Origin of the sequence: Nonomuraea jiangxiensis (genome assembly GCF_900099965.1) — a bacterium.
GTDB lineage: Bacteria > Actinomycetota > Actinomycetes > Streptosporangiales > Streptosporangiaceae > Nonomuraea > Nonomuraea jiangxiensis.
The window spans coordinates 230,687-287,958 of the sequence record NZ_FNDJ01000008.1 but is presented as its reverse complement, the minus strand read 5'-3'; the positions used below and the strand labels follow the sequence as shown (position 1 = coordinate 287,958).

Below are 57,272 nucleotides of genomic sequence, written 5' to 3'. Positions count from 1 at the left end.
GCGAAACGCTCGTACTGGTGGTTGTGGCCGGTCAGGATCAGGTCGGCGTTGGCGTCGTACAGGGCCTGGACGAACGGCGCGACCGACGTGGTGGGCGCGTGGTTGGCGCCCGAGGTGTAGCGCGGGTGGTGCCACATGGCGACCGTGCACGGCCTGGGGTTGGCGGCCAGGTCGGAGCGCAGCCAGTTGACCTGCGCCGAGCCGCTGGCGCAGCTCACGGCCGAGCAGTTGGAGTTGAGCACGATGACGTGCCAGTTGGCGCCGATGTTGTAGGAGTAGTAGCCCTTGGCTGGGTCACCGGCGGACGAGCCGAAGTAGCCGTAGTAGCCGCTCGCGCCCGAGGTGTTGTAGTCGTGGTTGCCGGGCACCGGCCGGGTGCGCGACTTGTGGCGGCCCCAGGTCGGGGCGTAGTAGTTCGCGAACTCCGAGGCGGTGCCGTTGGTGTAGACGTTGTCGCCCAGGGTGAACACGGTGCCGGGGATGTCGTCGAGCAGCGCGGCGGTGGCGCTGTCGCCGGAGCCTGAGTCGGCGATGTCGCCCGCGCCCACCAGCACGTCGCCGGTCGGCGGCGGGGTGGTGGTACCGGTCGTGACCACGAGCTGGGGCGCGGTCGAGCCGCCGCTCTCGCGGGAGTCGAAGTCGGCGCCGTCGGTGCTGGCGGAGGTGACGCCGATGCTGTACGTGCCGTTGCCCTTGACGTAGGAGGTCACGTCGATCTCGTACCAGGCGTTGGCGGTCACGGCGCCGATCGAGCCGAGCGTCGCGCCGTCGATGGCCGGCTGGTTGTTCCAGGTGGTCCCGGTCTCGGACCACGTGGTGTTGCTCATGGCGCGGAAGCTGCCACCGCTGCCGCTCTCGGCGCCGCTGACGTTGTCGGTGTGCACGCGGAGCTTGACCGAGCTGACCGTGCCGGAGACCCCGGACACGGTGAAGCGCAGGAACATGCGCTTCACAGGTGAGTTGTCGATGCCGAGCTGCGCGGAGGTGCCGTAGTTGGTGCCTGTCGCGCTGTTGTCCACATAGGTGTCGGCTACAGGGGTGAACGTGGTGGTGGCGGCGTTGGCCGTCACCTCCGGTACCGACAGGGCCGCGAGGATGATCGCGGCCGCTGAGAGGGTGGTGACGGTTCTACGTCGGAACATGCGTTTTTCCTCATTTGCCGGTTCAGGGGGCATCCGGAACGTAGATCACCGGTATGAGCAATGGGCGTCGTGAGGGTGAATGTTGATCGCAGCCGGCCGGTCGGCGGGGAACGGCTCAGCCGACGAGCTACGGCCGGAGCACGATCGCCCGGCGAGCCGGGCCGGCTTGGCCACGGGGCGCGAGTGTGACCCTGCGAACGTGGTGGCCTCGCCAGGTGTCACCCTTCGCTGTCATCCTGGTCCGCATATGAAGCGAGTCCTGATCCTGGCTCTGCTGGTCGCGAGTTGTGGTGCGAACCCGCCACCACCTGTGCGGTCCACCGCCACGCCGACCCTGCCGGCCACCGCCACGCTGGAAACGGCGGGCTCCTGCCCCAGCCCGCCCCGGCGGGTGAACCAGTTCCCCCCGCGGGAGGCGGCTTCCGGCTGGGAACTGGTGTGGAGTGCCCCCGGCGGGGGCCTGAACGCCGGCACGGCCGCCGACGGCTTCCTGTGGGCCATGCACATACCCGCGGCCGAGGGCTCCAAGATCGCCCTCATGCGGTGGGACGGCCGGACGTGGACCGAACTGCCGGCCATGCCGGGAGACAGCGCTCTGTGGCCGTACTCGGTCGCCGACGCCCGGCATGTGTGGGTCTTCGCCCAGCCCGCGCGGTTCTGGGACGGTACGGCATGGCGGCAGCAACCACCCCCGCTCGACCAGGCGGGCGGCTCCGTGCGGGCCACCCGTGGCCGCTGGGCGGTCAACGGCACCACCTCGGCCTACTGGAACGGCACGGCCTGGCAGCTCGCCCCGCTACCCGTCAGGAGCGGTGGCAGGATGAGCGGGACCGATCAGGCGCCCTGGCTCCTCGGCGGATTCTTCGCCGAGGGAGAGAACGAACCGGTCGCGGAGCTGGCCAGATGGACCGGTACGGCATGGCAGCCGGTCCGGCTCCCCGCCATGCCGCTGCCCCGCGACGCCAAGCCGGTGCCCTCGGACAAGGGCCGGCTGCTGCTGGGAGGCGTCGTGCCGATGGGCGACGGCGAGTTCTGGGTACTGGGCGACTACCGCTGGGACGAGTACCCGCCCGACGGCGATGAGCCGGTGAGCAGGCCCAGGCCCGTCGCGCTCCGCCACACCAACGGCGGATGGACCTGCATGTGGGGACCGGCCGCGGGGGAGAACCAGGGCTTCTCCGATGCCGAGCCCGACGGCGCCGGCGGCCTGTGGACGATCCTCCACACGAAACATGTCTTCGACGGGAAGGGGGAGGTGTGGCATCTGGCCGAGGGCCGCTGGACCAGGGAATTCCTCCCGGTCGCCGGCGGCCTGCCGTACGAGATCAGCGACCTTGCCGTCCTCGGCACCACCGTCTACGCGCTGGGCGTCATCAGGGACCCGCGCGGGGCCCAGTTCTCGGCCCTGTGGCGGCTCAGCCGGTGAGGCCGGCGTATCGACCTCGTCTCAGTCGTCGTGGGCGATGTGCATGAGCTGCCGCCACAGCAGCACGACGAACACCGCGGAACCGGCGAAGGCGAACCAGAAGGGCGCCGCGACACCGAAGCGGGTGGCCAGGAGACCGCCGATGAGCGAGCCGACCACCAGGCCGGCGTAGACGCAGATGGTGTTGACGCTGCCCACCCGGCCCTGGAGCTCGCGGGGGACCGCGCGCTGGCGGACCGTGACCGAGGTCGTGCCCCAGATGAACGCGTGCGCGCCGAAAACCAGGAAGATGCCCCCGGCGACCCACGGCGAATGGGTCAGGGCCAGGCCCAGGTGGGTGAACGTCTCGATGATGAGCCCGATCCGCATCAGGGCGCCGAGGCTCACTCTGCGGGTGATCGCCCCGTACAGGCCGGTGCCGATCAAGCCGCCGATCCCGCCGATGGTGGTCATCAGGCCGAACCCTATGGCGCCGAGGCCGAGCTGCTCCTGGGTGTAGAGGACCAGAACCGACCAGGCCGCGCCGAACGTGAAGTTGAAGATCAGGATGGTGAGCGCCAGCGTGCGGACCGCCGCGTGCTGGATGGTCCAGCTGAACCCGGCGATCAGTTCCCGTACGGTGTCAGGCTTGGGGTCGTCGGCCTGCTGGCCGTGCGGCGGCAGGGTGATCCGGGAGACCAGGACGACCCCCGCCACCACCAGGAGCAGCTGGCTCGCGAATGGCCAGGTCACGCCCAGGCCGAACAGTGCCGCGCCGATCGGCGGACCGGCGAGCTGATTGAGCGTGATGAAACCCGTGCCCAGGCGGGCGTTGGCGATGACGAGATCGTCCTTGCCGACCATCATGGGTGTCAGCGTGGCCGTCGCGTTGTCGGCGAACACCTCGGCGATGGATCGGAGCGTGAGGGCCACCAGCGCGATCGCCACGGTCACGGTGCCGGTCACCATGAGTGCGACGAGCGCCGCCAGCACCAGGGCCCGTACCGCGTTCGCGACCAGCACGATCTTGCGCCGGTTGTACCGGTCCGACAGCACGCCCGCGTACAGGCTGAACAGCAGCGGCGGCGCCCAGCTCACCAGGGCCGCCAGCGAGATCATCAGCGGGTCGCGGGTCAACGTCGCGATCAGCAGCGGGCCCGCGGCGGCCGCGACCCCGTCACCGAGGTTCGTCAGCCAGCTCGATGCCAGCAACCACCGAAAACCTGTCCCCAGCCGGGCAGGCAGAACCCGTTCCACCACTGTGATCACGAGCGCATAACCTTACGTTTCGCGGGGATTTACGGCAACGCGTTTTCGCGTCACCGCAGCGGCGGCGACAGCCCACGGGCACCGTCCGCCCGGATGGCGCGATCCGCGCCGAGCAGGTGGCGGAGTGCTTCCACCCGTCAGCCGAGCCAGCCGGCGCACCGCGCGACGGCCCGCGCGGCCTCCTCCCGCGCCCCGGCCTTTCCCTCGATCGCCCGAAGCCCGCTCTCCAGCACCTCGTACGGCTCCGCCCCGCCCGAGAGTGCCTCGGCCTCGCGGTCGAACCACAGGTCCTCCACCCCGCGCAAGGTGGTCGTGAGCCGCCTCAACGGGGTCGTCGTGAAGCCGCCGGCCGCGTGCACGAGGTCGTCACAGCAGTCCCAGAAGTTCCCGATGACGGCGTTGATCCTGGCGAAGCGCTCGCGCGGGTCCATGGCGTCCGGCGCGGCGACGAGGAGGCCCACTCCCGCCGCGGTGGACTGGTAGTAGCCGGGCCGCGCGATGTCGTGGCCGTGAAGTCGTTCGCGCCAGTGGCGCAGTGAGGCGACGGCCTCGTCGAAGGCGGCGTCGGGTGGGGCGTCGCAGCCGGAGACGACCGAGCGCAACTCGCGTATCAGAACTCACTCATGTCTGGTTTGCTGTCGAGGACGAGTTCGCGGTGCCGTTCGTCCGGTAGACCCGGCACGTTCTCCTTTATGTCCCATTTATGGCGTACCGTCCCAGCCGCATCTTCACCATACGTACCTACCTATGCTGGGAGCATCGTCCCGTGGGTCTTTCCACCTGGCATCGCCGGCTCATGGCTGTCACGGCCACAGCCTTGACCGTAGCCGTGGCCGCAACGGCCGGCCCCGTCCTGTCCGCCGAGGCGGCGACCGCCACGAGTGGGAAGGCTCAGGTCGCCACGACGCCCCACCCCGGGGCGCCCCGCGAGCTCATCGGCGCGCTGCACGAGCACAGCGGCTACTCCGACGGATGGCCCGGCTCACGGCCCGCCGACTACTTCGCCTCCGGGCGCGACAAGCACGACCTGAACTTCGTCGGTTCGAGTGAGCACACCTCGAACGTCAACGCGCCGTACGTCTTCAACGAGGAGTGCCTGGACCCGCGGGTCGCGCCGAGCTGCCAGAACGCCGATCCGGTCAACCCGCTCGACGCGCTGCGCAAATGGGACGCGGAGCTTGAGCAGGCCCGCGCCGCGACCGACCCCGCGAAGGACTTTGTCGGCTTCCGCGGGTTCGAGTGGACCTCGGACCGCATGGGCCACATCAACGTCTACTTCTCACGCGAGAACTCGCTGCCCGAGACCGACGGCGGCACCATCGCGATGGATCGCTTCTACGACTGGCTGACCACCACCGGCAAGGACGGCCTGGCGGTGTTCAACCACCCCGGCGACAAGACGCTGTGCGGCCCGCTGCGCTGCGACGTCCGCAGCGACCTCGGGTTCGGCTGGGAGGACTTCAAGTATTTCCCGGAGGCCGACGACCAGATGGCCGGCATCGAGGTCTTCAACGGCGGCGGCGACTTCGGCACGCCGCCCGGGCACAACGCTCCGCCCGAGGGCTGGTACGCCCGCGCGCTCGACAAGGGCTGGCACGTCGGCGCGATCGGCGCCGAGGACAACGGGCACGACCGCACGGACGACTGGGGCGGCTCGCAGTACGCCAAGACCGTCGTCCTGGCCAGGGCCAACACCGAGAAGGACATCAAGCGCGCGATGGCCGACCGCCGCTTCTACGCGGTGCTCGACAACGCGCTGCGACTGGACTTCACGATCGACGGGCACGGCATGGGCGAGCGGGTCCGCACCAACGGCAAGAGCCCGCTGGCCATCGACGCGCACGTCCGCGGCTCCAGCACGCCGTTGCAGCTGGAGCTGGTCAGCAACGGCGGCCAGGTGGTCGCCGGCGCGACCGGTGACCGGCTCAACGTCTCGCTGAAGGCGGCCGACGACACCTGGTACTTCCTCCGGGTCCGCCGCGACGGGCGTCCGGTCGCGTACTCCAGCCCGATCTGGGTCAACGACCGCCAGCAGGCGAGTGCCCCGAACGCGCCCAAGAGCGACCTGAGCACCACGGGCGGCCGCTGGCTGGCGGGCGACCTGAACGTCCACAGCTGCTTCTCCAGCGACGTCTACTGCGCCGGGACCGACGACGCGGGCGAGGCCGACCCGTTCCGCGCGGGCGTCGACGTCCGTTCGCGTTTCGCCGAGGCGGGCGGCCGCGGGCTCGACTACCTCGCGATCAGCGATGACGACGACGTCCGCTCGGCGAGCGCGCGGGGCTCCGGCGGCCACGGCGTGCTCGCGATCCCCGGCTACGAGGACCACGTCAACGGCGTCGCCCACGTACTCGGCGTGAAGGAGCTGCTCGACAACGGCGACGGTTCCGCCGCCGCGATCAACGCGCTCGCTGCCGACGCCCGTGCGAAGGGCGGCGTCTTCCAGATCGACCACCCCGGCTCCAAGATCACCAAGCCGTTCGCCGGCTGCGACGCTTCGACGCTCACCTGGGGCTACGGGTTCGACGTGCGGCCGGACACGATCGAGGTCTGGAACCCGGCCTCCAGCATCCGCGCCGCCGAGGACTACCTCGACTGCTGGCTGCAGCGCGGCGCGCGCGTCGCGCTGACCGGCGGCAGCGACGCCCGGACGCAGTACGGGCAGCCGCAGGGCGCCGGCTATCCCACCACCTGGGTGCTCGCGCGCGACCGCTCGGCGGGCGCCGTCCTGGAGGCGCTGCGCGCCGGCCGCACCAGCGTGTCCGCGCTGCCGCCGTCCGTCGGCGGTCGCCCGCTCGTGATCGAGGCCAAGCGCGGCGGCCGCTTCGTGCCCGTCATCGGCGACGACGTCCGCCCGGGCGAGAAGCTGCGCGTACGCTCGCTCGACCCGCTCACCGACGGCTCACTGCGCGTCCTCGCCAACGGCCGGACCCTGCTCGACCAGCACCTCACGCGCGACGGGGCGATCGAGTTCACCGCCCCGGCCGAGCAGGGCTGGCTCCGCGCCGAACTGCGTCTCGGCAACGACCTGCTGGAGCAGACCCCGCTGTGCGGCCCGATCGACGCCGCCGTGAACCTGTGCCCGTACGACGCGGCGATGGTCGCGATGACCTCGCCCGTCTACGTCCGCTGACGGGAGTCACCGGGTCGGTTGACCGGACAGACCCGGTGTCCTGGTAGCCGCCGGTGGGTGAGCACTCACGTCCACTGGACCGCTGGAGCCCTGCGACCGAAGTCGACCGTCGTTGGATCGGAGGTCAGGCGGTGGAACGCTCGGTGATGGGTCGGCGGCGCAGGCCCACGCTCGTGATGGCCGGGGGCGTGTAGGCCACGTCGTTGGGGCCCGCGTCGGTACCCGGTGGAGCGATCTCGTCGATCCGGTCGAGGATGTCGTCGTCCAGGGTGACGTGGGCGCCCGCCAGCAGGTCGTCGAGCTGTTCCATGGTGCGTGGCCCGATGATCGCCGAGGTGACTCCCGGGTGGGCGATCGCGAACGCCATCGCGAGGTGGGCCAGCGGCAGGCCGGCCTTGTCCGCGAGCGGGATAAGGCGTTCCACCACGTCGAGTTTGCGCTCGTCGCTGAAGTGCTGGGGCATGCCGCTGGACCGGTGGGTGTCGGTCGGTTGTCCCTTGCGGTAGCGGCCGGTGAGCAGGCCTTGGCCGAGCGGGCTCCAGACCAGCGTGCCCATCCCGTAGCGCTGGCAGACCGGCAGCACTTCGCGTTCGATACCCCGATTGAGGATCGAATACGGGGGCTGCTCGGTCCGGAAGCGCTCGAGGCCGCGCTGCTCGGCGACCCACTGGGCCTCGACGATCTCCGAAGCCGGAAAGCACGATGCCCCGATCGCGCGCACCTTGCCGCTGTGGATCAGTTCGGACAGGGCCGACAGGGTCTCTTCCACGTCCACCGTCGGGTCGGGGCGGTGGACCTGGTAGAGGTCGAGGTGATCTGTCTGCAGGCGGCGCAGGGAGTTCTCGACCGCGGTGATGATCCAGCGCCGGGAATTTCCCCGCTGGTTCGGGTCGTCGCCCATCGGATAATGCACCTTGCTGGCGAGCACGACGTCGTCGCGGCGGCCCTTGAGTGCCTTGCCGACAATCACTTCGGATTCACCTTGGGAATATACGTCGGCGGTGTCGATGAAGTTGATCCCCGCGTCCAGGGCTCTGTGGATGATCCGGATCGAGTCGTCGTGGTCGGGGTTTCCCATGGCCCCGAACATCATGGCGCCCAGGCAATAGGGGCTGACCTCGATCCCGGTCCGGCCCAGCGTGCGGTACTTCATAGTTCTCTCCTTGGCGGTTTCCGATGAGAGGTTCTCATCGCCGCCTCATGCTTCGTGGTGACTGTCCCGGAATTCACGGCATATTCCGGTAACCCCAGGAAAGCAGCGCCGCATACGCTCGAGTAGCAGGATCGTCTCGTGTGCTTGCACAATTCTCTTCCTTATCTGAAATGAGTTGATCGCGACGAACTCGGCCTTCGCAACCCGTCGGCGCGCCTCGCCAGGCTTGACATGAAACCATTTGGTTTCCTATGGTCGAGGGCGTGGAAGAGGTGTTCAGGGCGCTGGCGGATCCGACGCGCCGGCAGCTGCTCGACGAGCTGTTCCGGCAGGACGGGCAGTCGCTGAACGCGCTGGCGAGCAGGTTCGCGATGACAAGGGTCGCCGTGGCGAAGCACCTTCGTCTGCTCGAGCAGGCCGGTGTGGTCGTCTCGGACCGGCGGGGCAGGGAGAAGCTGCACTTCCTGAACCCCGTGCCGATCCGTCTCATCCACGATCGGTGGGTCAGCAAATACACCGAGACGTGGGCCGCCGGCCTCGTCGATCTGAAACGAGATCTGGAGACAAGCGTGGAGAAGGTGTTCGAGATCTACATCCGCACCACACCGCAGCGGCTGTGGCAGGCGATCACCGATCCCGAGACCCGGGCGCGGTTCCAGTTCGGTGCCCGTGTGGAATCCGACTGGGCCACGGGATCCGCCTACAGGGTCACGCACGACGGCGTGCCCAGCGGATTGATCGAAGGGGAGAATCTCGAGGTCGACCCGCCCCGGCGGCTCGTGCAGACATACCACGCTGTCTGGGACGACGACATAGCCCGCCAGGGCACCAGCCGGGTGACCTGGGAGATCGAGCAGGTCGGCGACAGCTGCAGGCTCGTGGTCCGACACGACCAACTCGCCGCCGACGCCGACGCGCATCTCTACGGCGGCTGGCCGATGATCCTCTCCGGGCTCAAGACCTGGCTCGAAACGGGTCAGGAACTCACCACGCCAGGCTCGCTCATGTACGGAGGCCAAACATCATGACCGCACACCAAGCCAAGTCCGATACGAAGCTTGACAAGACGTTCACCGCGGAGCTGCGCAAGAGCCCCAGCAAGGGCGGCTGGACCTACGTCGTGATGCCGGGCTCGGCCGAGTTCTTCGGCACCCGTGGCCTGGTGAAGGTGCGCGGCCACGTCGACGGCGAGCCGTTCCAGGGCTCGTTCATGGCGCTCGGCGACGGCACGCACAAGCTCGCGTTCACCGCCGACATCCGCGCCCGCATCGGCAAGCAGGCCGGCGACACCGTCACCGTCACCCTCGACGAGCGGATCGCACGATGACCGCGCCGAAGCCGGTCGTCACGGGTGTCCGAACCGTCAGCGTGCCGGTCGACGACCAGGAACAAGCGCTGCGGTTCTACGTCGACACGCTCGGCTTCACCGTACTGCGCGACGAGTCGATCCCGACCGGACGGTGGATCGAGCTCGCACCCGGCGGCGACAACGTCGTCGTCACGCTGGAGCAGGCCACCGAAGTCGTCACCCGCGGCCCCATCACCATCCGGTTCACCACCGACGACGCAGCGGCCGCGCACGCGGCCCTCAACGCCGCCGGCGTTGATACCGATGAGATCCTTCAATGGCCCGGCGTACCACCGATGTTCGCCTTCCGCGACCCCGACGGCAACGCCTTCTCCATCACCGAGACGTGACAGCCGCCGACATACGGGCGCAGGTCTCGCAACATCGGGCTCCAGCCGTGCTTGGTCGCCTCGACGAGCTTGAACCATGGCGAGGGCCGCGGCGCGGGAGCCCGCGCCCCGGGTGACCTTGGCGCGGAGGCGAACGGTGGCGAAGGCCGACTCGATGGGGTGGGTGGTCCGCAGGTGGATCCGGTGCTCGGCCGGGTGGTCGTAGAACTCCGGTAGCACGTCTTGGTCGTCGGTGATCTTCGTGACGGCCTTGGGAAACTTGGCACCGTAGATCTTGGCGAAGGTTGTGATGGCCTGCTCGGCGTGGTCGCGGCCCTCGGCGTTGTAGATGTCCTGCAGAGCCTTCTTCGCCGCCGGCTGGCGGGCGTCCAGGACATAGGCGGTTTTGTTAACTTAGCACCTCTGCTCGCGGGTATCGGGGAAGACCTCGCGCAGGGCCTTCCAGAACCCGAGCGCGCCGACCGCGCGCATGCCCCGGCGCGCGCAGTCCCGCAGCAGAGAGGCCCACGACTCGGACGACTCCCGGTAACCGTCGGCCATCGCGACGAGCTCCTTGGTGCCGTCCGCGCGGACCCCGATCATCGACCCGCTTGTCGTTCACTCGCGGGGCCCTGACCTCGATCACTCCCATGCCGCTTGAACGGCGTGCGGATCGTGCCGCCCGCGAACTGCTCGTCCTCGAACACGATCTCGACCAGCGGGCTTCGCGCGAGCCAGTCATCGAGGTTCTGGCGTCGGCTGACCCGCGCCGCGATCTCAGGCCGGTTCTGCAGGTCGAGCACAGCGGTGATCACCCGCCGGCGTGTCGGTTCGTCGACCGGCCTCGCGGTCGCCGGCAGGTCGGCCGTGACCCCGTGCTTGAGATGCACGATGAGCCGCGGATCGGCGCGCAAGTTCGCGTACCAGCTGCGAGGAACGGGCATGCCGGTCAGGTACCAGCGGCCGTCGACGCGGTGGAACCAGATCTCTATGCGGCGAGGAACGCCAGTGCGCCTGCCCACTGTTGTGATGTCGATTCGGAGCAGAGCGGAACGCAACCGCCTTCGATACCGGTCCGGCCCAGCGTGCGGTCCTTCGTCGGCACTCTCATCGCCCGCCTCCTGATTTGTGGTGTCTGTCCCGGGATCCATGGCACGTTCCGGTATCTCCAGGGAATCAGCGCCGTGAACGCAGGGGTAGCAGGATCGTCGCGTGTGGATGCACAATCCTCTTCACTCGGGCGTCTGTCAGGGCAGCGCGGCGGTGGCGGGACCGGCTTCACCACGCATGCGTACGGCATCATGGCTCGGCGGAGCACCGAACATGCGTCGATACTCCCGGCTGAACTGGGACGGATTGTCGTACCCCACGCGATGGCCGACGGCGGTGATGTCGTTGGGGTTGTTCGCCAGTAGCAATCGCGCGGCCTGCAGCCGGATGTGCTTCTGGAACTGGATCGGGCTCATCGCCGTCACCGCCTGGAAGTTCCGGTAAACGCGGAAACGCTCATCCCCGAGAGCTGGGCCACTTCCTCGACGCGGAACGGCCGCTCGTAGTTTTCCCGGATCCACCGCACGGCCCGCGTGATGTGGCTCAGGTTGCTGTCGGCGAAGCCGAGCTGACGTACGGTGTCACCCTGTTCCCCGGTCATCAACCGCCAGAGGATCTCGCGCTTGAACAGCGGGGTCAGTGCCTTCCGGTCCTGGGGCCGGTCGAGCAGGCGCAGCAGTCGCACGATGGCGTCGAGCAGGTCGTCCGGAGCGTCACTGACCGCGATTCCCGGCCGTACGGTGCCGCGGGCCTGCGGCAGAGTCTCTGGCCCGACCTGCAGCAGCAACTCCGCGATGGCTGCAGGTTCCAGCGTCATACCGAAACCGAGCGCGGGACGGCCGGGGGAGACGTTGATGGCGTGGCCTGTGACCGGGAGGTCGACCGAAGCGACGAGATACTGGCCGGGCCCGTAGTCGTAGACATGGTCTCCCAGCGCGAGACGCTTGCCGCCCCTGGCGACGACCGCCAGCACCGTGCCGGACATCGAGGAAACCGGCGAAGCGGCATGGTCGACTTTGCACACCCGGACGCCATCGATCGCAGTCGCCAAATCGGGACGCACATGCCGTTCCAGCAGGTCACGAAGCTCGTCCAAAGACATGTCGCTATTGCAGCACACCGCGGAGCCCGCCCGGCGCGAGGATCCGCCCACCGCAGAGCGCCAGGATGGGGTGCCGGCGGACCAACCCTTCGGGGAAGACGCGGGCGTAGCGGGCCAGCGAGGTGTGTCCGGAGTAGGCCACCAGGGTGCCGTGTTCGGCGGCGTGGGTCAGGGCGGAGCGGCGGAGTCGGTGCAGGGCCCACGGTCCGCCTGGTAGGTCGGTGATGGCGGCCCTCCAGCAGACGCGGCAGCAGTCGCGCGGTGAGGGTGCGCCGGACGATGACGTCGACCACGCCACCCTTGCGCCTGTCGCGGGAACGGCGGCCTCCCTCGGCGAAGACGCGGTCGGGCAGAGCAGGGTGACCGGCACGGGTTCCGGGGACGAGGCGACGGTGGTCGTGTCCGGCCTCTGCCGAACCCCCGTGGCCGGAGCCTCCTCGCCGCCGAACCCGCATCCCGCCGTGACCGGCGCCGCCGCCGTCAACGTGATGGCCACCGGTAAATGTCACCGAACATACTGGATATCCATTTATAATCAGACATAATTCTCCATTTCATGGACATGATCGACAAGCCGTCATATACGACGCGCTGCCCGTACCGAAAGTATGCGAATGGCGGGCGCTCGGCGGACCCAGAACCCCCGCGCCCTTGGAGTTGCCGCGGTTGTCGCAGCCGCTGACCGGTGGGTTCTCTGCTTCTGACGCGAGGCCGTAGTTCGTGGGAGTAGGCGCAACAGCCTTCCCGCGTACGACGCCGAACAGGGACGCCGAGGACCGCGATGTGGGCCCGGAAGTAGAGCCCGCGGACACGTGCCCGCCTGGAGATAGTGGAAGCGATTATGTAACTTTTTTGGCACGACAGTTGCTGACGCGTCAGGATCGTCCGGCGACTGCTGGAAATGCGTCGGACGCAAGTTGCCGACAGCGCGACTACCTGCGGGAATGATGCTCGACCGTCGATCGACGGGCTGCGGTCGGATGCCCTCGGTGCTCCCCGATCGCTCCGCCTGCTGCTTACCCCCAACGAGCGATGACGCCGGGCATCCAGAACCCCCCAAAGCGGGAAACTGCGTTACATAAGCGTCCGAAAAGGTATCTATGTGTACACGCTCCCACGAAAGCCAGGAGTCCTTCTGACCAGCGAATACGGATATGTACGGCGACCGACCCAAGACATACGGCCAACCCGGGAACTTCTTTCGCCCGAAAATCGTCTCGGGCGAACGCGCCGACGCTCATAGCCGCCGATACAGCATCAATGGCGCGATTCCCCATCCCAGCCGGGTAAGTTACGTGATCGTCCCCACCGGCTTACCGCACACGAAGGGTCTGTATGGAGTCTGGAATTGGTCGTATCAACAGGTTGCACAGAATGCTCAACACGAGCACCCCTTTCGCCCCCGACAGCGCGGAGGAGGCCCGCGAACGGCTGACAGCGAAAAAGTCACGCACCGAAGAATTCCCTGGGGTGGCTCAATCGGCGGAACGGCCCGCCGCCGAGCCGAAGCCGGCCCCGACTTCCTCCGCGGAGGCCGAAGGCGGGCGACGTCCGCTGTTCGGCGGGTCGGTCACATCGCCAACGCCGCCACCACCGCCCATCGATCCCCTCGACCTGCTCGGCGGCACACGGGAGCTTCTCGCCGAGATAGGTGGACTGACAGAGGCTCTGCGGGCGGCTCAGCGGGAGGCCGAACCGGCGACCGGTGAGGACGGGTCCGGCACGATCGCGGTCACCCTCGCCCCGGACGGGATGTTCGACCGCCTCTCCTTCCGGGGGTCATGGCGGAAGGCGCTCCTGCTGGAGGCGTTCGACCAGGCAGTCCTGGAGGCGATCTCCAACGCGGCGTTGGCACGGTTCACCGCCATGCTCCCCGCGGAAGGGACCATCCGGCCCGCCACCGACCTCCCGCCGGTCCCGCAGTTCCGCACCGCGGCCCCGCCCGACTTCGACGCGGAAGCCGTACTACGTCAGGCCAACCTGCTGTTCGCGCAGTTCGCGACCGCGCTGACCACCGCCCGGCGGAACGCCGCGCAGGCCACGCCGACCGCCGTGGAGATCAAGAGCGACACCAGCAGGGTCACGTTGACCTTGACCGGCGGCTCCGTCACCAAGGTGGCCACTCATCCCGCCTGGCTGCGTAAGGCCGTAGACACTCGCCTCGCCGAGGAGTTCGGGACCGCCTTCGAGAAGGCCAACCAGGTCATCCGCGACACTCCGGCCCGGCCCGCGGCGGAGACCGTTCCCGGCCTTCAGGACGTGACCAAGGTGACGCGCGAACTCCAGGCGCTGACCCGCAGCCTGGGCCTTCCCTTCTGACAAGGACGACATGAGCGAACTGGAAACCCGCCTCAACGAGATGCGCGCGGACGTCGAGACGTGGCAGCAGGTCGCCGCGGAGATGCACACCGCGGCGCAGACCGTCGCCGGGCTCAAGGGCGTGCAGAGCGCGTTCGGCTATCTCGGCAGACAGGCCGAAGCGGACACCACCTACGCGACCCTGAACGACACCCTGCACAGCCTCGCCCAGCAGGCAAACACGATCTTCAAGGACGTCGAAGGCAAGCTCAACAGGGTGATCCGCGTGTACGAGGGCAAGGAAGCCCAGAACCGGCAACTGGTATCCGACGTCAAGGAAGGATGGAACTTCTGACATGACCGAGTTCGCCCTGCTGATGAGAAACATCGACGGTCAGCTGGACCAGCTCGACGCGACATGCGAGGACATGCGCGAACAGGTCAACAGGTTGCTCGACGCTGTTCCCGAGTTCCTGGCCTGGGCCGTGCAGCCCCTCAAAGACGCCTGGGACAAGTTCTGCGAGGCCTGCCGGAAGCTGTGGAACGAGTACGTGGACTTCTTCACCCACCCCGGCGACCCGGGGCGGCTGAACGACGCCGCCACCACGTTCAGCGACAAGGTCCAGGCCGGTGTCAGTGCCCAGGCAGGCAAGCTCACCGAGACCTATATGCAGGTGGACAACAAGTGGAAGGGCGATGCCGCCGAGCAGTACAAGAAGGTCCTGGAGCCGGCCGCCCCGCAGAGCTCGGCGCTCCGCCAGTACGCGAGCACGGTGATGGAGGTCTCCAAGGCGCTGAACAGCTGCCGGTGGGCGCTGATCATCTTCTGGATCGCGTTCGGCACCGCCGTGGCGGTCGCCATCGGCGAGCTGGTCGCCGCGATCGCCGGCTTCGTCACCATCGTCGGAGCGGTGCCCGCCATCCTCTACTCCGTCGGCGTCATCGGGCAGCTCCTGCTCACGGTCGGCCTCGCCGCCGCGTACGCGATCAGCGAGATGTCCGACGCGGCGAGCACCTTCCGTACGCAGAACAACGGCAACGACCATCTGGCGGGCGGCAAGTGGCCGCCGTCCGGGGTGGTCGCCTCGTGATCAGGCCGTGCCCCCACCAGCCACGCCCGCCGTCTGGAGCAGTGGTCAAGTGACCGGTCCGCGCCCACACCAGCCGCACGGGCCGTCCGGAGCGGTAGCCCGGTGACCAGGCCGCCCCCACACCACCCGCGGTCGCCCTGGGCCCGCCCGCGGCGGCACCCGCCGGACCCGGCGATCACCCGCAGGTACCTGTGGTTCTGCCTGATCCGGTTCCTGGTGCTGGGCGCGATCGCCGCCACGGTCTTCCTCTTCACGACCGCCGGCGTGCCCGACCCGGCGAAGCCCTTCGTCGCGGCCTGCGCGACAGCCACGGCCAGTTGCCTGGCGCTGTCGCTGGCCGCGGCCACGGGCCTGGCACGCCGCCCGCTACCGGCCCTCGTCCCGCTCGCACTGGCCCTGTGGGGCCTCGGCGTGCTCACGACCATCGTCATCACGGTCGACGAGGGCGGTCGCGCATGGGGAACGTTGCTGATCGGCTGCCTGATCCTCCTGGCGTCCCGCCCGCCGCTGGCGTTGCGTACCCACCTCGCCAACAACAAAGGACCTTGAGCAAGCGCTTCCCGGTCGTACAGCGGCGCTCGCTGGGTCATCGGCCACGGTTGGTGTCGAATGCCAGGTACAGCGCGCCGGCGATCACCGCCCAGATCACGGTCGCGAGCCCGAGAACGAGGGGAGCGGGCAGCCGGACGGCCAGTAGCCAGACGCACGCGGCGAAGGCGATCATGCCCGTCGCACCGAGCACCGCGCCGCGGGCGTCCTGGGCGGCTGGACCACGCTGGTGCTCCTCCTCCTCGATCAGGGTGAGCGTGGCGGCCAGGATGGCCGGGAAGGCGAGGAAGACCCCTCCAGCGACAGGCCCCCAGTGCTGCCCCACCAAGCCGGCGATCACCGACACGAGCGCGCCGAAGGCGAAGCGCGCCGCCAGTCCTCGCACCGGGGTATCCCGGAGTTTGGAAGGCCGCAGCCGGATCCGGCTCTCTTCGCTCATGTGATCATCGCCCAGATCGTCCCGGCGACGGCCGCCCACGCCACGAGCGCCGTCAGCGAACCCAGGAACGCTCCCAGACGCCGTACGAGGAGGACGGCCGAGGCACAGTAGACCACCATCCCCGCCGCGCCGGCCATCATGCCGAACGCGGACGCCTCCAGCGCGTGGCTGCCTGCGTGCAGCGCCGTGATCGTCATCCCGGCGATCGCGACCGCCGGGGCGGCGGCGAAAATGCCGGCGAACCGCTTGGGCGTCGTCATCTCCCCGATCACGGCGAACACCATCACGAGCACGCCTCCGAGCAGTCCACGCCCCGCGAGCAACCACACCTGGCTCATATGGCAAGCCCCCTCACGGTCTGGCGGGCCGCGGGCTCAGGCTGATTCGGCAGCCTCCCCGGCCTGCTGCAAGCTGGGGGAACGGCTCTGGCCGCCAGCAGGGGACCGACGCTGACCATGCCCCAAAGGGGCTACTCCACGATCTCCAGCGCGCCCAGCGCGACCAGGTTCGACTGCCCCGCTGCTGATCCGGTAACTCTCGGTCAGGTAAAGGACTGTGTACGTGACCGAGAAGGGCACGCACCTTGCGGATCGGCTGATTCCGGGCCGCCACCGATCAGGGTCCGCTTCCGCTGAGCCGGCGGAATCGGGAGATCCGACCGTGGAGCGCTCCAGGTCGAACCGGCCGCAACACGATGCAGCCGCCCATCCCAACAGACCTATCTTCTGGTAGTCGGGGGTTTTGACACAGCATTGTCACGATCGCGGTAACAATTGGTTGCCACGTACTCATGCTCTGTTATGGTCCCGTCTCGTCCCCAATTGGGGCAACCTTTACTCCTTGAGGAGGAACATGAGGAACGCGAAGAAGGTGGCCGTCCTCACCGCGGCCGTGGCGACCGCAACGGCGCCCCTGCTGGCCCTCGCCACCCCGGCGATGGCGGCGCAGCCTGCCACGACCGCTCAGACCGTGCAGAACCAGCCGCTGGAATGGCTCTCCCTCGACGCGCTCAGCGGATCGGCGCTGATCCAGCGCGTCAAGGAGCTGGCGGGCAAGGGCTACGTTCCCACGGCACTGAACGTGTCGAACGCGGCCAACCCGCAGTACACGACCCTGTGGATCAAGGACGCCACCCGCAAGGTGAACGTCCTGCAGGGCCTGTCGGCCACGGACCTGCCCAAGCGCATCCAGGAGCAGGTGGCGGGGGGCTTCCAGCCCAAGCTGATCAGCGGCACGGGTTCCGGCCCGGGCGCGGTCTTCGGGGTGGTCTTCGAGAAGACCACGCAGCTGGCCAAGTCCCAGCTGAGCATGAGCAAGGAGACCTTCACGAAGGTCAACACCGAGTTCACCGCCGCGGGTTACAGCCTCGCGTCGCTGGACGTGTACGGCACGGTCGAGAAGCCCCTGTACGCGGCCGTCTGGGTGGCCGGCGGCGCCACGGGCACCGTCCAGGTGACGCTCGGACAGACCGTGGAGCAGCGCGGCAAGGAACTGCTGGACAAGGCGAAGCAGGGCCTGCGCCCCGTCCTCATGGCCGTCGAGCCCGGCAAGCTGTACACCACCGTGTGGAGCAAGGGCAGCTCGACCGGCCTGAAGGAGTACCTGAACCTGTCCAAGGTGACGTACACGCTCAAGTCGGCCCAGCTGAAGGCACTCGGTTACCAGCCGCAGATCCTGAGCTCCGAGGACGGCGTCATCGCGTCGATCTGGAGCAAGAGCTAGAAACCGGCCGAACTCCGTGAGGCCGCGGCCCGCGCTCTTGGGCTGAGTCCGGCACAGGAACAGTGTGCCGGACTCGTTCCAAGGATAATGCAGGTCAGCGGCTGCTGAATGAGCGTGCCACGAGGGCCTGCCGGATCCGCGACCTGATGGACCCGGTAGGCCCGACTCATGTGACTGGCGGTTGCGCGTTCCCCATGGGTACCGCTCCGAGCACGGCATCCCTGGGGCGGTCGAGGAGGGCGCGGGCCTCGTCGGGGCTGAGCAGGCGGCCTTGGGCGAACGCCGCGGCGTATCGCTCCTGGCCGAGTGCCTGACGGGTCGCGAGGACGATCCTGTCCAGGTCACCCTGCTCGGCGGGCGTGACCGCCTTCGGGATCGACTCGCGGGCCGCCGCGGCTGCCCCGAGTAGTTGGGCGGCCTCGTAGGGGCGGCCGTCGAGTGCGCAGGCGCCGGCGAGACCGGACAGCGCGTGTGCGATGTCCGCGGCCGCGCTCAGGTCACGCGCGATGGCGAAGGCTTCCATGCGCCGGGCCATGGCCGCTTCGGGGTTGCCGCGCAGTTCTTCGACCTGGCCGAGTTCGGCGAGAACGCTGGGAGCGTACAGGGGGCGGCCTGGTCCGGTGTGGTGCCGGGCGGCGTCCATGAGGTGCAGCAGGTGGGCCTCGGCCACGTCCAGGTCGCCCTCCCGGCGGGCGGCGAAGGCGAGCCCCATCTCCGCGAACACGGCCCCGAGGGGCGAGCCCTGCTCCGTGGCGAGCCGGAGTGCTCGCTCGCAGTGCTCACGCGCCGACGGGTAGTCGCCGCATTCCATGGAGATCCACCCCAGCCAGGACAGGCGCCCGGAGAGCTCGGGCCAGAGCCCGAGTTCCTCGGCCATGCGCAGCCCGTCGCGGTGCAGGCGGGTCGCCTGCGCGTAGTCGCCGATCAGGACGGCGTGGGCGCCGAGCCACTCGGTGGCCTGAAGCAGCCCCCACCGGTCACCCAGCCCGCGGAACAGCGCCGCGCTCTGCGCGCCGTCACGCTCCAGCGCGACGGAATCGCTCCTCACGTGCGCGTGTTTGGCCCGCAGGCTGAGCGCGGCCGCCACTCCCCACTGATCGCCGACGGCTTGGAACGTGGTGAGGGCCCGGTCGATCAACTCCCCGGTGGCGGCCACATCGCCGAGGTCGATCTCGGCGAACGCGAGGAACCACTCGGCCCTGGCCCGTCCCGGCTCGTCCGGCACCCCTGCGTAGGCGTCCAGCACCGCCTCGTGACGGGCCGGCCAGTCCGTGATGTCGCCCGACAGGAACGACATGCCGGTGTGCCAGGCCATGGCCCTGGCACGAGCGGCCGGAGGAGCCTCACCCCTGGCGTTCAGCGCCGTCCCGAGCGACCGCCGCGCCTCGACCAGCCGGCCGCGGAGGAACCAGTACCAGGCCAGCGCGTTGGCCAGGCGCAGCGCGAGGCCGGCTTCGCCCTCCCGGGCAGCGTCGTTGAGCGCGTCGAGAAGGTTGGCCGCCTCGGCGTCCAGCCGCTGCAGCCAGCGCCGCTGGTCGGGACCGTAGAGCCGGGGCTCGGCCTGCTCGGCCAGGAGAGCGTAGTGGGAGCGGTGCCGCCGCCTGATCCGCTGGAGCTCCCCGGCCTCGTGCATGCGTTCGGTGCAGTAGACGGCCACCGACTCCAGCAGCCGGTAGCGGGGATCGTCGTCGCGGCGCTCGGACATGACGACGAGGGACCGGTCCACCAGGCGCGCCAGGATGTCGAGGACCTCGTCGGGGTCTACGTCGTCGCCCGCGCAGACCGCCTGGGCGGCCTCCAGGGTGCAGCCGTCGGCGTGGACGGCCAGGCGGCGCAGCACCGTACGCTCGGGCTCGGTCAGCAGCTGCCAGCTCCAGTCGATCATCGCCATGAGCGTCTGCTGTCGTGGCGGAGCACCCCGGTGTCCTGTCGTCAGCAGCCGGAACCGGTCGTCGAGCCTGGCGAGCAGGCCGTGCACCCCCAGCGTGCGCACGCGGGTGGCGGCCAGCTCCAGCGCCAGGGGGATGCCGTCCAGCCTGCGGCACAGCACCGCGACGGCCTCCGCGTTGTCCGGGGTGAGGGCGAACCCGCGCGCCGCGGCGGTCGTACGGGTGACGAACAGCCGCACCGCGCTGAACCCGGCCACCGTCGCCGGGTCGGTGCCGTCGCCGGGGCCGGGCGCCTCCAGCGCCGGCACGGGCCACACCACCTCACCCGGCAGACCGAGCGGCTCCCGGCTGGTCGCCAGGACGCGCAGCCCCGGCACGGCGCGCAGCAGGAGGCCGGTGAGCTCCGCGACCGGCTCGATCACGTGCTCGCAGTTGTCCAGCACCAGCAGCAGCCGCCTGGCGCGCAGGGCCCGGACGAGCCGGTCGGCCGGAGCCTGTCGTGCCCCGGCGCCGCCGTCGTGGATGTCCAGGGCGGCCATCACCAGGTCGGTGAGTGCTCCCATCTCGTCGGGCGTGCCGGGCCGCAACGCGCCCAGCTCGACGAACCACGCGCCGTCGGCCGGCGTCTCGTCCATCGGGGCCGCGACATCGATGGAGAGCCGGGTCTTGCCCACCCCGCCGGAGCCGGTGAGCGTCACCAGCCGGTGTTGTCGCAGCAGCCCACGCACCTCGGCGACCGCGTCGTCGCGGCCGATCAGGCCGGTGATGGGATGGGGCAGGTTGGTCGCCGGTGAGGGACCGGGCGGCGCGCCGAGCCCCGGGTCATGGGCCAGGATCGACCGGTGCAGCCCGGCCAGGGCGGGACCCGGGTCCAGGCCGAGCTCCTCGGCCAGATGGGTGCGCGACTCCTCGTAGCTGCTCAGGGCCTCGCCCTGGCGCCCGGCCCGGTAGAGGGCGAGCATGTGGAGGGCGCGCGGTCGCTCCCGCAGCGGGTGGCGAGCCAGCAACTCGCCGAGCTCGCCCGCGACCTCGGCGTGCAGGCCGAGGGCGAGCCGGGCTTCGGCCAAATCCTCCAAGGCGGTCAGGCGCTGCTCCTCCAGGCGCGCGATCGTGGTGCGCGCGAACGCCTCGTCGGCGAAGTCGATGTAGGCCGGGCCGCGCCAGAGGGCCAACGCTCCGGACAGCAGCTCGGCCCTGGCCTGGGGGTCGTCCGTCTCGCGGGCCTCGGCGGTGAGGCTCTCGAACCGGTGGGCGTCCACCGTGTCGGCGTCGACGCGGAGCAGGTAGCCCGGCGGCGGGGACACGAGGAGTGCCCGCCCGCCCGGCTCGGCCTCCTCCAGCGCCCGGCGCAGGTAGGAGACCTTCGCCGACAGCGCGCCCGGCGCGTTGCCCGGCGGGTCGTCGCCCCACAGGTGGTCGATGAGCAGGTCGGCGGGCACCGGCCGGCCGTGGTGCACCAGCAGGGCCGCCAGCAGGGCCCGGACCTTGAGACCGGGCACCGCGACGGAGCCGCCGTCGTCGCGCCACACCGTGAGTGGCCCCAGCACCCCGAAACGCATGACCGCCACGATAACGGGGCCCGGCGACAATATGGGCGGCGCCCGGGCGCCGCGGCCCTGCTCGGGAGTGGTGGGGCCGCACGCCGGTCAGCGCGGGCCGAGGGCCTTGGCGACGAGTGCGCCGACGTGGTGGAACGTACTGTAGTCGCCGGCGGTCACGCGGTTCTTGGCCACGGCGACGACGGTGCCGGTGGCGGTGTCGGCGTACGCGGCGGTTCCTCCGCTTCCTGCCATGCCGAACAGGGTGGGGCTGTCGAGCGGTCCGGGGAAGCCGATGTCGTAGCCCAGTCCCCGGGTGGCCGGAGCGCCGGTGACCTCGTCGACCTCGCTGATCGTCGCCGTGGTGACCTCCCGGAGCCGCTCGGGGGAGATGAGCCGCACGCCGTCGACCTCGTCCATCAGGGCGGCGTACATGCGGGCCACGGCTCGGGCGGTCATGACGCCACCGGCGGGGATGTCGGCGGCGAGCACGTCCTCGCGGTTGCAGTAGGCCGCGGTCGGCAGGGCCGCCGGCGGCGCCGCCGTCCATCCGTCCACGACCCTGAAGAACGGCACCTGCTCGGCCATCGCGGCGATCATGTCGGGGGTCAGCTCCATGCCGCCCGCCGCCTCCTCCATGCGGGCCGGCCGGCCGAGCTCGGAGGCGGGTACGCCGAAGAACAGCTCGTCCTGGACCCCCAGCGGCCCGGCCACCTCGTCGCGGAGCACCTGCGAGATCGGCCGGCCGGTGGCCCGGCGCACGATCTCGCCGGCGAGGTAGCCGAACGACTGCGCGTGGTACCCGGTCCTGGTGCCGGGTTCCCACCACGGTGTCGCGCCGGCGAGCGCCGCGCACATCTTGTTCCAGTCGGTCAGATCCTCCGGGGTCGTGTCCTGGGGGAGGCCGGGCACGCCTGCTGAGTGGTTGAGCACGTGGCGTACGGTGACGCGCTCCTTGCCGTGCGCGCCGAACTCCGGCCACAGCTCGGCGACGGGGGTGTCGTACGTGAGGACGCCCCGCTCCACGAGGACGTGGACGACGGTGGAGGTCACCCCCTTGCCGGTCGAGGTGACGTGGAACGGCGTGTCCGGGGTGACCGGCCGGCCGGTCACCGGGTCGGCCTGGCCCGCGACGGCGTCGACCACCAGCTCTCCGCGGTGGTAGACGGCGACCTGCAGGCCCCGTTCGGCGTCGGACTCGACCAGCAGGTCGATGGCGTCCTGCGTCTGCCGCTGAATGTCGGTCATGGCGATGCTTCCTCTTTCGTGCCGTTTGTTGTGATGGGGAACAGGCTCCGCGCCCAGGACGACGGGTCCTGGGCGCCTTGATCATCAGGAGGTGTACGACCGGGTGGCACGCGCCTCGCGCAGCGCGTACGCCCACCACGTCAGCTCGTCCAGCACCGCCTTGGCCGCGCTGTCGCACGTCGCGGTGGGTTTGGGCCAGCTGCCGTCGGCGGCGAACAGCTCCCAGTAGCAAGGCAGGCTGACGAGGGCGCTGATGGCGACCGCGTGCAGCTCTCCGAACACCTCACGCAACTGGGCCGCGGCGTGCCGGCCGCCCGATTCCCTGCCGTAGCAGACGAAGGCCACGGGCTTGGCCCGCCACTCCTCGTAGAACCAGTCGATGGCGGTCTTGAGCGGAGCGGGGAAGCTCCGGTTGTACTCCGGTGTGACCACCACGAACGCGTCGGCGGCGGCCAGCCTCGGGGCCAGTGTCCGTACCGGCTCAGGGAGGGGCTCGTCCTGGTCGGTGAGGATGTCGGGCAGCCGGGCCGTGGCCAGGTCGACCAGATCGATGTTCAGCTCCCGGCGCCTGCCGGCCTGGGCGACGAACCAGGAGGCCACGGTGGGGCCGAACCGCCCGCGGCGGGTGCTGCCGATGATGATCACCAGTCGCAGTGGCGTGCTGTCCGGCATCGCTGGCCTCCCTCGGGTTCGTGTCGTGCTCAACCCTGTGTGAAGGCGTCTACCGTTTGTTTACGCTTCTCGCCCGCCGGTGGACCCGGACGCATGGGTGAGCGTAAACAAACCGTAAGGACCACCTCGCATCATGGGTCGCGCGCCTTGAAGCACTCGCAACCGAGGAGGGGACTGCCCCATGACCAGTGCCGACGTGGACGAGTTCGTCCAGACCAGGCTCGCGCCACCGCACCAGACCATCGTCCGCGTCCTGCGCGAGCTCATGGCCGAGGGCGCGCCGGACGCGTCCGAGGTGATCAGCCGCGGATCCCCCGCGTGGAAGGGCCGTGCCATCCTCGCGATCATCAGCCACAGCAAGACGCACGTCACGTTCGCGTTCGCCCGTGGCGCGGAGTTCGATGACGACCATGGCCTGCTGGAGGGCGTGGGGAAGACCACCAGGCACGTCAAGCTCAAGAACCCGGACGCCCTCGACCATGACGCGTTGCGTGACTACATCCGGCAGGCGGTCGCACTCGATCAGGAGTAGCTCGTCGCCCAGGTGGAGTGCTCCCCCGTGGCACGCCGACCCTGACGGCATGAGCCTCCCGGGGACCGGGAACCTATGCGGCGCGAGGCAGCCGGGCTGTCAGATAGCGGCGCCTGGCGAGGTACCGGGCTGCGACGTCCCGCCTGCCACGTTGAAATGGCTGGAAGTGCCGGTCGGGGCCGGGGCGAACCCTACCTTTGACCGATCCGGGCCCCGGGCGCGCCCCGCAGGATAAGGCCCCATGACACACGAGACGCTTCCCCCGGAGGCGCAGGCCGCGGGGCCGGGGCAGCCGGCGACCTTCTCCGGCCGGGCGCGGATCTCCGCGCTCGACGTGCTGCGCGGGTTCGCGCTGTGCGGAATCCTGCTGGCCAACGTCAAGCCGATCGCTCACATGGTCGAGGTCACCGGCGTGTTCGGCACGGAGCCCCTGGCGCCGCCCGCCGTGGCGCCGGAGAGCCGGGACGGCGCCTGGCTGGGGCTGTTCGTCGACCAGCGTTTCTTCCCGATCTTCTCGCTGCTGTTCGGCGTCGGGTTCTCGCTGCTGCTGGACTCCGCGGCGGGCCGTACCGCGCGCCCGCGGGTGCTCCTGCTGCGCCGGCTCCTGGTGCTGCTCGCCCTGGGCCTGGCCCACATGTTCCTGCTGTGGCGGGGCGACATCCTGACCTTCTACGCCGTCTTCGGCCTGCTGGTGCTGCTGCCCTCCACCTGGCTGCCGCGCTGGGCCGTCGCGGGGCTGGCCGCCGTCCTGATCGTGGTGCCGCCGATCTTCGGCCTCAACCACTCGGCGCTGATCCCCGGCCTGTTCCTGCTGGGCTCGGTGCTGACCCGGTACGGCGTCGTCGACCGGTTCGAGCGTTCCACCCGCGTACCGGCCGTGCTTTTCCTGGTCTTCGTGGCGGGGGCGGTGTCCGTCACCCGGCTGCAGATCGAGTCCGGGGTCGAGGGCGAGCACTTCAGCACCTGGTTCGGCATAGGCGGGTTGCTGACCGCGGGCGCGTACGTGTGCGCCCTGCTGCTCCTGCTCAGAACGCCGCTCCGGCCGGTGCTGCAACGGCTCTTCGCGCCGCTGGGCCGGATGGCGCTGACCAACTACCTGTCCGCCACGGTCCTCGTCCTGCTGGCCACCCACCTCATCGGCGGCTCGCCGGACGGCTGGTCCGAGACGACGGTGCTGCTGATCGCCGGAGCCATCCTGGTACCCCAGTGGCTGGCGTCGACGCTCTGGTTGCGCCGCCGGCGCCAGGGGCCGCTGGAATGGCTCTGGCGCTGGGCCACCTGGGGCCACCGCCCACCCCTACGCCGCACCCCGTAACCGCCGCTACGCATCCTTCCTCGACCGCGGCGCCGGTGCGCTGACCGTCCATAATGGCGAACGGCCATGCGGGGACAAGAGCAGGTGGGGGCGCCTCCTGGACCGCGGGCGGCCTTCACATCCGCCGCGCGATCACCCCTGAGCTTGGAGTGCCCCGCCGGAGGCGCTACCTGCGGCGTAGCAGGACCACGGCAAGCCAGATGACGGTTGGCATGAGGATCAGCAGCAACACGAGGCCGGCCGCGACACAGAGTTCGGCGTCACTCCATAGCCGGAGTGCGGGATCATCGTTGTTCACTCTGGGACGCTATCCGTCGTCTTGCCGCCCGGGATCATCCCGGCGCCCAGGCCCGGGATTTGAGGCATTCCACTGCCGGGTGTCGGCGTACGGGCGGATGTGCGCACCTGGAGCGGGCGTGCCATGGTTCGGTGGGCCGGCCGTTAGAGTTCATGGATGCTGCTGACGATCCTGGGCGGATGCGGCGCGTGGCCGGGGGCGGGCCAGGCCTGTAGTGGTTACCTCGTGGAGCACGATGGGTTCAGGTTGCTCGTCGACCCTGGATATGCGACGGTGCCGCGGCTGCTGGAACTGGTCACCGCCGATCAGGTCGACGCGGTGTTCGTGAGTCACGGACACCCGGATCACTGCGCCGACCTGAACCCGCTGTTGCGGGCGCGTGCCCTGCGTGATGATCCGGCGGCGCCGCTGCCGGTGTACTCGCTGCCCAGGGCCCTGGACGCGGTGCTCGCGCTGGACCGTCCGGGGATGCTGGCCGATGCCTTGGTCCTGCACGAGTTCGCCGCCGGCGACCGGTTCGACGTCGGGCCGTTCCGCGCGCAGACCCGGCTGCTGCCGCACTCGCTGCCCAATGCCGGCATACGGTTGACGGCGGGTGAGCGGGTGCTCGCGTACACCGGTGACACCGGCCCGAGCCCAGATGTGGTGGACCTGGCGTACGGCGCTGACCTCCTGCTGGCCGAGGCCACCTATGCGGACCAGATTCCGGAGGATTCGCGGCACCACCTGTCGAGCGCCCGCCAGGCAGGCCGGCAAGCCAAGCAAGCAGCTGTCCGGCACCTGCTACTGACTCACCTGCAGCCCGGCACAGACCCCACAGCCGCGCAAGCCGCTGCCCGAGCCGAATACGACGGCGAGATCGGCATCGCCACCTCCGGCCTTACCGTCCATCTTCCCTGAGCCACGCCTTCCTGGACCATGTTCACGCCAATGTGGCATGGCTTGATACGGTTCCTTGAGGTGCGCCGGGAAGTCTGGTCGGCAGGTCCTTGTCCCGTTGACGCGAAGGATGTGCCCAGTGCGCGCCCGTGACCTGCTTGTCGACTTCCCCATCGTCAATCTCGGCTCTCCCGTGATCGACGCCGCCCGGCTGCTGGCCGATCAGGATCTGCCCGGCCTCATCGTCGTCGGCGACGACGGCCTGCCGGTCACGATTCTGCCCGGCACCCAGGTGCTGCGGCTGGCCGTGCCCGGTTACTGCCTGGAGGATCCGGCGCTGGCCCGGGTGGTGGACGAGGCGCACGCGGATGCCTTCCTGCGAGCGCTGGACGGCCGTACCGTGCGCGAGGCTCTGCCGCGGCAGCAGCGCGAGCTGCCGGTCACCGACCCTGATGCGACCGTGCTGGAGCTGGCCGCGCTGATGGCGCGCACCCGCAGCCCGCTGGTCGCCGTCGTGGGCGAGGGGCGCCTGCTGGGCGCGGTGACACTGCAGGCTCTGCTGGACCGGGTGCTCGCGGCGTGAGCGTGCTCGCCTGGGTCAGCGTGGCGGTCTTCCTGGCCGCCTACACCCTGATCGCCACCGAGAAGATCCACCGGGTCGCGGCCGCGCTCGGCGGCGCTGCCATCATGCTGGCCCTGCACGCCACCGGCGCGCAGGCGGCGTTCTTCGCCGAGCACACCGGCATCGACTGGAACGTCATCTTCCTGCTGCTCGGCATGATGATCATCGTCGGGGTGCTCAAGGAGACCGGCGTCTTCGAGTATCTGGCGATCTGGGCCGCCAAACGCGCCCGCGGGCGGCCGTTCCGGCTGATGGTGCTGCTGGTCCTGATCACCGCCGGGGCCTCGGCGCTGCTCGACAACGTCACCACCGTACTGCTGATCGCGCCGGTGACGTTCCTGGTGTGCGAACGGCTGGCGGTCAACCCGGTGCCGTTCCTGATCGCCGAGGCCATGGCGTCCAACATCGGCGGCGCCGCCACCCTGGTCGGCGATCCACCGAACATCATCATCGCCAGCCGCGCCGGGTTGAGCTTCAACGACTTCCTCATCCACATGGCGCCGATGGTCATCGCGCTGATGGCGGTGTTCCTGGTGCTGTGCTGGCTGATGTTCGGCCGCAGGTTCCGGTACGACCCCGAGCGCGCGGCCCAGGTCATGGCGCTGAACGAGCGGGAGGCCATCGCCGACCGGCGGCTGCTGTGGCAGAGCCTGGCGGTGCTGGCCCTGGTGATGGCCGCGTTCGTGCTGCATCCGGTGCTGCACTACGAGCCGTCGGTGGTCGCGCTGCTCGGCGCCGGGGCGCTGGTGGCGATCACCAAGGTGAGGACCGAGCAGGCGCTGGCCGAGGTGGAGTGGCCCACGCTGGTGTTCTTCGCCGGGCTGTTCGTCATGGTCGGCGCCCTGGTCAACACCGGCGTCATCGGCGCGCTGTCCCAGGGCGCGGTCACGGCGACCGCCGGGCGGCTCGAGCTGGCCACGATGGGGCTGCTCGGAGGCTCGGCGGTGCTGTCGGCCATCGTGGACAACATCCCGTACGTGGCCACCATGAGCCCGATCGTGGAGCGGTTGGTGCAGGCGGAGGGCGGCGACGGGCCAGGGCAGGTGTTGTGGTGGGCGCTGGCCTTCGGCGCCGACCTGGGCGGCAACGCCACCGCCGTCGGCGCCGCCGCGAACGTGGTCGTCCTGGGTATCGCCGCCCGCAACGGCACCCCGATCAGCTTCTGGCAGTTCACCAGGTACGGCCTGATCGTCGCCGTGGTCACCGTCGTCCTGGTCGCCCCGTACCTGTGGCTGCGCTACCTCATGTGACCCACCACCGACCGGTGATCCTACGACCGCGAGCCACGCTGCCGGCCGTTGATCGTAGGCGTGGCTGTGGTGAGCAGGCCATCGGTTGAGACGGCCATCTCCACCTTGCTCTCCACCCTTCAGTGGTGCTGCTCCACCCGGCCTGGTGCCTAGTGTCTGAGCCCTGCCGCACAGATCAAGGCCCGTAGAGGAGCATTCATGCGCGGAAAGTCATTGGTGGCACTCGTGGCATTCGGGGTGCTGGTGCTGTTGGGATTCATCGTTTACCGGCTGATGCTGATCGAGTTGATCACCCACATTCGCTGACGAACCTGGAAAATAGCGACATGGAAGCCCGGCTTGCCGACAAGGTCGCGCCCAGCTGGCTGGTGGTGCAGGTGTTCGGCACGCTCTTCATCGCCGGCACGCTGCTCACCGCACGTGAGGGGTCCTGGTGGGTGTGGACCCTGTACGCGGTCGCGGCCGGGTGCTGGGCGGGTTTCGTCGCGCTGGACCGGCCCCGGCCGATGGCGGCGGCGGCGCTCCTGGCCGCGGCGGCGCTGCTGCCTGCGGCGGCGCTCGGCTGGGCCGGCGACTCATCCGCGTTGCTGATGAGTTCGGTGCTGCTGGCGCGGTTCGCGGCCCTGTCGGCGCCGCCGATGTCGGCCATCATGGCGGTGGCCGGGGCCGCGATGGCGCTGGCGACGCTGACGTGGCCGCTGTCCGGGCAGCCTCCGGAAAGCGCGCTCGGTCAGGCGGTGCTGTTCCTGGCGCTCACGTTGATCGGAGTCAACCATCGCCAGCACGTCGTCCAGCGGCGCCAGGCCGAGCGGCTGCTGGAGCAGACCAGGCTGGCCCAGGCCGAGCAGGCCCGCGCCGCCGCCCTGGACGAGCGCACCAGGATCGCCAGGGAACTGCACGACGTGCTGGCTCACTCGCTGGGCGCGCTCGGGGTGCAGCTGGAGCTGGCCGAGGCCCTGCTGGAGGACCGGCACGACCCGTCGGCGGCGTTGGCCGTCGTCAAGCGTTCTCGTCGGCTGGCCGCGGACGGCCTCACCGAGGCGCGGCACGCCGTCGCGGCCCTGCGCCACGATATCGTCTCTCTGACCGATGCCTTGTCCGCGCTGGCCGGCGAGCACGAACGCGATCACTGTGTCCCCGTCTGCTTCGAGTCGACCGGAACCCCTGGCCCGGTGCCGTCCGCCCACCGGGTCTCGCTGGCCGCCACCGCCCGGGAGGCGCTCACGAACGCGGCCAGGCACGCCCCGGGCGCGACGGTGACGATGTCCCTGGACTACACCGGCTCCGCTCTGCGGTTGAGGATCCGCAACCCGCTCACCGCACCGGTGCGGGGCGGCGGCGGGTTCGGACTGGCCGGGATGCGGGAACGGCTGGCGCTGGCGGGCGGAAGCCTGCACTGCGGTCCTGATGGGGAAGACTGGCTGGTGGTGGCGGAGGTGCCCCGATGATCAAAGTGGTGGTGGTGGACGACCAGCAACTGATCCGTGAGGGGCTGGCCGCGCTGCTCGGCCTGCTCGACGACGTCGAGATCCTGGGTACGGCGAGCGACGGCGAACAGGCGTTGCGGCTGGTGGCTCAGTGCGTACCCGATGTGGTGCTGATGGACCTGCGCATGCCCGTGATGGACGGCGTGGCGGCCACCCGCAGGATCGTGGCGCACCACCCCGGTACGGCGGTGGTCGTCCTGACCACCTACACCGACGACGAGTCGATCGGCCAGGCGCTGGCCGCCGGCGCGCGCGGTTACCTCACCAAGAACGCCGGCCGGGCCGAGATCGCCGCGGCACTGCGGTCCGCCGTGGTGGGGCACTCGACCTTCGACGCCCAGGTGTCCGACCGGCTGGTGGCCGCCCTGACCACCGGGCGGCTCCCGTCCGCGCCCGAACAACCGCTGCCCGACGGGCTCACCTCCCGCGAGGCCGAGGTGCTCGGCCTGCTCCGCCGCGGGCTCAGCAACCGGGAAATCGCCAAGGCGCTGTTCATCGGCGCGTCCACGGTCAAGACGCACATCAACAACGCCTTCGCCAAGATCGGCGTACGCAACCGGGTGGAGGCCGCCCACTACGCCGAACGCCACCAGCTCAACGGCCCCGCGCAAGCCATCACGAGTCCGCCGGATACCGGGAGGCCGGCTCCTGCGCCGCGTACGCGGTCATCGCGGTGAGCTGAGCCCTGCCCTACGGACCATTTCCCGGGTGCGCTCGGCCCGGCCGGCGGATCAGGCTCCCTCGCTGGTCTCGTGGACCACCTGGTAGACGAGGTGCAGCACGCCTGTCGGGAAGGTCTGCGACGAGACAAGCGCCAACGGGATGGGGCTTTCCCCGTCCTCGAACAGCCGCGCGCCCTTACGGACGGCGATGGGGTGCACCAGCAGGTGCAGTTCGTCCAGCAGGCCGGCGGCCAGCAACTGGCGGACGACCGAGACCGAGCCGCTCACGGCGATGTGCGTCCCGCCCGGCTCTTCCTTCACCGCCGTCACGGCCTCGACGAAATCGCCCCGCAGCAGTTCGGAGTTGCGCCAGGTGAACTCCAGCGGCTGCCGTGACACGACGATCTTCCGTGCGTCGCCGAGCGCCTTGCCCATGGCGGCGTCCTCGCCGCCCGCGGCCTCGCGCTCGGGCCAGGCCGCGGCGAAGCTGTCATAGGTCACGCGGCCCAGCAACACGGTGTCGGCAGTGGCCAGTGTCCCCATGACGGCGGCGCCCATCTTGTCGTCGAAGTAGGGCAGGTGCCAGGCGGCCGGGTCCTCCACGACACCGTCGAGCGAGATGAACAGCCCTGCGACGATCTTCCTCATGATGCTCCTTCGAGTCGTTATGGGGACCGGTGGCCGTCGGACCCCGCCCCTTGCTGTTACGGCAGCCTGGCGGAACGCGCTTACGGAGTTCTTAAGGACCGTTGATGTGTCCCCGCCTGGCGGGCGAAGCGGCCACGATCCGTTACGCCAGCACCAGACACTAGACATGGGGATGGGTGGAGTGATTCCGCCAAAGGGTGGACAGCGGGGTGGAGAACATCACCGGCCGGCGAGGTCGACCTTCAGATCCCGGGTCCTGCCGGGCTGGAGCGTGACCTTCCTGGCGTCGAGCTGCGCGCCGCCGCCGTGGGAGATGACGACCTGGTCCTGGCACGTCGCCTCGCCCGCGCACACCAGCGTGATCGTGACCTGGGCAGGGGCGTTGCCGTGCGGCTTGGCCGTGGCGGTGACGGTGTCGTCGAGCACCGTCATCGCCGGGGTGCCGGTGGGCGGCTCCTTCGGCAGGAGGGAGGCGGTGTAACGCGTGGTGTCACCGGAGGTGTTCAGCGCGAGCGCCGGCTTGCCCGGCTCCGGCACGAGTACGGTCAGCGTGGCGTCGCCCTGTCCGTCGAGGCGGACCTCGCCGAGGTAGGCGATGTCGTCCTCGTCCGGAGCCGAGGTGGACGAGCGGCCGCGCAGCAGGAGGACCGACAGCTGCCGGTCCGCCGCGGCGCTCCCGGCGGACACCGCCAAGGTGACGGTACCGTCGCCGTTCGCGACAGCCTCATGGCGGATGCCACCGGCTCCGGCCGGCGAAAGGACCGCGGCAGCCGGAGCTGCCGGGCCGCGCAGGACCGGCCGGCCGAGGCCGGTGTCCCACCGCCAGACCGTCTCCAGGTCCCACCCGAGCGCCGTGTACGTGGCCGGATCGACGGCCTGGGCAGCGGTGATGGTGGTGCCGTTGAAGCTCTCCGGTGCGGTGGCCCCGACGTTCTGCGTCGCCGCGACCACGAGCTCGGAGGCGAGGTTGTTCCCGACGGCCGGGGCGCCGTCGGCCAGCGTACGGGCGACGATCCGATGGGCCCACCCCGTCGCGGTCACCGTCGGGTTGAGCGCCACGTTGTTCCGTACGGTCGTGCCCGTGTACGCGTAGCCGCTGATGCCGCCCGCGCTCTGGTTGCCGGTGGCCTTGACCGGGCCGGCCGCGTAGGCACGCTCGGTCAGGCTGCCGCCGGTGGTCGCCGCGCGCTGGGTGGCACCTCCGGCGATGCCGACGAGGCCACCGGCGTACCGGCCGCTGCCGGTCGAGACGTCGGCCGCCGACAAAGCGTCGCGCAGGACGCCGCAGCTGTACCCGACGATGCCGTCGTACTTCATGTCGCCGGTGCCGAAGGCGTTGCCGAACCCGTCGACGCTGCCCTTCTCGGTCGCCCGTGCCGTGACGTGCCAGTCGGTGTTGAACACGTTGATGTCGCCGGTGCCGTCGTACCAGGTGTTCTCGATCGCGGGCACCGCCACGAGGTCGTCCTGGGCCGCGTTGAACGTCGCGGCGCTCTCGTGCAGGTAGCGCCATTCGGCGGAGTCGGCGTCACGCCAGTCCTCGACGAAGTCCTCGCCGTTGCGGATGTCCCACATGACGTCGTGCTCGGTGACCGCGAAGAAGTCGGCGTCGGTCTCGCCCCTGACGTGCTCGTAGGCGTCCGGGCAGCTGGACGCCGTCGCTCACCGAGGTGTGGGAGTGGAACTCGCCGGTGTAGAGGGACCTGCCGAGGAAGGAGGGCCGGTCGTGGTCCGCTGCCATGGCCGGGGGCGGTGTGACGGCCAGGGTGCCGGCCACGAGCGCGATCGCTGTGATCGCACCAGGCCAGGAAGCCATCGGTAACGCGCTGCTGCGCCTCATGTCGCTGCCGTTCTTGAGTCAAAAGATCAGACAAATCAGAACAGGAGGAACAGATCACTTCGCTGGTGTGTCGCAACGGTGAACCGGCGGAGAACCGCCCTTACCGGGGTGCCCGGTTGTGGTCCGACGGCCTGACCTGCGAGTCCTCGTGGGCTGCCGGTGCCCTTCAAGGGGGAGTGACGGCCGTGTGAGGGAGCGGTGAACTCTTTCCGCGCACCCTGTCGACCCGGCGATCACGCCAGCACAATGACGCGGTGATCTCTATTTCCCTGACACGTCTGCGCACCCTGTTGATCGGCTGCCTGGCGGCCGCCGGGCTGCTGTCGTCCCCCGGCGTCGCCTTGGCCTCCACCGTGACGCAGTCCGGGGATGCACCGACGCAGCACGTGCGCCGGCCGTACTCGCTGCTCCAGATGAACATCTGTGACAGCGGTTACGCCGGCTGCTACGCCCGGACCCAGTACCCGAAGATCCTTGACGAGGTCGTCGAGCGCATCAAGGCCAACGACGTCAACGCGGTCACCCTCAACGAAGCCTGCAGCGGTGACGTGGCCCAGATCGCCCGGCGCACCGGTTACCACTTCCGGTTCGCCACGGTCATCTACAACGGCGCCCCGCTGGCCTGCAAGACGCCGGACGGGCGCGGTGAGTTCGGCAACGCCGTGCTGACCAAGGAGGCCATCAAGGCTTCCGAGGATGCGCCGTACTCGGTGTTCAGCGGGGTGGAGCAGCGCCGCTGGCTCTGCGTGACGACCGCCCGCCAGGTGGACGTGTGCACCAGCCACCTGTCCACCGACGGCGAGGCTCCCGGCAGCACCAACTCGGTCCAGTGCGCCGAACTCGGCCAGGTGCTCGCCTCGCGCGGCCGGCCGGCCATCTTCGCCGGTGACGTCAACCGGCGCGCCTCGTGCGCTCCCGAGGGCCACTGGACGCTGACCGACGCGGCCGCCACCCAGGCCCCCGGCATCCAGCACGCCTACGGCAACCTCACCTCGCCGTCTCTGGAGCTGGAGCCGACCACGTACACCGACCACGACGCGCTCGTGATCCGCGCCGGACTGCCGAAGTGACGATCTGACGGCCGTGAGCCGGCGTGCCCGATCGCAGGGCACGCTGGCCAGGACGGCAGCCGGGTTCAGTAGTGCGCGATGATGCGCCGGCCGGGGCCGTCCACCGTCATCGTGCCGCCGTAGGGGAGCACCCACTGCGGGTCGGTGTGCCCGAAGTCGACGTCGAACACGGCCATGGCCTCGGGGTTGTACGCCTCCAGGGCCCGCAGGACCGCTTCCCGCTGTTCGGCGCGGTACGTCACCCGCACGTCCGGAGTGGTGCGACGGTCCAGCGCGGACGCCTTCGCCCTGCCGACGAGAACGGCGGGGAACTGGCCGAGCAGCCCTCGCTCGCCGGCGTTGCGCAGCATGTGGAACACCTCTCGCGCCGGCGGCATCATCTCGGAGGTCTCCACCAGCAACACGCATCCCGCGTAGTCGGCGACCGGGCGGATCCAGCGGCCGGCGGCCAGGTTCCAGTGCACGATCTCCAGGCAGCCGCCCCAGGTCGGGCCGGTGACGACCCGGTCGGGCCGGTGCCAGATCCAGCCCTCACCCCGCTGAACCGGCGCCGCCCGGCCGAGAGAGGCGGGGTCGTTCCAGTCGAGCTCGTCCTCGCTGAACTCCTCGGCCGGCCGCAGGACGACGTCCCCGCCGGTGAACAGGGCCGCCCGCAGCGACGCGGTGGACACCGGATGCAGACCGCCGCCACGGCCCAGGTGCACCATCGTGGAGCCGCCGTGATAGCCGGCGATGCCGTGGGTCCACAGCCAGTTGAGCAGGTTGGTGTTGTCGCTGAAGCCGAAGAACGGCTTGGGGACGGTGATCGCCGCGGGGTCGAGGTGGGGGAGTACGGTGATCTGATCGCTGCCGCCGATCGTGGCCAGCACCGCGTGGATGTCCGGGTCGGTGAAGGCGTCCATCAGATCGGCCGCCCGGTCAGCGGGCGAGGCGTCCAGCCGGCGGGTGGTGGGGTATTCGACGGGTTCGAGCTCCAGTTCTTCGCGGAGCCGCCGCATGGCGAGGTCGTGCACGTCGGGGAACATCGCGGGTGCGGCGAAGGACGGCGAGACCACCGCCACGCGGTTTCCTGGTTTCAGCTTGGGGGGCAGACGAAGATCGGGACGCATGGCCCCATCCAAGCGGAAGTCTCCGCAGATCTCCGCCCAATTTCCGGCGCGTGACACGGCGGGCTGTCTCGTTCTGGTGTGGCCGGTTGTGGCCACATTGGCGGAGGGCGACGCCAGTCGCCTCGGTGACATGGGTGATGACGGCATTCCGGTCGCGCTGAGTGTCGGAGCGTGACGAAACTTGCGACTGGACGGCTAGTTATCTCGGGTGTTATCGATGGGGCGCGGCGCTGATCACTTATGCCGCCCTTATGCCAACCTCCTGCGTGCCCCCTCAGCGCACTGTCCCGAGCTTGGAGTGGTGAGTGTGATCAGTATGCGTTCGCGTGTCTTATGCGCGATCACATCCTTAGCCGTATTAGTGACCGGACTGGCAACGGTGCCCCAGCCCGCGGCCGCGGAGACCGTCGCCCCTGAGTGCATCCCCGGCGCGCCGGCCTCGGCGCAGAGCCTCCGGAAGCGGACCCTGGCCCCTTCGGCCGGCCCCCAGGCGGCCGTACGGCCGGCCTACAAGGCCATGGCCGATGGCAAGACCTCCAGGACGCTCAGCTACGACGACGTCCAGCTGAACATCGGCAACACCGCGCTCGACGAGCCGACCGAGATCGGCATCACCCCGCTGACCGAGGCGGAGCTGCCGGTGCTGGGCGCCGGGATGGACAACGTGACCGACGGGCCGCGCGCCGGCTACCGGTTCACGCCGACGCCGTTCGAGTTCGAGCAGGACATCACGATCAGCGTGCCGTACGACGCGGCGAAGCTGGCGGAAGCCGGGCTGACCCCGCAGGACGTGCGGACCTTCTTCTTCGATGCGCAGGGCGGCTGCTGGCGGCCGCTGGTGCGCGTCTCGGTGGACACCGAGCGGCGTCGAGGCTCTCGAGGGAATACGCCTGGATCTCCGCCCAGGACGTTATGAGGTGCGTGCCGCGTACCACGCTCGTCGAACTCTCTGTGCCGGGCGCAAGGGTATGAACGGGAGGCGCGCCGGTCCCGCCGCGCCTCCCGACCATCTATGCGGCGGGCATGACGACGAACGAGAAGCCCGTGCTCGTTGTGCGGTTGAGGGGGAGGTCGCACTTGATCCGGCGTTCGACCTCGCCCCTGCTGACGCCGAGCCCCTGGGCGATCAGCCGCTCCGGGCGTACGGGCACGGGATCGAGGAACCCGACCTCCACCCGGTACGGCCAAGCCGCCTCGATGGCCGACGACTCCAGCCGCCACGCGCCACGCCAATCGAGGGCGAACCGGTTGCGCCGTGCGACCGCGGGGTCCAGGAGCGTGTGGGCGACGAGCGCCTGATCGTTGTTCTCGAAGGCGCACAGCCTGGCCGGATCCAGCGATCGGACCGGCACGCGTTCGTGGACTGTGACCTTCGAGGTCCGCTCGCAGCAGACACAAAGGACGAGCAGCCACACATCAAGCAGCTTGCCGTTGGCGTTGATCCGGAATTTGCCCTCGCCGACGGTGGCCGCCTCCGCCCGGCAGCCCGGGCAACGCATGGCGAGCAGCGGCAGCCGGGTCCTCCGCACGGTCCAGGGCAGCACGAAATGATCTCTATGGGTTTGTGAAGACATGATCTCTCTAAGACCTGACAAAGAACGCTGACCAGCCAGGGCGGCTCAGAGATTCAGAGCAGCCCGGCGGGACCGACCACGAGGCCGGTCTGAGAAAGCGCGGAAGTAGATGTCAGGCAGCGAGAGCAGGCGGCGTCACGCGACAGTCCCCACGTCGAATCCGATGGTGCCGGTCGCACGCTACTGGCTGACCGGCCGGCGCCACAAACGAATTTGTCCCCTGCCGATCACCGGCGAGGGAGGGGCTCCCACGGGGGCGCCACGCTATTTCACCTTCGAGGCCGGGGCCGTGAAGGTGTTGCAGGCGGACGGCGACTCGGCCTCGAGCCCCTGCCGGAACCAGTGGACCTGGTTGGCCGGCTTGCCGAAGGTCCCGTATCGGCCGATGACGTGCCGGCCGATGTAGTACTCCGTCCCGTGCTCGCGCGTGTGGCCGAGGGAGTCCCACAGACCTCCGGTGAGCGCTCCGGACAAGCACAACGCCTGCAGCGTGGCCTTGCGGCCGATTACGGCCGCCTCGCTCGTGGACGACTTCTTCGCCGGCTTCGCCTGGGCGTCCAGGATCCCCGCGAGCTTCTGCACGTGGAAGGCGTACCCGAGGGACAGGCCTTCCAGCAGTTTCGGTGCGTCGAGCACGCCGGCGGCTAGTGGCTCCGGACCCTATCCGATCTTCGCCCTTTCGCCGTGGGATGCATCGCGGGAACGGTGCCCACCGGGACGGAGCCGGTGGGCACCGGGATCCTGCGCCCAGGGGCCGTGGTCAGGTTTGAACGTTGGGGATGGCGTCGAGGAAGCCGCCGGGCACCGAGGTGTGGGCGGGGCGGCCGAGGTCGTTCCACTCCTGGTAGGTGAGTGGCCGCTTCCTGCCGTCGTTGATGACGAAGATCGTGTCGTTACGGAGGTCGTGGAGGTAGGTGCCGTTCCTCGGGACGGCGCCGAAGGTGTTGATCCAGCCTATGGGGACGTTGGCGAAGGCCGGACTGCCGAGCGCCGCGTAGTCGGCGGGGGTCAGGTGGTATTTCGCGCCACCCACCGTGAGATAGATGGAGCCGCCGTTCGCGGGGTCGCGCAGGAAGGTGCCGTCCTTGGGGGCGGCGCCGTACGTGTTGAGGAAACGGACGGGGACGCTGACGTGGGCCGGCCGCCCCAGGGTGTTCCATTCGTCATAGGTGAGCGCGTACTTGGCGCCGCCGGCGATGACGTGGATGGTGTTGTCGGCGGGGTTGTGCAGGTAGGTGCCGATGCGCGGTTGCTGGGGAAGGGTGTTGAGCCAGCCGGCGATGACCGGGGTGGTGGGCACGCTGCCGTACCCGGTGGCGTTGAGCTCGTCCATGTTGGCGAAGCGCACGGGCGCGCCTCCGGCGATGACCGCGATGGTGCCGTTGGGCTCCCGGTACAACCGCCCCTCCACGGCGCTGGTGGGGCAGCCGTTGGCGCTGGTCACGTTGCGCCAGGTACGGCCGTCGCTCTGGCCGTACTCGACCCCGTTGAAGCTCGGGCGCACCCGCTCGGTGCCGTCGGCTCCCCAGGTGGCGCGCCTGTCGCCGTTCCTGTCGTAGCCCTGCTCGTAGTGCAGGTGGGGATGCCCGTTGGAGGTGGGGCCCGTCGCGCCGACCCGCCCGATCTCCTGCCCCTGCTGGACGCGGGCGCCGACGTTGAGGGTCCGGGACTTCAGGTGAATGTAGGTGGTGAAGTGGCCGCCGCCGTGATCGATCTGGATCAGGTTGCCGGCGTTGGAGTGGTAGAAGGACTGGTTGACGGTCCCGGCGGCGGGGGCGACCAGCACCGCGCCGTCGGTGCCGGCCTGGTCGGGCTCCTTGACCATGTCGAGCGCGGGGGAGTGCGCCCAGGTGTCCAGCCGCCACTTCTGGCCGCAGGGGAACGGCAGCTGGAACTCCGGCACGGCCGCGTACGCCGGTAAGGGGACGGCGGTCACCAGCACGGCCAGGCCGAGCGCTGCCACGGTCGCCGTGCGACGTACGCGGCTCCGGGAGGGACAGGTGGTCATCGGCGTTTCCTCTCAGGATGAGATCTTGCGGAGGGTCAGGGCGTGGCCGCACCCGCCGTCGGAGTCGGCGCGACAAGGCCGCCCAGTAGCACGGCCGCGGCGGTGAACTCGGCGAAACCTCAGCTTCGATTTCTTAATCTTGGGATGTTCACCGCGCCGCCGTAGCGAACTATTTCAAGTACAGGTGGATATTTGCACTGTCAGTCCCTGAAGCATCCCGCTCGCGCCGGCGCCGCCCACTCGTGCTGATTCAAGCCGTTGTGGATATCGAATATGGCGAACAGGGAATTGCCAGGAGCTGGGCCTGGCACGAGTATCTCAGCGTCTTGTCGAGCTTCACTGATGCCTTGGTGCCGTAACGTTGATCCATGTGTCCGCAGCCTTTCTTCTTGGCAGGTCACCCTGCTCAGTCCGGCGGATTCTTTCCCCTTATCCAGCCGAAGCCGGCGCCAGCCACACGTATGACAGGCCCAACTATCGGTGCGTAGCGCCAGCCGACCAGCGTGGCCAATTCCGAGATCGGGGTGCCGAGCCGATCGCTTGCTATCTCCTGGTACTTGGCGGCGGCCAACGCCCGCTCCTCACGCGTCGGTTTCGGTTTCACCTCCGCGATCTTGAGAACCCTCGGGGCCACTGGGTTGTGTGATCTCGCCTCGCTCTTGCGCGCCTCCTTCGCGTGGTTGAAGGATTGCTTGGCGAGCCGCTGGTTGTCGCGGTGCGTCGGTCCGCAGCCTCCGCGGTTCTTGTTGTGCACGAGGACGTCGGCGTCACCGGTGGTCACGTAGTACGTGTGGACGCCGTCGATCGTGAGGTTGTGCACCCGCAGGTCGGCCTCGCGCTCCCGCAGGCTCACGACGGTGAGCCGGTCGCCCTCGGGGGTGAGCACGGTGTCGCCTGCCTCCAGGTCGGCGGCGTCCGTCCAGCGGCCCTCGTCGTCGACCCAGAACGGGTGGTTGTCGGTGGCGATCACCAGGCCGGTGTCGTCGCCGCGCGGGCCGTCGGTGTCGACGGTGACCTCGACCAGATGTTTGTGGCCCTCGCCGAGGATGGTCGCCACGACGGGCCGGGCGGACGTCTCCCCGGTCTCGGGATCGGTGGCCAGCACCTCGTCGCCGAGCCGTACCTCCTCGATCGGCCGGCGCGTGCCGTCGGCCATCAGCACGGTCGTGCCGGGCACGAAACTGTTGCAACTCGCCCCGCCGCCGGCGACGTCGACGAGATTCTTGCCGCCCGCCGGCCCGGCTTCCGCCTTCTTGGTCGCGCTGGCCGCTTCCTGGGCCTTCTTCCACTTGGCCAGGTCGTCCTGGTATTTCGCGGCGGCTGCCGCTGCCTCGTCGGCCTCCCGGAGCACGCGTCGGGCCCACTTGACCCGTTCGTACCAGGCCAGCACCGCCTTGGCGGCCCGGTACGCCGCCTTGAGCGTCTTGGCGATCTTGCCCCAGGGGACGATGCCGATCACCGCCGAGGCGCAGGCGCCGATGCTGCCACCGAGGCAGTCCTTGACGTCGGTGTATCCGATGATGTCCAGGATCGCCTTGCCGCCGACCTCGATGGCGACGTCCATCCAGGACTTCTTCGTCGTCCTCTTGGCGTCGTCCTGATCCTTCTGGCTCGGCCCGCCCTTGGGGGGAGGCGGAGAGCCGCCGCCACCGGGAGAGCCACCGCCGGGCCGCGTGCCGTCGGGCGGCGCGTCGGCGCACTCGCCCGAGTAGTTGCCGCAGACCTCCCTCAGCCCCGTGGGGTCGCTGAAGGTGACCGGGTTGTTCTGGCTGTAGGCGTATCCGTGCAGGTTCTGCGGGTCGGACGGGTCCATGACGGGGTCGACGGAGAGGAACCGGCCCGCCGCAGGGTCGTACTCGCGGGCGCCGAGGTGGGTGAGGCCGGTGGAGGCGTCGGCGGTGCCGCCGATGAACGCCTGCTGTGACGGCCACGACGCCGGCTGGGGCCCGCGCGGATTGCCGAACGGGTCGAAGCGCCTGCGGGTGACCTGGAGCGACTCGGCGTCGACGGACATCTCGGCGGTGCCGTTGTGGTCGGGCACCAGCCACGTCAGGCGCTGGTCGTCGGTCCTGACCGCGACCGTCTCACTGCCGTGGGCGTAGTAGCGGGTCGCCTGCGCGGCCGTGCCGCCGGTGGCCAGCTTCAGCTCCGTGGTGCCCAGGTAGAGCGTGGTGCCCGCCGGGTCGCGGCGGATCAGCCGGTTGCCGTCGGCGTCGTAGAGGAACGAGGTGACCTTGCCGTCCTCGGTGACCTTGGCCAGTTGACCCTCGGCGTCCCACTCCATCCGCTGCTCGACTTCGCCGAGCTTGCGTACCGTGGTGTTGCCCGCGTTGTCGTAGGAGTAGGTGTCGAGCCGCGTGCCGGCCGGCCCTTCCGTGGTGACCTGCTGCAACGCGTGCGGGCGCGCCCGGCCGGGGCCGGGGTAGGCGTAGGTGCTCGTGGTGTCGCGGGTGGCGCCGCCGACGGCGTGCCGGGTCTCGGTGAGGCGCCCGCCGGTCTTGTCGTAGGTGTAGGAATGCCAGTACGGCGCCGCCCCGCCGACCACGCTCGCGTTCGCGGCGGTGGCGCAGTCGTTCGTGGCGGTCCACGCCTCGGTCAGCCGTCGCAGGTAGTCGTAGGCGAAACACTGCACGTCCGACGGCGCGTTCTCGACCGGCGGCGTGTCGGCGATCTTGAGGATGTTGCCGGCCTGGTCGTAGGAGTAACGGACGTCGGCGTGCCGCACCTGCGAGCCGGTCTGCCGGTCGGTGATGCGGCGCGCCACCCGCCGGGTGCCCTCCTCGTAGGTGTAGTCGTGCAGCACGACCGAACCCTCGGCGCCCCACCGCTCCTGCAGCGGCTCGCCCTGCTTGGTGTAGAGCGTGTTGCCGACGTAGGTCGCCAGGTTGGAGCGGGTCTCCCTGGGCAGCCCCAGCTCGGTGTAGAGCGTCCGGACGGTCTCGGACTCCAGCCTTCCCGCCGCCGGGAGGGTCATCGAGTCGACCGTGCCGTCCGCGTTGTAGCGGAACCTGAACGCGTACGTGCCCGCCAGCGCCCCTTCGGCGCCGGGGATCACGTAGCTCAGCGACGTCGGCCGGTACTGGTCGTCGTAGGAGTCGACCCTGGTGGTGTAGGCGTGCCCGCCGGCGTACCGGGTGGAGGCGACGGGCATGCCCTTCACCTGCGTGCCGTCGGCCAGCGTGTCGTAGGTCCATCCGGCCAGCTTCGGCCCGCTCGCCGAGTCCTCGTGGGTGGCGGTGCGGCGGCCCAGCTTGTCGTACACGTAGGCCAGGGTGCGGCCACGGGCGTCGGTGCTCGTGGTCATCTGCCCGAGCACGTCGTAGGTGTAGGTGGAGGCCCCCTTGTCGGGGTCCTCGGCCTTGGTCACCCGGTTGCGGAGGTCGAAATGGCTGCGCCAGACGTTGCCCGCGGGATCGGTGGTCGTCTCCTGCTGCCCGTTCTTGGCGTAGGTGTACCTGGTCGCGTCGTAGTCGCCGGTGGGCGCCTCGCCCTTGTACTGGCGCAGCTCCACGGCCCGGCCGCGCGAGTCGAGGATCGTGGTGGTCGGCGTGTCCCCCGTGGGCGGGTCGACGTCGATGCGGTCCGGCGCGTGCGTGGTCGTCGTCCGCCACTTCTCGGTGCCCATGACCTTGAGCGACTCGGAGGTGGTGCGGCCCAGCGCGTCGTAGCCGTAGACGAACTGCGCCGGCACGTCGCCGTCGGCGACTCCGAGCAGGGCCGTGGACGGCGGGTCGGCGTTGGTGTAGACGTCGTTCTTCTTCGCGACCTGGCCGAGCGTGTTGTAGATCGTGTCGCTCAGCAGCCGCCCGCCGCCGTGCGCAGGCAACTGGGTCTGGCGCAGCCGCAGCAGGCCGTCGTAGAGCTCGTGGCCGACGGTGTACGTGCCGTCGTTGCGCAGGGTCCTGGTGGTCACCGCGACCGGCTGGTCGGTGCGTACCTGGTAGGTGAACTCGCCGTTCGGCGGCTTGCTCGGGTCGCGGCCGGGCAGCCAGACCTTGGCCAGCCGGCCCATCGGCTCGTAGGCGAGGTCGGTGCGGCGGCCGTTGGCGTCCTCCTGCGCGGCCATCGTGCCCCACTCGGGCCTCAGCCAGGTCGTCTCGGTGTGGCCGAGGGCATTGGCCGCCGCCACCTTGGTCACCGGGCCGCCGGTGGCCGGGGTGTACTCGGTCCTCGACAGGTTGCCGGCGGCGTCGTAGGTCTCCTTGACGCGACCGTAGTCGTCGAACGTGCTGCGTGCGACGGTCACGTACTGTGGCTGGTCGCCGGAGTAGGAGTCGAGCTCCTCCACCTTGGTCAGGTCGCCCTTGGTCGGCGCGGCCCCGTGCGCGCCGCCGTCGTAGGACATCCGGCCGTCGCCGATCACGTCGGCCGGGCGGGACGGCGTCGCGGTGCACGCGACCGCCACCGTCTCGGTACGGCTGGGCAGCGACATAATCCAGGCCGTGGTGTTGCGGGCGTAGGTGTACCGGGTGCACTCGTCGTCGTCGGGAGTGGTCACGTCACCGAGGTCGTTGAGCTGGGTGACGGCGCCCTCGGCGTCGAACGAACGCTGCGTCTCCGTGCGGCGTAACACTCCGGTGCTGAGCCTGGTACGGCTGCGCACCTTCGCGGTGTCGAGCTTGTACGCCTGGTCCCCGCCCCCGTCCGCGGTCGGCCCGTGCAGCCAGGGATCGTTGATGGTGCCCGAGTCCTCGGCGCCGCCGGGACCGTTGAGGTATCGGGTCTCCCGTTCGAAGCCCTGGAGCCGCCAGTGGTCGTCGGCCTTCACTCCCTCGGAGTCGGTGACCTGCACGTTACGCCGGCCGTTGTCCGGCTGCCGGTCGCCGTGCATGCCGCGGAAGAACAGATGCTCGGTCGCCGTCCGCTGGTCCCCGTCGCCGCCCTTGATCACCTGCACCTTCTCGTAGCCCCGCCACTGCGACCAGGTACGGCGCTTGTCCGGCACCAGCTCCTGGTCGTCGAAGGCCCAGGCGGCGGCGCCGAGGTAGGAGTAGTCGGTGCGCACGATGGGGGAGCCGCCGGTGACGTCGTCCTCCAGCACCTGGACGGCCACGTACTTGTGGAACCAGTCCAGGTACGGGTCCGTCGCCCCCTCGGGCGCCCAGTAGGTCGGGAAGCAGCGCCTGCCGTTGGCGTGCGCTTGCGGCAGCGACGAGCGGGTGCACTCCGGCTGGGAGTAGTTGACCATGAGCCGGCCGCCGGTCTCGTTGTTCACGGCGCCGATGCGCCACTTCGTCATCGGCGCGATGCCCTCCAGCCCGTCCACCCGGTTGGGCATCTCCACCCCGTCGAAGTCGATCGCGGGGGTGCTCGCCGTCCCGCCCACGTGCCCGGTGTGCTGGAGCTTCTCCAGCCACAACGCCGCGCTCATACCGTCGCCGGTCGCCGGGAAGGTGTGCGTGAGCGTCCAGGAGTCGACGTCGGTGTACGACGTACCCGACAGCACCTGAGTCGTGACCTTGGCCAGGCGCTTGCGGGTGAAGAAGGTGGGCGCGAAATTGGGGCAGTCCTTGCCGGCCGCGCAGATCTGGTCGGCGGGAACGTCCGGCCAGTGCTTCGCGTTGGCCTCGGTGAGCTTGTCCGGCGCGCAGTCGAAGGACGCGGTGACCAGGCACCGCTCGGCCACCGTGAACAACGCGCGGGCCGTCGCCGGAGTCGTGTAGACCTGCCCGGCGCGCTGGCCGTACTCCACCCGCTGCAGGTAGCCGCCCGCCACGTATGGCGTCTCGTCGGCCGCCGTGATGTTGCGGCCGTAGTGGTTGACCTCCTGGGTGTAGAAGTAGCTCAGCGTGTTGCCGTGGCTGTCGACGACATGGTCGAGGTTCCAGCGATAGGCCTGCTGACACCATGAGCCGGCGAAGTCCGAGCCGTGACACGGCTCGCCTGAGTCGTCGCCGAACACCGGCACCGTCCACGCCGACCTGCTCTCCTGCTTGCCGCTGCTCCAGCCGGGCAGCCGGTTCAGGCCGAAGAAGTATTGCGTGCCCTCCGGCGTGGTCACCTTCCAGTGTTCGCCGTCGTTGTCACCGTTGGCCGCGCCGGTCAGCTTCTCCACCCGCGAGCCGTCGTCGTGCTTGGGCCGCCACTTCCCGGTGGCCGTGTCGCGTACCAGCTCGGTGGCGCTGCCGCCGAGCATCATGGTCGCGTTCTCGCCCGCCCAGCACTGCTCGCCGGTCTTGGGCGTGACGTCGTCGTCGTTGCACGACTTGTACCTGCGCTCGATGAACCCGCCGGGGGTGAAGTCGAAGCCCTCGCCGGCCCAGCTCGGCTGGTTGTTGGTCGAGGCGGTCCTGCCGTCCACGCTGCCCGCCGAGTACGTCAGAGCGAGCTGCGGCGTCGGGCCTCCCAGGGACGGCGGCGTGCGCAGCGGATACGACCAGGAGAAGTCGCCGGTCTGCGCGCTGACCTGCCACTTGGCGGTGGGGGAGAGCGAGCTGGCGGTGAAGGAGCCGGTGCCGCCCGAGGGGGCGCCGGTGATCGCGTACAACCCGCCGGCGCCGGTGGCGGACGCCTTGACGTCGGCGGTGAGCGTGCCCCGTGTGACGTCGTTTCTGGTGGGTAACGGCCGCGGAACGGGGCAGGTCGCGGCCGGAGCGCAGCCGGGCAGTTCGACCAGGCGCAGGCGGGCGGCCCAGTCGCCGCCGTACGCGTGCCGGAAGGCCGAATAGTCGAACTCCAGCCGCACGGGCGCGACCTGGGTGGCGTCGTCGGCCCGGGTGACCCGCAGCCGTACCTCGGCGCGCGAGCCTTCCCTGCCCAGCAGTTCCACCCGTACCCGTTGGGGGCCGGGGGTCCGTGCCGTCGACGACTCTCCCGCGTTCGTCGCCGGCCCGACGCGCACCGGCAGGCCGGGCACGGCGACGAGGGAGGCCGCCCGCGCCGCGCCGGCGGCGCCGAGCTCCACTGTCCCGTTCCCCGGTTTCGGCCACGCGACCGCCGGAGGTTCCTTCAGCGCCCGTGCCTCGGCGGGATCTGGTTTCCTGCTTTCCACCGGAACAGGGGCACCCTTGACCAGGGTGTCCTTCTGCGGTTCCGGCGGATTCCACTGATCGGCCCGAGCCGTGGTCGGCAGAACGATGAGATGGGTGGTGAGGAGCGAGCCGAGCGCGATGAACGCCACCCGGCGCATGCGGCGGGAACCCATGTGACCTCCGAAGGCCGGGGGAGACGGAGTCGCCTCCCCCGGTGGTGCAGGGGCGGGATTCTGGGCGGATTACTGCACAGCCAGGTTGTAGATCTCGTCCTCGGTGAGCGTCCCGGTATAGACCCGGACGTCGTCGATCTGCCCGAGCCACGGATCGCCGCTCATCGACCGGCCGATGGCCAGCCGGCCTCCGGCGTTCCACGGCGTGAGGTGGGCCGCGGACGCCACCTCGTCGCCGTCCACGTAGAGCTTGATCCTGCCGGCCGCGGCGTCGTACGTGGCGGCCAGATGGGTCCAGGCGTCCAGCTTCGGCGGCACCGCGTCCGCGGCGACGTCGTACGTGACCGCGCCGGTGGAGTCCGCCGAGGTCATCACCAGCGCCCAGCTGTCGTGCGGCTTGCTGTACTGCAGGTAGAAGCCGCTGCGGTGAACGCCGTCCTGGCTCACGGCGGTACGCCATTCGGCCTTGTCGTTCAGCCGCACCCAGGCGGCGACCGTGAAGCTGCGGTCGGTGCGGATCGCGGGCCCCGTGGTCGTGACGTTGCCGCCGGTGAACCGTCCCGCTCCGCCGATCCATCCGTCGCTCCAGGTCACCCCGGAGCCGGCCGTTCCGTGGCGGCCCTTGCCCGAGGAGTCGGCCACGGTGGTGCCGGACGTCTCGTCGAACCTCCAGTGGCCTTCCAGGATCACCGGCCGGTTGGCCAGTTGCGCGATCTCCTCGTCGCCGACGACGCGGTCCCACACCTTGGCGTCATCGGCGTCGCCGGCCCAGGCCGTCCCGATGGCGAACCCGCCCGCCGCGTTCCACGGCGTGCTCTGCACCGCCGTCGCCGCCTGCGGCCGGCCGTCGACGAAGAGCCGCAACCTTCCCGTCGCGGCGTCGAAGGTGGCCGCCAGGTGCGTCCAGACCCCGAGCTGTGGCGGCGCGTCCGAGGTGGCGGCGGGGTAGGTGACCGCGCCGTTGGTGTCCGCGGAGGTCATCACCAGGGCCCAGCGGTCGTGCGGCAGGCTGTACTGCAGGTAGAAGCCGCTGCGGGAGACGCCGTCCTGGCTGAGGATCGTGTGGTGGACGCTCCTGTCGGTGAGCAGCGCCCAGGCGGCGACGGTGAAGTTCCGGTCCGTACGGATCACAGGGCCGGCCGTGATGGCGCCGGCGCGGTCGGCGCCGTTCATCCGGATCGCCCGGTTGACCCGGCCACCGGTGGTCCAGGTCGAGCCGGCCCCCAGGGTGGCGTCATGGCCGTTGCCCGAGGAGTCCGCGGCCACGGTGCCGGTGGCCTCGTCCAGCTTCCAGTGCCCCACCGGGGGCGTGGCCGGCAGCACGCTGAACTCGTACCGCTTGAACGGGCCGATGTTGCCGGCCTTGTCGCGGCTCCACACGTAGAGGGTGTTGAGCAGGCTGAGCTGGGGCGTCACCCTGATCGTCGCCGTGCCGTCGGCGGCCGCGGTCACCGGAGTGGCGGCGCCGGGGGCGTCGCTGTTCAGGGCGAACAGGTAGCCGCCGATGTCATCGTCACCGCTGCCCGGGCTCAGTGTGAAGGCGCCCATCCGGCCGACCCCGCCGCTGGGTATCGGGTCTCCCTGCTCAGGAGTCTCCGGGTAGTCCGGCGAGCTCACCCGCGGCGCGCTGCCCGGCCGGTCCTGGTCGACGATCAACGCGCACCAGGGTGACCAGTCACCGTCGGTGAGGCCGTCCTGGGCCCGGACCCGCCAGCTCACCGTGGCCCCGTCGGTCAGCGTCCCGGCGAGGACCGGGACCGACACCGTGGTGCCGGAGGACACGAAGGGGGTCTCGTACCGGGCCAGCATCGTCCCGTCCGTGACGTACAGCTCGAACTGGGCGCGTACGGTCTGGCCCTTGCCGGCGTCCGGGTCGCTCACCCGGGCCCGCAGCCGCGGCGTCAGCGTGGTCACGTACGGCGTGGCCGTCCCGGACGCGCACGACACGCCCATGCTCGCGCCCACCTCGGTGGAGAGCTGGTCGGGCACGTTCGGCGTCGAGTTGTAGGTGATCTCCAGGACGGGGTTGTTGCGGAACTTCTTCCATCCGTAGGTGTCCGACTCGTCCGCGGCCCGCAGGCCGAGGGTCAGGTTGGACCATCGGCTGGCCGCGGCCTGGACGACGGCGGAGGTCGCGTTGAAGTCGACGCCGCCGTCGTTGCAGCTCGTGTTGTAACCCTTGGCGACGTTGACCTCGCTGATGAGCCTTGACCACGCCGGCTGCGCGTTCCACGTGGTGCCCGCGCCGATCGCGCTGGTCATCCAGAGCTGCACCCGGCGGGGCGAGCACGACCACGAGTGCACCTCGAAGGTGCGGAACGTGGCGCTGTGGATCGTCTTGCCGTTCACGGGCGCCGTGTCCATCCGGAAGAACGACCGGTAAGTGTCGCTGGTGGGGCCACTGGGCACATTCGGGTCGTTGTAGTAGCCGACCTTCGCCACGTCGCTGGTGTTGTAGTACTTCTGGTCCTTGAAGTGTTTGGAGACGTAGGTGAACGCCAGCCGGCCCGCCGCGTGCATCGGAGGGTCGATGTAGACCGGGAACACCAGGCCGGGGTCGCGCAGGAACTCCGGGTCGGGCGTGAGGACGAGGGCGGCCCTGCTAGCCCTGTTTGTCCTGTTCGGACCGGAGTTCGGCGCGGGGACGAGGCTGGTGGCCAGGGTGCTGATCGCGTCACCCGTCATGGGGCCGGTGAGCCGGTCGCCGTCGTCGGCCGGGGTGCCGGACGAGTCCCACATCTGCGGCGTGTTGCCGTGGAACGCCGGCGCGCCGTCGTCCGCGATCACCGCCAGGTTCCCCGACTTGTCGATCGTCAGGGTCCCGCCGGTGACCTCCGTGCCGAGCCGCAGGCCGGACAGCTCCGGACGGCTCGCGGTCTCGGCCGTCTTCACCACCAGGACCTGGGAGAACCCGTCGGCGGAGGAAGTGAGCTTGAGATCGACTCCGGGGATCACGTCGGCGTAGGTGGCGGTGGCGCCGCTCACCGTGGGCGCCGGCAACGGTGCAGGCCAGGTGTAGGTGAGCGCCACACCGTCCTCCGCGATGCGCACCAGTGGCGCGTCACCGCCGCCGGAGAAGGCGAGATCGACGGCTGAGGCGATCGGTCCCACCGTTCCGTCCGTCCGCCGGGCGAGTCGCGGCTGTACGTCGACCCAGGCCGAGCCCTGCCGAACTCGGGTGGGCCGGGCCGAGGTGACCAGCCGATGGTTGCCGTCGGGCTGGGCGAACACCTGCCTGGTCTCGGTACGCTCCGCCAGGATCTCGACGGGTTGCCCTGTCCGCCGGGCCGTGGCCATGGCGGTCGGCTCGTCTCCGGCGGCCTCGGGCGGCGCGGCCGAGGCCGCGCCGGATAAGCCCACGAGAGACGCGGCCAGGAGAATGAAGGAGGCGAGAACGGCGGCGAGGCGAGAACGACTGCCGGTCATGGCTGAGTGGGTTCGAGGAAGTTGAGCACGGGAGGTCCCTCTTCTCGCAGGAATTCGGGCGGGGCCGCACATCGACGTCCCGGCCCAGAATGAGACCGGGGCTACGGGGCCTCACAGCGTTTTCCGTGCCACCACCCTCGCAATGCGCGCCAATCGGTGAGCAAAAGTCCCTGCGTGTCCTCCCGGTCTCCGCCACCGACTCCGCATGAGTTCCCGCCCGGCCGGCGCGTGGCCGCGTGGCCGCGACCGAGAGCGGCCGGATTTTGCACGACCGTTATGCGGGCGAAACACCCGACGGCGACTGTGGAGCGACCCCTGATGATCATCGAACCTGGCAACGAGGGGAGACCTTCCATTTCCACCAATCACTGGAGCTCGGCAAGTCGGAGAAGCGTGCTTGCCGCCGGTCTGGCCGCAACGTTGGCGACCGGTGTCGCCACCCCTGCCCAGGCGTCGCCCGTGGACAAGGGTGGCCGCCGCGGTCCCAAACCCGCCAAGTGGCACCACCACCTCAGGTCCACCCCGGACAAACTGCACTGGGGTGGATTCCCGATCGGCTGGGAGCCCGGCCTCACGATGAGGTCGGGTGAGACCGTCCGCGTCGACACCCTCTCCCACCAGGGCTTCACCAACCCCGCCATCCACCCGCGCGACTACTTCGGCGCCTTCGGGGTCAAGCCGGACGAGATCCTGCCCGACGGGCTGGCGTTCTGGGAGACCCTGCCCGAGCGCCAGGCCACGGGCAGACAGTACGGCGGGCACATCCTGACCGGCCCGATCTACGTCCAGGGCGCCGAGCCGGGCGACACCATCGCGATCGACATCCTCGACATCGACACCCGCGTGCCCTACGGCTTCAACAACACCGCGCCGACCGGTGGCGTCATGGCCACGTTCTACCCCGGTTGGCGTGAGGGCGACGCGGGCCTCGACATCCCCGCCGACATCCCGCCCGGCATGCCGGCCGGCGTCTGGCCCGACGTCCGTACCCACCTCTACCGGACCGGCATGTACCGCGGCGAGGAGGTCGTCTTCTTCGCCGACGACGTCATCATCCCGACCCACAAGTTCATGGGGATCATCGCGGTCGCCTCGCCGACGGGCGAGTTCATCGGCAACACCGAGGACGCGGCGCCGCCGACCACCGGCGTGCAGAACTCGACGCCGCCGGGCAAGTTCGGCGGCAACATGGACGTCCGCGACCTCAACGTCGGGACGAAGCTCTACCTCCCGGTCTTCCAGCCGGGTGCGCAGATCTTCATCGGTGACCCGCACAGCTGCCAGGGCGACGGCGAGGTCAGCGGGACCGCCGTCGAACACTCGCTCGCCGGCACGTTCCGGATCACCCTGATCAAGAACGTGGAAACCGAGCTGCCGTGGGCCGAGACCGACGATCACTGGATCATGATGGGCATCCACTGGGACCTCGACCGCGCCATGCGGATCGCGGTCGAGAAGACCGTCGACTTCCTCGTCACCACCCGAGGCATGACCGTACCGAAGGCCTACTCGTTCGCCTCGATCGCGGTGAACTACCACAACGCCGAGGTCGTCGACCGCACCCAGGTCGTGACCGGCTACATCCCCAAGAGCGTCTTCAAGAACCGCCGCTGAACCGGCCTCGGGGCACGGGCGCCTGCCGGCCTGGGTGACCGGCGGGCGCACTTTCCGGCTGGGTGGTCACCGACACCCGCTGGAACGCGATTGAAGTGCTCGCCGGGCACTGGTCCGGCCTGGGGACGCGGTGGCACTATGGCGGGCATGCGCGTGCCATCGCGAGCCTTGAGCACTGGGATGGCCCTTGTGGTCGCCGGCCTGGTGGTGCTGACCATCGTCAGGGCCGGCGAGTTCTTCCGTGCCGGGGATGGAACGGTCTACACCGAGCGCGGCGCACTGTTGGACGCGGGTACCTTGCCTCCGCCGCTCTACCCCGTGCGGGCGTCCGTACCGGTCTTTGACCGCGCGGACGGCCGGGAGGTCGGCCAGATCACCCGAACCGTGATCTATCCAACCTCGAACACAGACTCCTGGACCACCGGTCGGATCTACGCCTGGGTTTGGAACGCCGACCTCTCCCCGGGGCTCGGCGAAGCGCAGGTCAGCGCCCGCGAAGTGAACCTGCGCAGCGCCGCCGACGCGCAGGTGGTGGGCACTCTCAAGCTGGGTGCGCCGCTGGAGAAGATCCACGTCAACGCCAAGGGAAGCTGGGCTTTCGCAGCGTTCCGCGTGGCCATGCGCTCGGCCGACCTCGGCCGTGAGGAACGCGGCGGCTCGTTCTGGACGAATGAGCACACCGTGTTCACCTGGACGACCAGGGAAGGCGGCGACGTCAACGGCAGGATGACGGAGCACCGCCTCAGAGATCCCGGCTACGTCCTCACACCATTGATGCTGCTTGTACTGGTCGCCGTCTACGTCAGCGTCACGCTCGCACGAAGGAAGGGCCGATACGTGAACAAGAGCAAGAACACCATCACGATCTCCGGAGTCACCAGCTCGGCGATCAACGTCCAGAGTTCTCTGGCCTCCGCTCTGGTCAGGGTGGAGGCCGGCGGGCAGGACGAGGCAGCGGCGGGCCTCGTACGATTGGTCGACCTGGTGAAGGGCTCCGGCCTGCCCGAGGACGACAAAAGGCAACTGCTCGACCTGCTGGAGACCTTGGCCGACGAGGCCGGAAAACCCGAGCCCAAGAAGGGCGTCCTGGCCGCGCTGGGCAAGGAGCTCGGGGTCTCGCTCACCGCCTCCGTCATCGCCGACCAGGCAACGCCCCTGCTGGAGCAGATCAGTCAGCTGTGGCGGTGATGTCTACCGGATCTACATTGTAAAGGCGTCGTCCTGACTAACTACTAATGCCGACCATAGACCCAAGTCGCATCAGATCCAGGTGTACTCCTTGTCCGTCACCGCGGGCAGCTCGACGGTGCTCGGCCTCGCGGTCGGAGTGGGCAGCTGGGCGAGCGCCGCTCCGATGGGAGGGAACAACGGCAGGTCGGCCTGCCGGTAGTCGACCCACTGCACATGACCGATCTCATGGCCGCCCTCGGCGAGTTCGTCGAACTCGTGAGTGGCGAGAGTGCGGCGGTCGTCCTCGGTAACGTGGAGGCGATAGATCAGGTGGAGTTTGCGGGGCGAAGGCGTGTTTCCCGGCCGCGTTACCCTCACGTCCATCAGCCACAGCAGCTCCGGCTCCGTGCCCACGCCGGGAGCGAGGGCGAGCTCTTCTTCCAGCTCCCGGGCGAGGGCGGCATCGAGCGGTTCACCTGCGGAAACGTTCCCCCCGATCGTGGTGTAGAGGTGGGTGTTGTTGGGGCGGTCCCTGCGCAGTAGTGCCACTTCGTCGCCGCAGAACACCAGGGCGCTGACACGGACCTTGATCGTTCTGAACGGAGTCTCGGGCGAGGGCTGATCATCGCTCACGTACATGGCCTTTCTCGACGAGGAAGACGACCCCACCTCTATTGAGGCCGGTCTCCCTGCACGGCGCTGATGGACCGTGGGCTGTGGCGGCAGCGGACTGGCCGCGCCGCGCCTGCCGGTTGCAGGCTAGGCTGCGGCGATGGAACGCGTAACCGATGGGCCCGAGACTTTCGCAGCAGGGCGTCCTGCGTGGGATTCGGGCGCAGCTCAGGCTGCAGATTCGGTCCAGGTGAATGACTACGACAGTTTCGCCGAGGCGTACTCGGCGGAGACCGAGAACAACATCGTCAACGCGTACTTGGCGCGGCCCGCGATCATGACCCTTGCGGGAGAGGTGGCCGGTCGCCGGGTTCTGGACGCCGGGTGCGGCTCGGGGCCGTTGTCCGCCGCGCTGCGTGAGCGCGGTGCCGTCGTCACCGGCATCGACTCCAGCGCCGGGATGCTGGCGTTGGCCAGGCGGCGGCTCGGTGATGACGTGGACCTGCAGGTGGTCGACGTGCGCGATCCGCTGCCGTTCGCCGACGACTCGTTCGACGACGTGGTGGCGTCGTTGGTGCTGCACTATCTGGAGGACTGGGGGCCGACGCTGGCCGAGATGCGGCGAGTGCTCAGGCCCGGTGGCCGATTGATCGCGTCGGTGCAGCATCCTTTGGTGGATTACTTGATTCAGGATCCTCCTCGGCCCAGCTATTTCGCGACCACCAGCTTTACCGAAGACTGGACGTTCAACGGGCAGTCCTTCCCGATGACCTTCTGGCGCAGGCCGTTGCACGCGATGACCGATGCCTTCGCCTCCGCCGGGTTCCGCCTGACGGTCATCAGTGAGCCGCAGGCCGACCCGGCCGCCCGTGAGCTGTTCCCCGACGAGATCGATGACTTCACGGCCAAGCTCAGTTTCCTGTGCTTCGTGGTTGAGGTGCCTCCGTCGGCTGCGGCGTCGAAGGCCGGCGATCAGCCGGGGGTGTCCAGCCCTTTGTGATCGAGCGCTGCTCGGATCTGGCCGAGCCACTCGTTGCCGAGCCGGCGCCCGTTCGGGAGTTGGTCGTCTCGATCCCAGCGCCAGGTGGTGATCATCGCCAGTACGAGGATCCGGCACTCGCGCAGCAACTCCTGATCGATCCCCGGGTAGTGCCGGCTGACGTCTTCGGGCGCATGGGCGAGGTCGAATTCGACAGGTCCACGGCAACACGTCTCAAGGTCGATGAACAGCGGCCCGTTCTTCGTGGTGAGCACGTTGCCGGGGTGTGGTTCGCCGTGCAGCAGTTGCTCGGCGGCGCCGCGCTCGCCGATCACTCGTCTCAGGTTTCGTAACGTGTCACCGAGCAGTTCCCGGTCCGCGTCGGGAAGCGCCGGAGTACGGTCGCGGTTCGCCACGAGTTGCTGAGCCTGTTCGACTCGATCCGTGAAGTGCGGTGTCGGGACGTCGAGCTTGCGCATGCCGGCATGCAGCCGCTCAAGCGCGTTGGCGTAGTCGGCTGGTGAGACCTCTGGAGGTGTCACGGGTTCGTAGTAGGTCCATAGCGTGACGTCGAAGCCATCCCGCTTATGGACGCGTGGCTCCACCCGAGGCTCGAGAACGGCCACAGGGCAGCCGGATTCGGCGAGCCGCTGAGCAAGGTCGACTTCGAACTGCGCGATCTGATGCGTTACGGGTGCCACCCGGGCCAGGACGTCACAAGGCAGGAGACGCAGAGTGAGCTTGTTCGAGTTCTGAAGAACGATCGTGTCGTCGACTGCCAGGCCAAGTGATGAGGCGGTCGACATGGCCGCGGCCACGGCACGCGAAACCTCTGACGCCTGCATCGTCGCCTGGCCTCTTTCCCTTGAGTGCTGTCGTGGCTCTCCATTCTGCTCCATTGCCGGTGGGACCTCCGCCTGGCCGTCCGAGCGCGGCCTGCGCCTCGGCTGCCAGCGCCTCACCTCCCGGTTCGTCGCCTATCGGGACGCGGATCGAGTAGTGCACCTGCACGAAGTGCGGCTCAGCCCGCTCTACCCAGCTCTCCACCAGCGGGAAGTAGGCGGGCTTCTTTGGTGACGGTGCTCAGCTGGTTGAACTCCAGAACGCGTTCGATCTGGTCGACGAGGCAGGTGGTGAGCCGGAAGTTGCCGTTGGTGACGCGAGCGATCGCGGCGATGGCTTCGGTGGTGGCGAAGTCATCGGAATTCCCGAGACCAGGGTGGGGCAGGCTTGGGCTGGCCACGCTGGGCGGCCACGCCGACGGCCTGCCGATGGATCTTCGCGATCGTCGGACGGGGCGGTTTGAGCGCCAGGCCTTCGATGAAAGCGATCAGCTCCTCGGGTAGCCTGCGGCGCCCCTTGTCGGAGCGGCCGGCCCGGGCCAGCCCCAGCAGGCCGTCCCGTTTGTAGGCGGCCAGCCAGCGCTGCGCCGTCCGGTACGGCACGCCGCTGCTGGCCGCGGCCGCTTTGAGCGTCACTCCCTCGTACAGATGCGGCACCAGGACCCGGTACCGCGCCAGCGCCACCGGTGTAGCGTCGGTAGCGCCCGTAGGGGTGTCGCCGGGCGGGGCAGCGGGGACGGCGTCGGGTGGTTCAGCGCTCATTGCTTCACGGTGACCCTGAGGCGGGAGGTCGCGCCAGGCCGTTGTAGAGCAGCGGCGAGGTGATCGGTGCTGTTGCTCCGGAGGAACCATCCCGGTCCGGGCGAAGGTATGTCGCGGACCAACGGCCGTGAATCCAACGAAGTTGGTCGCTTCCGGTTACCGGGCAGACGTCGACGGCGGCCGGGCGCGACGCCCGGAGGTGTGGGGCCTTTCAGGAGGCGCTGGAGGAAGCGGGCGGTCGCTTGTGGCGGCCCTGGTAACACTCCCGCAGCGACCGGACCGTTGCAAGATCACAATCGGCCACAGCGGAGGCCTCGCTGATCTTGATTTAGCCGCAGCCGTCAGATCGGCGTCAGGACCAGTTTGCCGCGGACGTGCCCTGTCTGGCTGTCGCGGTGGGCGGCGGCCGCGTCGGCCAAGGGATAGGTGCGGGCGATGGAAACCGTGATCGTGCCGACCGCCACGAGCGCTGCCGCTTCGGCCAGGATGCCGGGCATGTCGTCGGGCTCGCCGTAGGCGAACCGCACGCCCAGTGACTCCGCCGACGCGTCGGCAATAGTGATCACACGGTCGGGGTTTCCTGTCAACTCCACCAGGGCTGGAAGGGAGCCGCGTCCCGCTACGTCCACGGCGGCATCCACACCGGGCGCGGCGACGGTCCGGACCCGGTCGGCCAGGCCGTCGCCGTAGGTCACGGGGATGGCACCGAGGGAGCGCAGGTAGTCGTGGTTGCGCGGGTTGGCCGTGCCGATCACCGTGAGTCCGCGATGCCGCGCGATCTGGGCGGCGATAGTTCCCACACCACCGGCCGCGCCATCGATCACGATCGTCTCGCCCTGTGCCAGTCCGAGTTGGGCAAGGGCGTGATAGGCCGTGGTGCTGGCCACGGGCAGGGCGGCTGCCACCTCCCAGGACACCGCTTCGGGCTTGGCGGCGATAGCGTCGAGGTTCGCCAGCGCAAGTTCGGCGTAACTTCCGGCGACCGCCTTGCCGAACACCTCGTCTCCGACGGTGAAATCGGTCACGTCTGGCCCTACGCATTCGACGACGCCGGCGACATCGACACCGGGAACGGCCGGAAACCGCACGGGCATCACGGCGGCCATGGCGCCGCTGCGGAGCTTCCAGTCGATGGGGTTGACACCGGCGGCGCGGACGGCGATCCGGACCTGCCCCGCGCTGGGCTCGGGCACCTCACGCTCGGCCACCCGCAAGACCTCGACTTCACCGTACTCAGAGAACATGACAGCCCGGCAGACCCGTTTCATAGCTTCCTCTCTCGGCTTGGCGTCCCATCAATGACGTCCAACCAACAGGGCCCAACTGCGCACTCCGCACATCCGGGCTCAACTCCGCCACGAGTTCGGCAAGGACGTGGACCGGCTCGCTGTTCTGGCGTGAAACGCTCCCATCGCTCCCATCGCACCCATGCAGCCTGCAAACGAGACATAAACCGGTCCGCTGGTCCGGTACGATACGGTCCGCTGGTCCACTTATGCAAGAAGGGTGTGGCTGTGACCGAACGCGCCGATGCCGCCCGCAACCGCGCCGCCGTGCTGGCCGCAGCGGAAGCGCTCTTCCAGCGCGAGGACCTCGACCATGTCAGCCTGGCGCGCATCGCCCAGGCCGCCGGGGTCGGCAAGGCCACGATCATGCGCCGCTTCGGCGACCTGCTGGGACTGGTCGATGCGCTCATCGCGCCACGTGTCACCGCCCTGCAGAGCCGCGTGCGATCTGGAAAGCCCCCGCTCGGACCCGGCGGAGACGCTGTCGCACGCCTGCACGCCTACCTTGATGCATTGCTCGATTTCGTCTTGGAAAACCGCACGCTCATCCGCGCCCTGGAGCACTACGGGCCGCACGCCTACTACGCCAACCCCGCCAGCCGATTCTGGATCGACGAACTCGCCGACCGGATCCATGCGGCGCGGCCCACGGTGGACGCCGGATACCTCGCCCATGCCGTGTTCACCGCACTCCGCGCAGACGTCATCGACTACCTGCGCTGGCATCAGCACATGGACACCGAACGCATTCGCGCTGGCGTGCACG

The 57,272-nt window shown here is 69.5% G+C and carries 48 protein-coding genes and 1 pseudogene (2 of these 49 running past the window's edge); 23 read left to right on the top strand and 26 right to left on the bottom strand.

Going from position 1 to position 57,272, the window contains the following annotated elements:
• On the bottom strand, positions 1–1,142 hold the 5' portion of the coding sequence (locus tag BLS95_RS19600; protein WP_090933226.1) for a CBM96 family carbohydrate-binding protein. It extends 235 nt beyond the left edge of the window; only the first 1,142 of its 1,377 coding nucleotides appear in the window; it begins with the start codon at positions 1,140–1,142; the stop codon falls past the left edge of the window.
• Positions 1,143–1,389: 247 nt separating this feature from the next.
• Here BLS95_RS19600 and BLS95_RS19595 point away from each other — a divergent pair, with 247 nt between their 5' ends.
• Positions 1,390–2,568: a hypothetical protein gene (locus BLS95_RS19595; protein ID WP_143043797.1), complete on the top strand. Its 1,179-nt coding sequence runs from the start codon at positions 1,390–1,392 to the stop codon at positions 2,566–2,568.
• A 21-nt stretch (positions 2,569–2,589) separates the two neighbouring features.
• On the opposite strand, the gene BLS95_RS19590 is transcribed toward BLS95_RS19595, so the two are convergent.
• On the bottom strand, positions 2,590–3,759 hold the full coding sequence (locus tag BLS95_RS19590; protein WP_218135857.1) for an MFS transporter: 1,170 nt from the start codon (positions 3,757–3,759) through the stop codon (positions 2,590–2,592).
• 194 nt (positions 3,760–3,953) lie between these two features.
• On the bottom strand, positions 3,954–4,418 hold the full coding sequence (locus tag BLS95_RS19585) for a hypothetical protein (RefSeq protein ID WP_090933220.1): 465 nt from the start codon (positions 4,416–4,418) through the stop codon (positions 3,954–3,956).
• 227 nt (positions 4,419–4,645) lie between these two features.
• Here BLS95_RS19585 and BLS95_RS19580 point away from each other — a divergent pair, with 227 nt between their 5' ends.
• Positions 4,646–6,949 carry a CehA/McbA family metallohydrolase gene (locus BLS95_RS19580; protein WP_090933218.1) on the top strand — a complete coding sequence of 768 codons (2,304 nt, stop codon included), beginning with the start codon at positions 4,646–4,648 and terminating at the stop codon, positions 6,947–6,949.
• 124 nt (positions 6,950–7,073) lie between these two features.
• Here the strand turns inward: BLS95_RS19580 and BLS95_RS19575 are convergent, their stop codons facing one another.
• Complete coding sequence (locus BLS95_RS19575; protein ID WP_090933216.1) at positions 7,074–8,102, bottom strand: aldo/keto reductase; 1,029 nt, start codon at positions 8,100–8,102, stop codon at positions 7,074–7,076.
• 263 nt (positions 8,103–8,365) lie between these two features.
• Between BLS95_RS19575 and BLS95_RS19570 the strand changes: the two genes are divergently transcribed.
• From BLS95_RS19570 to BLS95_RS19560, 3 genes are read left to right on the top strand one after another with little or no spacing between them, the layout of a single operon-like run.
• Positions 8,366–9,130, top strand: coding sequence for an ArsR/SmtB family transcription factor (locus tag BLS95_RS19570; RefSeq protein ID WP_090933453.1), 765 nt, complete (start codon positions 8,366–8,368; stop codon positions 9,128–9,130).
• On the top strand, positions 9,127–9,429 hold the full coding sequence (locus BLS95_RS19565; protein WP_090933214.1) for a DUF1905 domain-containing protein: 303 nt from the start codon (positions 9,127–9,129) through the stop codon (positions 9,427–9,429). Before BLS95_RS19570 ends, BLS95_RS19565 begins: the two co-directional genes overlap by 4 nt.
• Entirely contained in the window at positions 9,426–9,800 is a 375-nt protein-coding gene (locus BLS95_RS19560; RefSeq protein WP_090933212.1) for a VOC family protein, read from the top strand. The genes BLS95_RS19565 and BLS95_RS19560 overlap by 4 nt, the downstream gene beginning before the upstream one ends.
• A gap of 41 nt (positions 9,801–9,841) precedes the next feature.
• Here BLS95_RS19560 and BLS95_RS19555 read toward each other — a convergent pair.
• The 5 genes and pseudogenes from BLS95_RS19555 to BLS95_RS56875 form a co-directional block, all read right to left on the bottom strand.
• Positions 9,842–10,382 (bottom strand): annotated as a pseudogene (locus BLS95_RS19555) (transposase); the annotation flags it as partial.
• Positions 10,379–10,930 carry a nitroreductase/quinone reductase family protein gene (locus BLS95_RS19550; RefSeq protein WP_090933210.1) on the bottom strand — a complete coding sequence of 184 codons (552 nt, stop codon included), beginning with the start codon at positions 10,928–10,930 and terminating at the stop codon, positions 10,379–10,381. The pseudogene BLS95_RS19555 and the gene BLS95_RS19550, both read right to left, overlap by 4 nt.
• Before the next feature lie 96 nt (positions 10,931–11,026).
• Complete coding sequence (locus BLS95_RS56880; protein WP_218135855.1) at positions 11,027–11,245, bottom strand: helix-turn-helix domain-containing protein; 219 nt, start codon at positions 11,243–11,245, stop codon at positions 11,027–11,029.
• Between the two features lie 5 nt (positions 11,246–11,250).
• On the bottom strand, positions 11,251–11,931 hold the full coding sequence (locus BLS95_RS19545; protein WP_218135854.1) for an AraC family transcriptional regulator: 681 nt from the start codon (positions 11,929–11,931) through the stop codon (positions 11,251–11,253).
• 4 nt (positions 11,932–11,935) lie between these two features.
• Complete coding sequence (locus BLS95_RS56875; protein WP_218135853.1) at positions 11,936–12,427, bottom strand: hypothetical protein; 492 nt, start codon at positions 12,425–12,427, stop codon at positions 11,936–11,938.
• A gap of 878 nt (positions 12,428–13,305) precedes the next feature.
• On the opposite strand from BLS95_RS56875, the gene BLS95_RS19535 reads away from it, so the two are divergent.
• From BLS95_RS19535 to BLS95_RS19520, 4 genes are all read left to right on the top strand, one after another.
• Positions 13,306–14,250, top strand: coding sequence for a hypothetical protein (locus BLS95_RS19535; RefSeq protein ID WP_090933208.1), 945 nt, complete (start codon positions 13,306–13,308; stop codon positions 14,248–14,250).
• Between the two features lie 10 nt (positions 14,251–14,260).
• Positions 14,261–14,584 (top strand): hypothetical protein, encoded by a 324-nt coding sequence (locus BLS95_RS19530; protein ID WP_090933206.1) that lies wholly within the window; start codon positions 14,261–14,263, stop codon positions 14,582–14,584.
• A 1-nt stretch (position 14,585) separates the two neighbouring features.
• Complete coding sequence (locus BLS95_RS19525) at positions 14,586–15,320, top strand: hypothetical protein (RefSeq protein ID WP_090933204.1); 735 nt, start codon at positions 14,586–14,588, stop codon at positions 15,318–15,320.
• A gap of 102 nt (positions 15,321–15,422) precedes the next feature.
• A complete protein-coding gene (locus BLS95_RS19520; protein ID WP_090933202.1) occupies positions 15,423–15,869 on the top strand; it encodes a hypothetical protein in 447 nt (148 codons plus the stop codon).
• A gap of 37 nt (positions 15,870–15,906) precedes the next feature.
• Here the strand turns inward: BLS95_RS19520 and BLS95_RS19515 are convergent, their stop codons facing one another.
• Positions 15,907–16,254, bottom strand: a complete 348-nt coding sequence (locus BLS95_RS19515) for a DUF3147 family protein (protein WP_176993273.1) — start codon at positions 16,252–16,254, stop codon at positions 15,907–15,909.
• 50 nt (positions 16,255–16,304) lie between these two features.
• Positions 16,305–16,646, bottom strand: coding sequence for a DUF3147 family protein (locus tag BLS95_RS19510; protein ID WP_090933198.1), 342 nt, complete (start codon positions 16,644–16,646; stop codon positions 16,305–16,307).
• Between the two features lie 514 nt (positions 16,647–17,160).
• Here BLS95_RS19510 and BLS95_RS19505 point away from each other — a divergent pair.
• Positions 17,161–18,030, top strand: coding sequence for a hypothetical protein (locus BLS95_RS19505; RefSeq protein WP_090933196.1), 870 nt, complete (start codon positions 17,161–17,163; stop codon positions 18,028–18,030).
• A 166-nt stretch (positions 18,031–18,196) separates the two neighbouring features.
• On the opposite strand, the gene BLS95_RS19500 is transcribed toward BLS95_RS19505, so the two are convergent.
• From BLS95_RS19500 to BLS95_RS19490, 3 genes are all read right to left on the bottom strand, one after another.
• A complete protein-coding gene (locus BLS95_RS19500; protein WP_090933194.1) occupies positions 18,197–21,478 on the bottom strand; it encodes an AfsR/SARP family transcriptional regulator in 3,282 nt (1,093 codons plus the stop codon).
• Between the two features lie 87 nt (positions 21,479–21,565).
• Entirely contained in the window at positions 21,566–22,705 is a 1,140-nt protein-coding gene (locus BLS95_RS19495) for a serine hydrolase domain-containing protein (protein ID WP_090933192.1), read from the bottom strand.
• A gap of 84 nt (positions 22,706–22,789) precedes the next feature.
• Positions 22,790–23,377, bottom strand: coding sequence for an NADPH-dependent FMN reductase (locus BLS95_RS19490; RefSeq protein ID WP_090933190.1), 588 nt, complete (start codon positions 23,375–23,377; stop codon positions 22,790–22,792).
• 181 nt (positions 23,378–23,558) lie between these two features.
• Between BLS95_RS19490 and BLS95_RS19485 the strand changes: the two genes are divergently transcribed.
• The 7 genes from BLS95_RS19485 to BLS95_RS19455 all read left to right on the top strand — a co-directional run bounded on the left by BLS95_RS19485 (position 23,559) and on the right by BLS95_RS19455 (position 30,437).
• A complete protein-coding gene (locus BLS95_RS19485; protein WP_090933188.1) occupies positions 23,559–23,909 on the top strand; it encodes a DUF1801 domain-containing protein in 351 nt (116 codons plus the stop codon).
• A gap of 241 nt (positions 23,910–24,150) precedes the next feature.
• Positions 24,151–25,224, top strand: a complete 1,074-nt coding sequence (locus BLS95_RS19480) for a DUF418 domain-containing protein (RefSeq protein WP_090933186.1) — start codon at positions 24,151–24,153, stop codon at positions 25,222–25,224.
• Positions 25,225–25,678: 454 nt separating this feature from the next.
• Positions 25,679–26,422 carry an MBL fold metallo-hydrolase gene (locus tag BLS95_RS19475; protein WP_090933184.1) on the top strand — a complete coding sequence of 248 codons (744 nt, stop codon included), beginning with the start codon at positions 25,679–25,681 and terminating at the stop codon, positions 26,420–26,422.
• Positions 26,423–26,540: 118 nt separating this feature from the next.
• Positions 26,541–26,984, top strand: coding sequence for a CBS domain-containing protein (locus BLS95_RS19470; protein WP_090933182.1), 444 nt, complete (start codon positions 26,541–26,543; stop codon positions 26,982–26,984).
• Complete coding sequence (locus BLS95_RS19465) at positions 26,981–28,273, top strand: ArsB/NhaD family transporter (RefSeq protein ID WP_090933181.1); 1,293 nt, start codon at positions 26,981–26,983, stop codon at positions 28,271–28,273. The genes BLS95_RS19470 and BLS95_RS19465 overlap by 4 nt, the downstream gene beginning before the upstream one ends.
• Positions 28,274–28,599: 326 nt before the next feature.
• Positions 28,600–29,721: a sensor histidine kinase gene (locus BLS95_RS19460; RefSeq protein WP_090933178.1), complete on the top strand. Its 1,122-nt coding sequence runs from the start codon at positions 28,600–28,602 to the stop codon at positions 29,719–29,721.
• On the top strand, positions 29,718–30,437 hold the full coding sequence (locus BLS95_RS19455) for a response regulator (RefSeq protein ID WP_090933176.1): 720 nt from the start codon (positions 29,718–29,720) through the stop codon (positions 30,435–30,437). The genes BLS95_RS19460 and BLS95_RS19455 overlap by 4 nt, the downstream gene beginning before the upstream one ends.
• 54 nt (positions 30,438–30,491) lie before the next feature.
• Here BLS95_RS19455 and BLS95_RS19450 read toward each other — a convergent pair whose 3' ends face one another.
• Together BLS95_RS19450 and BLS95_RS19445 are read right to left on the bottom strand one after the other, a co-directional pair.
• Positions 30,492–31,070, bottom strand: a complete 579-nt coding sequence (locus BLS95_RS19450) for a dihydrofolate reductase family protein (RefSeq protein WP_090933174.1) — start codon at positions 31,068–31,070, stop codon at positions 30,492–30,494.
• Positions 31,071–31,289: 219 nt separating this feature from the next.
• A complete protein-coding gene (locus tag BLS95_RS19445; RefSeq protein WP_090933172.1) occupies positions 31,290–32,645 on the bottom strand; it encodes a hypothetical protein in 1,356 nt (451 codons plus the stop codon).
• A 519-nt stretch (positions 32,646–33,164) separates the two neighbouring features.
• Here BLS95_RS19445 and BLS95_RS19440 point away from each other — a divergent pair.
• A complete protein-coding gene (locus tag BLS95_RS19440) occupies positions 33,165–33,980 on the top strand; it encodes an endonuclease/exonuclease/phosphatase family protein (protein ID WP_143043796.1) in 816 nt (271 codons plus the stop codon).
• 65 nt (positions 33,981–34,045) lie between these two features.
• Here BLS95_RS19440 and BLS95_RS19435 read toward each other — a convergent pair whose 3' ends face one another.
• Positions 34,046–35,041: a S66 family peptidase gene (locus tag BLS95_RS19435; protein WP_245765158.1), complete on the bottom strand. Its 996-nt coding sequence runs from the start codon at positions 35,039–35,041 to the stop codon at positions 34,046–34,048.
• A gap of 427 nt (positions 35,042–35,468) precedes the next feature.
• Between BLS95_RS19435 and BLS95_RS19430 the strand changes: the two genes are divergently transcribed.
• Positions 35,469–36,005: a hypothetical protein gene (locus BLS95_RS19430; RefSeq protein WP_090933165.1), complete on the top strand. Its 537-nt coding sequence runs from the start codon at positions 35,469–35,471 to the stop codon at positions 36,003–36,005.
• 94 nt (positions 36,006–36,099) lie between these two features.
• Here BLS95_RS19430 and BLS95_RS19425 read toward each other — a convergent pair whose 3' ends face one another.
• The 5 genes from BLS95_RS19425 to BLS95_RS19405 form a co-directional block, all read right to left on the bottom strand.
• On the bottom strand, positions 36,100–36,633 hold the full coding sequence (locus BLS95_RS19425) for a DUF1062 domain-containing protein (protein ID WP_245765157.1): 534 nt from the start codon (positions 36,631–36,633) through the stop codon (positions 36,100–36,102).
• A 294-nt stretch (positions 36,634–36,927) separates the two neighbouring features.
• Complete coding sequence (locus BLS95_RS19420) at positions 36,928–37,299, bottom strand: neutral zinc metallopeptidase (RefSeq protein WP_090933161.1); 372 nt, start codon at positions 37,297–37,299, stop codon at positions 36,928–36,930.
• 124 nt (positions 37,300–37,423) lie between these two features.
• Complete coding sequence (locus tag BLS95_RS19415) at positions 37,424–38,671, bottom strand: M23 family metallopeptidase (protein ID WP_090933159.1); 1,248 nt, start codon at positions 38,669–38,671, stop codon at positions 37,424–37,426.
• Positions 38,672–39,077: 406 nt separating this feature from the next.
• Positions 39,078–45,815, bottom strand: a complete 6,738-nt coding sequence (locus BLS95_RS19410; RefSeq protein ID WP_090933157.1) for a polymorphic toxin-type HINT domain-containing protein — start codon at positions 45,813–45,815, stop codon at positions 39,078–39,080.
• Between the two features lie 69 nt (positions 45,816–45,884).
• Entirely contained in the window at positions 45,885–49,241 is a 3,357-nt protein-coding gene (locus BLS95_RS19405; protein WP_176993272.1) for a LamG-like jellyroll fold domain-containing protein, read from the bottom strand.
• A 393-nt stretch (positions 49,242–49,634) separates the two neighbouring features.
• On the opposite strand from BLS95_RS19405, the gene BLS95_RS19400 reads away from it, so the two are divergent.
• Together BLS95_RS19400 and BLS95_RS19395 are read left to right on the top strand one after the other, a co-directional pair.
• Entirely contained in the window at positions 49,635–50,855 is a 1,221-nt protein-coding gene (locus BLS95_RS19400; protein ID WP_143043795.1) for an acetamidase/formamidase family protein, read from the top strand.
• A 168-nt stretch (positions 50,856–51,023) separates the two neighbouring features.
• Positions 51,024–52,043 (top strand): hypothetical protein, encoded by a 1,020-nt coding sequence (locus tag BLS95_RS19395; RefSeq protein WP_143043794.1) that lies wholly within the window; start codon positions 51,024–51,026, stop codon positions 52,041–52,043.
• Positions 52,044–52,115: 72 nt separating this feature from the next.
• On the opposite strand, the gene BLS95_RS19390 is transcribed toward BLS95_RS19395, so the two are convergent.
• Positions 52,116–52,664 carry an NUDIX hydrolase gene (locus BLS95_RS19390; protein WP_090933149.1) on the bottom strand — a complete coding sequence of 183 codons (549 nt, stop codon included), beginning with the start codon at positions 52,662–52,664 and terminating at the stop codon, positions 52,116–52,118.
• A gap of 133 nt (positions 52,665–52,797) precedes the next feature.
• On the opposite strand from BLS95_RS19390, the gene BLS95_RS19385 reads away from it, so the two are divergent.
• Positions 52,798–53,637, top strand: coding sequence for a class I SAM-dependent methyltransferase (locus BLS95_RS19385; RefSeq protein ID WP_090933147.1), 840 nt, complete (start codon positions 52,798–52,800; stop codon positions 53,635–53,637).
• Here the strand turns inward: BLS95_RS19385 and BLS95_RS19380 are convergent.
• The 3 genes from BLS95_RS19380 to BLS95_RS19365 form a co-directional block, all read right to left on the bottom strand.
• Positions 53,610–54,461, bottom strand: a complete 852-nt coding sequence (locus BLS95_RS19380; RefSeq protein WP_090933145.1) for a phosphotransferase enzyme family protein — start codon at positions 54,459–54,461, stop codon at positions 53,610–53,612. The genes BLS95_RS19385 and BLS95_RS19380 overlap by 28 nt on opposite strands.
• A gap of 351 nt (positions 54,462–54,812) precedes the next feature.
• Positions 54,813–55,220 (bottom strand): helix-turn-helix domain-containing protein, encoded by a 408-nt coding sequence (locus BLS95_RS19370; protein ID WP_176993271.1) that lies wholly within the window; start codon positions 55,218–55,220, stop codon positions 54,813–54,815.
• A 341-nt stretch (positions 55,221–55,561) separates the two neighbouring features.
• Positions 55,562–56,488, bottom strand: a complete 927-nt coding sequence (locus tag BLS95_RS19365) for an NADP-dependent oxidoreductase (protein ID WP_090933141.1) — start codon at positions 56,486–56,488, stop codon at positions 55,562–55,564.
• Between the two features lie 246 nt (positions 56,489–56,734).
• Between BLS95_RS19365 and BLS95_RS19360 the strand changes: the two genes are divergently transcribed.
• Positions 56,735–57,272: the 5' portion of a TetR/AcrR family transcriptional regulator gene (locus BLS95_RS19360; protein WP_245765155.1), read on the top strand. The gene runs 44 nt beyond the window's last position; 538 of the gene's 582 nt are visible here — the first part of the coding sequence; the start codon lies at positions 56,735–56,737; its stop codon lies beyond the right edge, outside the window.

What these genes read in the sequence shown, in the direction of transcription:
- BLS95_RS19595 (WP_143043797.1), top strand. Translation starts at nt 1,390, where the DNA reads ATGAAGCGAGTCCTGATCCTGGCTCTGCTGGTCGCGAGTTGTGGTGCG.
- BLS95_RS19575 (WP_090933216.1), bottom strand. Translation starts at nt 8,102, where the DNA reads ATGAAGTACCGCACGCTGGGCCGGACCGGGATCGAGGTCAGCCCCTAT.
- BLS95_RS19565 (WP_090933214.1), top strand. Translation starts at nt 9,127, where the DNA reads ATGACCGCACACCAAGCCAAGTCCGATACGAAGCTTGACAAGACGTTC.
- BLS95_RS19560 (WP_090933212.1), top strand. Translation starts at nt 9,426, where the DNA reads ATGACCGCGCCGAAGCCGGTCGTCACGGGTGTCCGAACCGTCAGCGTG.
- BLS95_RS19550 (WP_090933210.1), bottom strand. Translation starts at nt 10,930, where the DNA reads ATGGATCCCGGGACAGACACCACAAATCAGGAGGCGGGCGATGAGAGT.
- BLS95_RS56880 (WP_218135855.1), bottom strand. Translation starts at nt 11,245, where the DNA reads ATGAGCCCGATCCAGTTCCAGAAGCACATCCGGCTGCAGGCCGCGCGA.
- BLS95_RS19545 (WP_218135854.1), bottom strand. Translation starts at nt 11,931, where the DNA reads ATGTCTTTGGACGAGCTTCGTGACCTGCTGGAACGGCATGTGCGTCCC.
- BLS95_RS19535 (WP_090933208.1), top strand. Translation starts at nt 13,306, where the DNA reads ATGCTCAACACGAGCACCCCTTTCGCCCCCGACAGCGCGGAGGAGGCC.
- BLS95_RS19530 (WP_090933206.1), top strand. Translation starts at nt 14,261, where the DNA reads ATGAGCGAACTGGAAACCCGCCTCAACGAGATGCGCGCGGACGTCGAG.
- BLS95_RS19525 (WP_090933204.1), top strand. Translation starts at nt 14,586, where the DNA reads ATGACCGAGTTCGCCCTGCTGATGAGAAACATCGACGGTCAGCTGGAC.
- BLS95_RS19510 (WP_090933198.1), bottom strand. Translation starts at nt 16,646, where the DNA reads ATGAGCCAGGTGTGGTTGCTCGCGGGGCGTGGACTGCTCGGAGGCGTG.
- BLS95_RS19505 (WP_090933196.1), top strand. Translation starts at nt 17,161, where the DNA reads ATGAGGAACGCGAAGAAGGTGGCCGTCCTCACCGCGGCCGTGGCGACC.
- BLS95_RS19500 (WP_090933194.1), bottom strand. Translation starts at nt 21,478, where the DNA reads ATGCGTTTCGGGGTGCTGGGGCCACTCACGGTGTGGCGCGACGACGGC.
- BLS95_RS19495 (WP_090933192.1), bottom strand. Translation starts at nt 22,705, where the DNA reads ATGACCGACATTCAGCGGCAGACGCAGGACGCCATCGACCTGCTGGTC.
- BLS95_RS19490 (WP_090933190.1), bottom strand. Translation starts at nt 23,377, where the DNA reads ATGCCGGACAGCACGCCACTGCGACTGGTGATCATCATCGGCAGCACC.
- BLS95_RS19485 (WP_090933188.1), top strand. Translation starts at nt 23,559, where the DNA reads ATGACCAGTGCCGACGTGGACGAGTTCGTCCAGACCAGGCTCGCGCCA.
- BLS95_RS19480 (WP_090933186.1), top strand. Translation starts at nt 24,151, where the DNA reads ATGACACACGAGACGCTTCCCCCGGAGGCGCAGGCCGCGGGGCCGGGG.
- BLS95_RS19475 (WP_090933184.1), top strand. Translation starts at nt 25,679, where the DNA reads ATGCTGCTGACGATCCTGGGCGGATGCGGCGCGTGGCCGGGGGCGGGC.
- BLS95_RS19460 (WP_090933178.1), top strand. Translation starts at nt 28,600, where the DNA reads ATGGAAGCCCGGCTTGCCGACAAGGTCGCGCCCAGCTGGCTGGTGGTG.
- BLS95_RS19455 (WP_090933176.1), top strand. Translation starts at nt 29,718, where the DNA reads ATGATCAAAGTGGTGGTGGTGGACGACCAGCAACTGATCCGTGAGGGG.
- BLS95_RS19450 (WP_090933174.1), bottom strand. Translation starts at nt 31,070, where the DNA reads ATGAGGAAGATCGTCGCAGGGCTGTTCATCTCGCTCGACGGTGTCGTG.
- BLS95_RS19445 (WP_090933172.1), bottom strand. Translation starts at nt 32,645, where the DNA reads ATGTGGGACATCCGCAACGGCGAGGACTTCGTCGAGGACTGGCGTGAC.
- BLS95_RS19415 (WP_090933159.1), bottom strand. Translation starts at nt 38,671, where the DNA reads ATGACCACCTGTCCCTCCCGGAGCCGCGTACGTCGCACGGCGACCGTG.
- BLS95_RS19410 (WP_090933157.1), bottom strand. Translation starts at nt 45,815, where the DNA reads ATGGGTTCCCGCCGCATGCGCCGGGTGGCGTTCATCGCGCTCGGCTCG.
- BLS95_RS19405 (WP_176993272.1), bottom strand. Translation starts at nt 49,241, where the DNA reads ATGACCGGCAGTCGTTCTCGCCTCGCCGCCGTTCTCGCCTCCTTCATT.
- BLS95_RS19390 (WP_090933149.1), bottom strand. Translation starts at nt 52,664, where the DNA reads ATGTACGTGAGCGATGATCAGCCCTCGCCCGAGACTCCGTTCAGAACG.
- BLS95_RS19385 (WP_090933147.1), top strand. Translation starts at nt 52,798, where the DNA reads ATGGAACGCGTAACCGATGGGCCCGAGACTTTCGCAGCAGGGCGTCCT.
- BLS95_RS19380 (WP_090933145.1), bottom strand. Translation starts at nt 54,461, where the DNA reads ATGCAGGCGTCAGAGGTTTCGCGTGCCGTGGCCGCGGCCATGTCGACC.
- BLS95_RS19370 (WP_176993271.1), bottom strand. Translation starts at nt 55,220, where the DNA reads ATGAGCGCTGAACCACCCGACGCCGTCCCCGCTGCCCCGCCCGGCGAC.
- BLS95_RS19365 (WP_090933141.1), bottom strand. Translation starts at nt 56,488, where the DNA reads ATGAAACGGGTCTGCCGGGCTGTCATGTTCTCTGAGTACGGTGAAGTC.